Annotated in this window: 50 protein-coding genes and 1 pseudogene (1 of these 51 running past the window's edge); 10 read left to right on the top strand and 41 right to left on the bottom strand. The window is 36.2% G+C overall.

Annotation, left to right across the window (positions count from 1 at the left end):
• From lplA to RV17_RS00210, 11 genes are all read right to left on the bottom strand, one after another.
• Nucleotides 1-119, bottom strand: the beginning of a protein-coding gene (gene lplA / locus RV17_RS00260) for a lipoate--protein ligase (protein WP_067480448.1). 886 nt of this gene lie to the left of the window's left edge; the window shows 119 of its 1,005 coding nt (coding positions 1-119); the start codon lies at nt 117-119; its stop codon lies beyond the left edge, outside the window.
• Nucleotides 120-129: 10 nt separating this feature from the next.
• Nucleotides 130-870: an MBL fold metallo-hydrolase gene (locus RV17_RS00255; protein ID WP_067480445.1), complete on the bottom strand. Its 741-nt coding sequence runs from the start codon at nt 868-870 to the stop codon at nt 130-132.
• A 62-nt stretch (nt 871-932) separates the two neighbouring features.
• Entirely contained in the window at nt 933-1,745 is an 813-nt protein-coding gene (locus RV17_RS00250; protein ID WP_067480442.1) for a DUF975 family protein, read from the bottom strand.
• 3 nt (nt 1,746-1,748) lie between these two features.
• Nucleotides 1,749-2,828: a M42 family metallopeptidase gene (locus RV17_RS00245; RefSeq protein ID WP_067480439.1), complete on the bottom strand. Its 1,080-nt coding sequence runs from the start codon at nt 2,826-2,828 to the stop codon at nt 1,749-1,751.
• Between the two features lie 264 nt (nt 2,829-3,092).
• Complete coding sequence (gene dltD, locus RV17_RS00240) at nt 3,093-4,352, bottom strand: D-alanyl-lipoteichoic acid biosynthesis protein DltD (protein ID WP_067480437.1); 1,260 nt, start codon at nt 4,350-4,352, stop codon at nt 3,093-3,095.
• A 2-nt stretch (nt 4,353-4,354) separates the two neighbouring features.
• Nucleotides 4,355-4,588, bottom strand: coding sequence for a D-alanine--poly(phosphoribitol) ligase subunit DltC (dltC, locus tag RV17_RS00235; protein ID WP_067480435.1), 234 nt, complete (start codon nt 4,586-4,588; stop codon nt 4,355-4,357).
• Between the two features lie 50 nt (nt 4,589-4,638).
• Nucleotides 4,639-5,844, bottom strand: coding sequence for a D-alanyl-lipoteichoic acid biosynthesis protein DltB (dltB, locus tag RV17_RS00230; protein ID WP_071868192.1), 1,206 nt, complete (start codon nt 5,842-5,844; stop codon nt 4,639-4,641).
• Nucleotides 5,841-7,355, bottom strand: a complete 1,515-nt coding sequence (gene dltA / locus RV17_RS00225; protein ID WP_071868191.1) for a D-alanine--poly(phosphoribitol) ligase subunit DltA — start codon at nt 7,353-7,355, stop codon at nt 5,841-5,843. The genes dltB and dltA overlap by 4 nt, the downstream gene beginning before the upstream one ends.
• Before the next feature lie 10 nt (nt 7,356-7,365).
• Nucleotides 7,366-7,515, bottom strand: a complete 150-nt coding sequence (locus tag RV17_RS00220; protein WP_067480430.1) for a teichoic acid D-Ala incorporation-associated protein DltX — start codon at nt 7,513-7,515, stop codon at nt 7,366-7,368.
• 318 nt (nt 7,516-7,833) lie between these two features.
• A complete protein-coding gene (locus RV17_RS00215; protein ID WP_071868190.1) occupies nt 7,834-9,918 on the bottom strand; it encodes an ABC transporter permease in 2,085 nt (694 codons plus the stop codon).
• Nucleotides 9,908-10,675, bottom strand: a complete 768-nt coding sequence (locus RV17_RS00210; protein ID WP_071868189.1) for an ABC transporter ATP-binding protein — start codon at nt 10,673-10,675, stop codon at nt 9,908-9,910. The genes RV17_RS00215 and RV17_RS00210 overlap by 11 nt, the downstream gene beginning before the upstream one ends.
• 304 nt (nt 10,676-10,979) lie before the next feature.
• Here RV17_RS00210 and nrdD point away from each other — a divergent pair, with 304 nt between their 5' ends.
• On the top strand, nt 10,980-13,163 hold the full coding sequence (nrdD, locus tag RV17_RS00205) for an anaerobic ribonucleoside-triphosphate reductase (RefSeq protein WP_071868188.1): 2,184 nt from the start codon (nt 10,980-10,982) through the stop codon (nt 13,161-13,163).
• A gap of 145 nt (nt 13,164-13,308) precedes the next feature.
• Nucleotides 13,309-13,911, top strand: a complete 603-nt coding sequence (gene nrdG, locus RV17_RS00200; protein ID WP_071868187.1) for an anaerobic ribonucleoside-triphosphate reductase activating protein — start codon at nt 13,309-13,311, stop codon at nt 13,909-13,911.
• Between the two features lie 84 nt (nt 13,912-13,995).
• On the opposite strand, the gene RV17_RS00195 is transcribed toward nrdG, so the two are convergent.
• The 14 genes from RV17_RS00195 to dnaX all read right to left on the bottom strand — a co-directional run bounded on the left by RV17_RS00195 (nt 13,996) and on the right by dnaX (nt 28,853).
• The gene (locus RV17_RS00195; protein ID WP_071868186.1) at nt 13,996-15,516 is read right to left on the bottom strand and encodes an MFS transporter; all 1,521 of its coding nucleotides are present in this window, start codon (nt 15,514-15,516) and stop codon (nt 13,996-13,998) included.
• A gap of 20 nt (nt 15,517-15,536) precedes the next feature.
• Nucleotides 15,537-16,952 (bottom strand): glucuronate isomerase, encoded by a 1,416-nt coding sequence (gene uxaC / locus RV17_RS00190; protein WP_067480413.1) that lies wholly within the window; start codon nt 16,950-16,952, stop codon nt 15,537-15,539.
• 101 nt (nt 16,953-17,053) lie between these two features.
• Nucleotides 17,054-18,127, bottom strand: coding sequence for a mannonate dehydratase (gene uxuA / locus RV17_RS00185; RefSeq protein WP_067480411.1), 1,074 nt, complete (start codon nt 18,125-18,127; stop codon nt 17,054-17,056).
• A 2-nt stretch (nt 18,128-18,129) separates the two neighbouring features.
• A complete protein-coding gene (locus RV17_RS00180) occupies nt 18,130-19,758 on the bottom strand; it encodes a mannitol dehydrogenase family protein (protein WP_067480408.1) in 1,629 nt (542 codons plus the stop codon).
• Nucleotides 19,759-20,306: 548 nt separating this feature from the next.
• Nucleotides 20,307-21,422 carry a DNA polymerase IV gene (gene dinB / locus RV17_RS00175; RefSeq protein ID WP_071868185.1) on the bottom strand — a complete coding sequence of 372 codons (1,116 nt, stop codon included), beginning with the start codon at nt 21,420-21,422 and terminating at the stop codon, nt 20,307-20,309.
• Nucleotides 21,423-21,990: 568 nt separating this feature from the next.
• Complete coding sequence (rsmI, locus tag RV17_RS00170) at nt 21,991-22,863, bottom strand: 16S rRNA (cytidine(1402)-2'-O)-methyltransferase (RefSeq protein ID WP_067480403.1); 873 nt, start codon at nt 22,861-22,863, stop codon at nt 21,991-21,993.
• Between the two features lie 84 nt (nt 22,864-22,947).
• Nucleotides 22,948-23,295 carry a DNA replication initiation control protein YabA gene (locus RV17_RS00165; protein WP_067480400.1) on the bottom strand — a complete coding sequence of 116 codons (348 nt, stop codon included), beginning with the start codon at nt 23,293-23,295 and terminating at the stop codon, nt 22,948-22,950.
• On the bottom strand, nt 23,288-24,112 hold the full coding sequence (locus RV17_RS00160; protein ID WP_067480397.1) for a PSP1 domain-containing protein: 825 nt from the start codon (nt 24,110-24,112) through the stop codon (nt 23,288-23,290). Before RV17_RS00160 ends, RV17_RS00165 begins: the two co-directional genes overlap by 8 nt.
• 29 nt (nt 24,113-24,141) lie before the next feature.
• Nucleotides 24,142-25,086, bottom strand: coding sequence for a DNA polymerase III subunit delta' (holB, locus tag RV17_RS00155; protein ID WP_071868184.1), 945 nt, complete (start codon nt 25,084-25,086; stop codon nt 24,142-24,144).
• A gap of 8 nt (nt 25,087-25,094) precedes the next feature.
• Nucleotides 25,095-25,424, bottom strand: coding sequence for a cyclic-di-AMP receptor (locus RV17_RS00150; protein WP_067480388.1), 330 nt, complete (start codon nt 25,422-25,424; stop codon nt 25,095-25,097).
• A 14-nt stretch (nt 25,425-25,438) separates the two neighbouring features.
• Nucleotides 25,439-26,083 (bottom strand): dTMP kinase, encoded by a 645-nt coding sequence (gene tmk, locus RV17_RS00145; protein WP_071868183.1) that lies wholly within the window; start codon nt 26,081-26,083, stop codon nt 25,439-25,441.
• A 64-nt stretch (nt 26,084-26,147) separates the two neighbouring features.
• Nucleotides 26,148-26,744, bottom strand: coding sequence for a recombination mediator RecR (recR, locus tag RV17_RS00140; protein ID WP_067480382.1), 597 nt, complete (start codon nt 26,742-26,744; stop codon nt 26,148-26,150).
• A 24-nt stretch (nt 26,745-26,768) separates the two neighbouring features.
• The gene (locus RV17_RS00135) at nt 26,769-27,083 is read right to left on the bottom strand and encodes a YbaB/EbfC family nucleoid-associated protein (protein WP_071868182.1); all 315 of its coding nucleotides are present in this window, start codon (nt 27,081-27,083) and stop codon (nt 26,769-26,771) included.
• A 21-nt stretch (nt 27,084-27,104) separates the two neighbouring features.
• Entirely contained in the window at nt 27,105-28,853 is a 1,749-nt protein-coding gene (gene dnaX, locus RV17_RS00130; protein WP_071868181.1) for a DNA polymerase III subunit gamma/tau, read from the bottom strand.
• A 217-nt stretch (nt 28,854-29,070) separates the two neighbouring features.
• Between dnaX and RV17_RS00125 the strand changes: the two genes are divergently transcribed.
• From RV17_RS00125 to RV17_RS00115, 3 genes are read left to right on the top strand one after another with little or no spacing between them, the layout of a single operon-like run.
• Nucleotides 29,071-30,318, top strand: coding sequence for an SPFH domain-containing protein (locus RV17_RS00125; protein WP_067480373.1), 1,248 nt, complete (start codon nt 29,071-29,073; stop codon nt 30,316-30,318).
• Between the two features lie 19 nt (nt 30,319-30,337).
• Nucleotides 30,338-31,531 carry an ATP-binding protein gene (locus RV17_RS00120; protein ID WP_067480370.1) on the top strand — a complete coding sequence of 398 codons (1,194 nt, stop codon included), beginning with the start codon at nt 30,338-30,340 and terminating at the stop codon, nt 31,529-31,531.
• The gene (locus RV17_RS00115) at nt 31,528-32,328 is read left to right on the top strand and encodes a TPM domain-containing protein (RefSeq protein ID WP_071868180.1); all 801 of its coding nucleotides are present in this window, start codon (nt 31,528-31,530) and stop codon (nt 32,326-32,328) included. The genes RV17_RS00120 and RV17_RS00115 overlap by 4 nt, the downstream gene beginning before the upstream one ends.
• A gap of 57 nt (nt 32,329-32,385) precedes the next feature.
• Here the strand turns inward: RV17_RS00115 and RV17_RS00110 are convergent, their stop codons facing one another.
• Both RV17_RS00110 and RV17_RS00105 read right to left on the bottom strand, forming a co-directional pair.
• The gene (locus tag RV17_RS00110) at nt 32,386-33,300 is read right to left on the bottom strand and encodes an N-acetylglucosamine kinase (protein WP_067480364.1); all 915 of its coding nucleotides are present in this window, start codon (nt 33,298-33,300) and stop codon (nt 32,386-32,388) included.
• 8 nt (nt 33,301-33,308) lie between these two features.
• Nucleotides 33,309-34,757, bottom strand: a complete 1,449-nt coding sequence (locus RV17_RS00105; protein ID WP_071868179.1) for a glycoside hydrolase family 1 protein — start codon at nt 34,755-34,757, stop codon at nt 33,309-33,311.
• 232 nt (nt 34,758-34,989) lie between these two features.
• Between RV17_RS00105 and RV17_RS00100 the strand changes: the two genes are divergently transcribed.
• Together RV17_RS00100 and RV17_RS00095 are read left to right on the top strand one after the other, a co-directional pair.
• On the top strand, nt 34,990-35,295 hold the full coding sequence (locus tag RV17_RS00100) for a hypothetical protein (protein ID WP_067480359.1): 306 nt from the start codon (nt 34,990-34,992) through the stop codon (nt 35,293-35,295).
• Between the two features lie 27 nt (nt 35,296-35,322).
• Nucleotides 35,323-36,669, top strand: a complete 1,347-nt coding sequence (locus RV17_RS00095; RefSeq protein WP_067480357.1) for a PTS sugar transporter subunit IIC — start codon at nt 35,323-35,325, stop codon at nt 36,667-36,669.
• Nucleotides 36,670-37,053: 384 nt separating this feature from the next.
• Here the strand turns inward: RV17_RS00095 and RV17_RS00090 are convergent, their stop codons facing one another.
• On the bottom strand, nt 37,054-37,710 hold the full coding sequence (locus tag RV17_RS00090; RefSeq protein WP_071868178.1) for a Crp/Fnr family transcriptional regulator: 657 nt from the start codon (nt 37,708-37,710) through the stop codon (nt 37,054-37,056).
• A gap of 193 nt (nt 37,711-37,903) precedes the next feature.
• Here RV17_RS00090 and RV17_RS00085 point away from each other — a divergent pair, with 193 nt between their 5' ends.
• Nucleotides 37,904-38,188 carry a hypothetical protein gene (locus RV17_RS00085; protein WP_067480348.1) on the top strand — a complete coding sequence of 95 codons (285 nt, stop codon included), beginning with the start codon at nt 37,904-37,906 and terminating at the stop codon, nt 38,186-38,188.
• Nucleotides 38,189-38,206: 18 nt separating this feature from the next.
• Nucleotides 38,207-39,394: an MFS transporter gene (locus tag RV17_RS00080; protein WP_071868177.1), complete on the top strand. Its 1,188-nt coding sequence runs from the start codon at nt 38,207-38,209 to the stop codon at nt 39,392-39,394.
• A gap of 164 nt (nt 39,395-39,558) precedes the next feature.
• On the opposite strand, the gene RV17_RS00075 is transcribed toward RV17_RS00080, so the two are convergent.
• From RV17_RS00075 to RV17_RS00020, 12 genes are all read right to left on the bottom strand, one after another.
• Nucleotides 39,559-40,203, bottom strand: coding sequence for a sugar O-acetyltransferase (locus tag RV17_RS00075; protein ID WP_071868176.1), 645 nt, complete (start codon nt 40,201-40,203; stop codon nt 39,559-39,561).
• A gap of 28 nt (nt 40,204-40,231) precedes the next feature.
• On the bottom strand, nt 40,232-40,621 hold the full coding sequence (locus RV17_RS00070) for a VOC family protein (RefSeq protein ID WP_071868175.1): 390 nt from the start codon (nt 40,619-40,621) through the stop codon (nt 40,232-40,234).
• Nucleotides 40,622-40,689: 68 nt separating this feature from the next.
• Complete coding sequence (locus tag RV17_RS00065; RefSeq protein ID WP_067480337.1) at nt 40,690-41,325, bottom strand: SdpI family protein; 636 nt, start codon at nt 41,323-41,325, stop codon at nt 40,690-40,692.
• Between the two features lie 262 nt (nt 41,326-41,587).
• A complete protein-coding gene (locus tag RV17_RS00060; RefSeq protein ID WP_071868174.1) occupies nt 41,588-44,431 on the bottom strand; it encodes an endo-beta-N-acetylglucosaminidase in 2,844 nt (947 codons plus the stop codon).
• Between the two features lie 498 nt (nt 44,432-44,929).
• On the bottom strand, nt 44,930-45,610 hold the full coding sequence (locus RV17_RS00055; protein WP_172843730.1) for a nuclease-related domain-containing protein: 681 nt from the start codon (nt 45,608-45,610) through the stop codon (nt 44,930-44,932).
• A gap of 363 nt (nt 45,611-45,973) precedes the next feature.
• A complete protein-coding gene (locus RV17_RS13580; RefSeq protein WP_071868172.1) occupies nt 45,974-46,858 on the bottom strand; it encodes a hypothetical protein in 885 nt (294 codons plus the stop codon).
• Between the two features lie 60 nt (nt 46,859-46,918).
• Nucleotides 46,919-47,362: a hypothetical protein gene (locus RV17_RS00045; protein ID WP_143139908.1), complete on the bottom strand. Its 444-nt coding sequence runs from the start codon at nt 47,360-47,362 to the stop codon at nt 46,919-46,921.
• A 431-nt stretch (nt 47,363-47,793) separates the two neighbouring features.
• Nucleotides 47,794-48,534, bottom strand: coding sequence for a restriction endonuclease (locus RV17_RS00040; protein WP_071868170.1), 741 nt, complete (start codon nt 48,532-48,534; stop codon nt 47,794-47,796).
• A gap of 1 nt (nt 48,535) precedes the next feature.
• Nucleotides 48,536-49,300 carry a hypothetical protein gene (locus RV17_RS00035; protein WP_071868169.1) on the bottom strand — a complete coding sequence of 255 codons (765 nt, stop codon included), beginning with the start codon at nt 49,298-49,300 and terminating at the stop codon, nt 48,536-48,538.
• Nucleotides 49,301-49,449: 149 nt separating this feature from the next.
• Nucleotides 49,450-51,186, bottom strand: a complete 1,737-nt coding sequence (locus RV17_RS00030) for an ATP-binding protein (protein WP_071868168.1) — start codon at nt 51,184-51,186, stop codon at nt 49,450-49,452.
• Nucleotides 51,179-52,351: an SIR2 family protein gene (locus RV17_RS00025; protein WP_083571944.1), complete on the bottom strand. Its 1,173-nt coding sequence runs from the start codon at nt 52,349-52,351 to the stop codon at nt 51,179-51,181. Before RV17_RS00025 ends, RV17_RS00030 begins: the two co-directional genes overlap by 8 nt.
• 239 nt (nt 52,352-52,590) lie before the next feature.
• The gene (locus RV17_RS00020; RefSeq protein ID WP_083571943.1) at nt 52,591-55,488 is read right to left on the bottom strand and encodes a DEAD/DEAH box helicase; all 2,898 of its coding nucleotides are present in this window, start codon (nt 55,486-55,488) and stop codon (nt 52,591-52,593) included.
• Between the two features lie 478 nt (nt 55,489-55,966).
• Between RV17_RS00020 and RV17_RS00010 the strand changes: the two are divergent.
• Nucleotides 55,967-56,335: pseudogene (locus tag RV17_RS00010) on the top strand (tyrosine-type recombinase/integrase); the annotation flags it as partial.
• 444 nt (nt 56,336-56,779) lie between these two features.
• Here the strand turns inward: RV17_RS00010 and RV17_RS00005 are convergent.
• Complete coding sequence (locus tag RV17_RS00005; protein ID WP_071868165.1) at nt 56,780-57,415, bottom strand: hypothetical protein; 636 nt, start codon at nt 57,413-57,415, stop codon at nt 56,780-56,782.
• Nucleotides 57,416-57,671 lie beyond the last annotated feature (256 nt).

Raw genomic sequence — 57,671 nt, 5'->3', positions numbered from 1 at the left:
GAAGGCTCATTGATATAAAAAAGTAGAATAGGTTCATCTAAAGGCATTTCTTGTAATAAAAATTGTTCAATTGCTAAATTTACTCTTGGGTCGTGGTTTTCATTCGGTACAAAAATCATGGTCGTCCTCCTAGATTTCAAATACTTTATCGACAGCTGCCAATTCAACAATCACATCTGGACCAGCAGCTTTTTGTGCTTCGTTTCTTAGTTGTTCCAAATCACCAAATTGAGGTAAATGCGTCAAAACAAGTTTTTTCACCTGTGCAGCTTGTGCCAACTCACCGGACTCTTTTGACGTAAAATGCGCACGATGGCGTTCATTTCCTTCAAATAAATAAGTGTCTGCTAAAAATAAATCGGCTTCTCGTGCAAACGGAATAAAACTTTCCAGATAACCAGAGTCACCAGTGAACACAAATACTTTTCCAGTAGCTTCTTCTACGATTCGCATCGCATAGCAAGGAACTGGATGGATCGTCTTCATAAAAGTAATGAGAAACGGCCCCACTTTTAGTTCTTCTGGTTCATAATAAGCAATTCCTTCTGAGACACCGGGCATACTTAATTCAGCAAAATGAAAAGCATCTTCCGTATGACCATAAATCGGTAATACTGCCTCTGGGTCTTTTTCAGGATGAAGTTGCCAATAGTACTGCAACACACCTAAATCCGCAATATGGTCATGGTGATAGTGACTCAAAATCACCGCATCCAAATCCAGTGGTTCAAGATGTTCCTCCAGTTTAACTAACGTTGCACTTCCCGCATCAATTAGTAAATGAAACTTGTCAGATTGTAATAAATAACCGGTTGTTCCTTGATTTTGATAAGGATAGGCACCTAAACAGCCTAAAACCGTTAATTTCATCGTACATTCCTCCTCAAAAACTTATCCTACCACAAAAGTAATCTTTTCGATGAATAAACTGCTTACACTTGTGCAAAATATTCTGCAGGTGCGCCTTTTTCATTCCTTGCATGGTCGTAAAATCCAGCGGCAGTCACGTTAACATATGCAATAACCCATAATAAACCAAAGACTAAAGCCAACGCTCCTAAAATGTACCAGCCAACAAATGACAACTGCAATAAAATATAAGTGAACCAACGATCTTTCATCAAATACCAAGCATAGCGAAGTGCTTGCATTACGGTTAATTCTGGATAATCAAACTTTGCCCAAACAGCAAACTGAAATAAACCACCCACAATGTTCATCAAGATAACTGAGATAAAAAGTAACAATAACATGCCAAAAATGACACCAAAATCAAGAAAACCACCCTCGCTCACACTGACAGCCACTGTCCCAGATGAATTTAAAATCAAACTGGCATATGAACGAACACCAGACATCAAGATTGCTGGTAAAAACACCAATGAATTAATCAACCAATTCACTACAGTGTTCAACAAATGGATCAGCAATAATGGCACAAAATATTCCTTTTGAAAAACAACTAGCAATAGATTCATTTTTGCCTTCCCACCACGCATTACAAATAAAGCAATGTACACTAGCGAATAAGTAAATGCAAATAGTAAAAAGTTATCTAGCAAAAAGTTGAGAATATTTTCTTGCGTGCTATCTGGAGCAAAAGAGGTCATATTTCCAAAAATCATCTCAATGATGCCCGAGATCAAGCCAGCTAAAAAGATTAACCCAGCATTAATACCCCACTGTTCCTTTAACGCCGTACGCGCCTGCGCACGATAATCTGAAATGCTTACCGTCTTATTCATCAATTAATAGCTCCGAATCTTTTCAACAGTTTCATGGTCTAGACGTTTTACTAACTCCGTCACCAATTTGACTGTATTTAAATAGTCATCTTCATGAATAACCGATGTATGTGAATGTAAGTAACGAACCGGAACAGTGATTGCAACTGAAGGAACACCATCTCTTGTTAAATGCATTTGACCTGCATCTGTTCCTCCACCAGTAATGACTGTATATTGGAAAGGAATCTCCAGTTCTTCTGCTACATCAATCACAAAGTTCAATAATTTTTTATGCGGAATCATTGAAGCGTCAAAAATCAAGATTTGTGGACCTTTTCCTAAAACAGAATCTGCTTCTTTTGGTGTCATTCCTGGTGTATCACCGGCTGTTCCCGTGTCTAATGCAAAAGCAATATCTGGATTTACCAAATGGGTACTTGTTCGTGCACCACGTAAGCCAACTTCTTCTTGAACATCACTACCTGCAAATAAAACATTCGGATGACCTTCTTTGGCTAAGTTTTCTAAAACTCGTAAAGAAACGGCTGTTCCAATTCGATTGTCCCAAGCTTTGGCTAATAAAAATTTGCCACCATTTAATCGTTTATATTCAATATAAGGCGTAACCATATCTCCAGGTCGAATGCCCCACTCTTTAGCTTCCTTGTCACTCGTTGCACCAATATCAATAAACATGTCCTTGATATCATATGGTTTATTTCTAACTGCGGGCGTTAAAACGTGAGGCGGTTTTGAACCAATCACACCATGGATCACATCCCCCGCTTGTGTTTTGATTTCAACTTGTTGTGCAAGCATTACTTGTCCCCACCAGCCACCAAGTGTTTGAAATTCTAAGAAACCTTTTTCTGTAATTTTTGTAACCATGAAACCGACTTCATCCATGTGACCAGAAATAAAAACTTTTGGTCCGCCGCCAGCACCATGCTTTGCAATGACGCTTCCTAACCCATCAAAGAAAATATCATCCGCAAATGATTGCGCATACTCTTTGAAAACTTCGCGCACTTCTTCTTCATTTCCAGGTACACCTTTAGCAGATGTTAATTTGATTAATAATTCTTCTTCCTTTTTATCCAAACTCGTTCCCTCTTTTCTTATTTAGTAAACTAAATTATACCATTTCTCTGCAAGAATGGAGAAAAAGGTTTTCAAGAAAATCATGAAAAAAAGAAAAAGAGGTATGACAAAATTCGTGTCATACCTCTTTTTTTCAGAATAAATGGTATTCCCCAAGCAGCCACTTAGGCAATTAATCTTTTTCCTCTACAAATACGAGTGGCTATTTTTAGGAGAAATCCCGTATGGCTTGCTTGTTGCCGCAACTTTCGATCTACTTAATCGTTAATTTAACTTGTCTGGCTCTTTTTGTTGCCACTCTTTACTATAAAAAGCATTATCCAACTTGTAATGAACAGGTGCTTGCTTTTCTGCTAAAAAAGGTGCAATTTTTTGATCGGCGGCTAACCAACCTTGCCAACCTAAATGAATTGTGTCTTCCATAAAATAGGGTGTATTTGCTTGATTTGTTAGATCAACAACTTGTTCAAAGCCTTGACTGGTTAATTGGAATTTCACTTTTTTCGCAAATTGTTGCAACATCTCTTGAGACAATCCAGTGTAATCACTCCATTTTTCATTCACTGGTGGAATGATGAACATCACTTGCATTTTTTGTTTAGCAAATTGTTCCAAAACTAACTGAAAATCTGAAAACTCTGGTGAGCAACGATAGTCCCAGTTTGTTTGTGACTGCTTTAATTTTTCAATTTCTGGACGTACGCGATGCGTATAAAATTCATTTTTTAGTCCATATGGATTATTATTCGTCGATTTTTCACCAATTTTATTTGCTAGTTTTTTCAATTGTGTATATTGATAAACTTCTGGTAATTGTCCAGTTGCATGATCAATTCGTTTTTGCTTCCCAACTAGTCCAATCTGACTAAATAATTCATCTTCTCTTTTCAATAACTGCCACGCTGGATAGAGTTTCTTACGACTTTTCTCAGTTGGCAACCGACCAGCTTTGATTTGTTGGAGCAACTCAGTCAGCGTTTGGTTTTCTGTTACTTTAGGAAAGCTAAGCAATCGGCGAGCTACATAGCGGTCAGCTGATGTCACTTTTTTCAATCCAAAGAGCCAATCATATGTTTGTAACTCTGAATAATACATATTAAAGTAATCTTTACTTACCCCCTTCTTAACAAACCACTGAGGGGAAATAATAAAGACTGCTTTCTTATCTTTCAAATGACTTCCAGCAGATTGCATCAACATAAATTGACTAAACGATTGGGTACCTGGTGCCCCTAATAAAAAAGGTTCGTAGTCACGCTGATATTTTTTTGCTAAAACACTAGGGTGGAAAGGGTTGATTCGACTTAGTTCGCTTGAACCAAAGAAGGGCACATATTTTTCTTCGGCTAACGCTTCGTTTTTGATAGCGTCCCCCTTCAACAAATTACCAGACATTGAACTAGCTGCTTCATGAATAACTTTTGGATCATTTACATTCACACGATAGGGCGAAATAAATAAGAAAACTAATAATCCGATTGCCAAAACAACTGGTCCAAATATGGCAAAAAGCTTCTTTTTCATCATTAATCCTTTAAATTTTCCGCTTGTGCAATAATTTTATTTGGAGTCGCCCACTCTTCACGTTCAAATTCAGAAACAGGTACTTGAATTCCTAACTCGCCATCTAATTCTACTAATAGTTGAACAGTTGCAAGTGAATCAAGTAGTCCTTCATCAAATAAGTTCATATCGCGATTGTTTCGAACCTCATCCGTTCCAGTAATTTCTGTTAAAATTGTTAAAATTTGTTCTCCCATGTGTATTCTCTCCTTTTAATAAATGTAATTTTCTTTTGTTGAATCAAAGATCAAGCAAAAAGTAAGGTATTTAAAATTCCTGAAAAGATCAACAAACCAAAACAGATTGCCTGAAATGTTAAGAAAACTGCAAATGCGTGTGTCAACTTATTTGCAGGTAACTGACCTTTGTACTTGCGTTTGAAACGAATCCACGCATCGGTCAGACAAATCAAAGTTGCGTGGTAAATCCCGTAAACAATGTAAAACCAAGTTAACCCATGCCAGACACCCATGATTAGAAATAACACAAAGTAGCCAACATTAGAGGCAACGATTTTGCTTTTAAAAACTTTATTCTTCATCAAGAAAAACATCAGGCGCATATAAATATAATCTCTAAACCAAAAAGATAACGTCATGTGCCAACGATTCCAGAATTCTTTGATGTTCCAAGATAAAAACGGTTTGTTAAAATTGATTGGTGTCTCATAACCCATGAGATAGCTCGTGCCAATCGCAAACAAACTATAGCCAGCAAAGTCAAAGAATAGATACAAACTATAGACATACATATAACCAAGTAATGCCCACGAAATGCCACCATTATGAACCACCATATGTTTCAAAGCTGGTTCTAGAACTTGCCCTAGATAATACCCAATAATAAATTTGTAAAGAAAACCAACAAAAATATTTTGGACACCTTTTCCCAATAACTCAACATATTTCTCAGCACTTGGAGGCTGCAACTCATCCTTTTCAAAACGACGATAGCGGTCGATTGGCCCCGATGAAATGGTTGGGAAAAAGAGTAAAAATTGGATATATCGCAATGGATGATATGCTTTGATCATGCCATCGCGAATCTCCATAATCATCTGAACGGATTTAAAGGTCAGATATGAGATACCTAGAAATCCGATGAATGAAATTGGCTTATCTGTTAGTAATGGCATAATCTTGGTGATTGTCAAAGGTGCAATCGCCAAAAATACTGCCAAGTAAAACCAAACTGTTTCGTTCTTTCTCTGGCGATAACTGAAATAAAGCCAAACTAAGATTACCTGCCAGATAACATAGCCAATTAAAGCAACTCCTTGTTTCCAGTCTGCCCCACCAAAACTAATGAATAAGAAAAAGACAGTGACGATTGCCTGATAAATCGGTAATCGCTTGTTCCGTACGAGTAAGGAAAAAACGATAGGTGCTAACGCAACCAACAATAGCAGAAAGTACAAGGGTTGCGCATAAGGAATCATATGAGGAATCGTCATGTTGGATTCACCTCAGCCAGTAATTTCTTACGATCAATTTTATCGTTTGGTGTTTGTGGTAATTGATCAAGATAGTTGATTCTTTGTGGAATCATGTACTCCATCACTGATTGTCCTAGCTCTTGTTTAATTGCTTTCGTTAACTGAAACGATGGTTCGACCTTTTGTTCTAAGACAATAAACGCAACCAATTGCTGAACTTTCACTCCTTGATATTTAGGTACCACTACTGCTTGTTTAACATTTGGATTCATCCCTAAATAATGTTCGATGTCGCCAAGCTCAATTCGATAACCATGTAACTTGACTTGAAAATCCAAACGACCTTCATACAAAAGCATGCCATCTGTAGTCAAGCTTCCGGCATCACCTGTTCGGTAGCTTGCCTGATTTTCATAATCAAAGAATGCTGCTTCCGTTTTTTCTGGGTTATTCAAATAACCTTTTGAAACACTTGGTCCTGAAATAATGATTTCGCCTGTTTCACCGGCTACACAAGGCTGATTTTCCGCAAAGATTGTTACTTTTGTATCTGATTTCACTTTACCAATTGGAATTCGTTCATACGCATCTAACACAGCTTGCGTAACTTGAACACTAGAAATTGCAACTGTAGCTTCAGTTGGACCATAAGTATTGTAAATTGCCGCATTGGGAAATCGTTTCAATAATTCTTGTGCTGTTTTTTTCGTCAGTTCTTCTCCACAAAAAATAAATTGTTCGAGTTCAGGAACATGCTGTTCATTAAAGTTTGGTTCCATCAAACAAATATCCATAAAGGACGGTGTCGAAACCCATGTTTCCAATTTTAACTGTGGCAAAGTCTGAAATAATTGCTTGAAATCTTGAATAACTGCTTTTGCCAATGGAACAAGTATTCCACCAGAAACCAATGCTGGATAAATAGAGAAGACCGATAAGTCAAATGAAAAAGGTGCCTGTGCTAAAAAACGCATGCCGGGATGGATAGTAAAATCTGTTAATGTCCATTCCACAAAACTTTTTAAGTTGTCGTGACTAATTTGAACGCCCTTTGGTTGTCCTGTTGTTCCCGAAGTAAAAATAATATAAAAGTTTTCCGTCATGTTTACTGGATGACTAGGCTGAAATGAAACTTTCTCTTCAAAAATAGAAACGAATTCTTTTTTTGTTAAAACTGTTTGTTGATTCAATGCTTCTGGCCATTCGCCCACTCCCACAATCAAGGTTGGCTGCGCCACCGTTAAAATGGCTTCGATTCGTTCTTGCGGTGTCTGTTCTTCAATTGGCAAATAGGCGTGTCCCGCTTTGGCAGCTCCTAAAAAAGCAACCAGCATTTCAAATTCTAAATTACCAAATACGACGATTGGCTTTTTATCGTCTACATTTGATTCTAAATAATAGGCAAAAGCATCAGATGCTGCTTTCAATTTTCCATATGTGTACTCTTCATTCGCCGTGCGGTAAGCCACGCGTTCTGGCTCAGTTACGCCCCAGCGATCGATTGCTTCAATGATTGTGCTAAATTTCATGATGTCCCTCCTAAAACTCATTGTAGATAAAGGATCCTCCCTGGATATTTTTATAGTGATACAAATAAATCAGCGCAAGGAATATCAAACTATAAAAAAGGGTGCGAATGAAAAATTTTCCCCAATAATTAACTTGAGGTTGTGCCCACCATTTCTTCATCAAAACACCTCCATATCAAACTTCTACAGAAATTTTAACGATTTTTCGTCTAAGGGGACATCTATCTAGCTTACGATAAGCGATTTCAGGCTAACACTTTTGTCACAAGGTTGAGAAATAAGGATTATGTCAAAAAATAAAAATAAAAATTAACAGAAATTTTTCTAATTCTTTCAAAAAAATTTAAACTTTTTTCCAACCTATTTTTAGTCATTCTCCCTGCAAGCATTACTCCTTCACTTTCTCCTATTCAATGCACAAAAAAAAAACACTCCTATCGACTGTCCATCGATAAAAGTGTTGTGGGTTTCATTTTATTTATTCTTTGATAATTCGATAGTACCAACGACAAGTAATCACATAAAGCAGCACATAGACAACCACAAGTAGTCCACAGACTAAGTATGCAAGCCAGTAATCAGCAGTCTTAATGTATTGAGCAAAGACATTAATTGCAAAAACGGCATGCAAAATACCTAAAATCATTGACGGGAAAAAGGTAATCGCATTTTGCCCATAAATCATCAAACTTACTCTTCTTTGTGGGATACCTAGTTTCGTAAGTAAATGATAATTTCCTTTTTCTTCTTCTGCTTCTGCTAACTGCCGTACCATTAAGATACTACCCGTCGTAATGACAACAATCATCCCAACGAATAACGAAACAAACGTGTAACTCCCCGTTTGGCGATAAACCGAACGCATCTGTGGGTACCTTGCTGTAAAATTCAAGCGTGCGGACTGCCCTGTTTCTTTACTCGTATCAGCAAAATCTTCCGTTGAACTATCTTCAAATGCCTCATCGTCTTCTGTAACTTTTGCAACGATTTTCCCAGTCAATTGCTGCTGATTGATTTCATATTGATACGCAACAGAATGATTCCAGTTAATTTCAACTTTTCGATCCAAAATCTCATTAATAGCCTCATTATTTCCACCAGTTACATTCCAATGAACAACTTGATACGCCGCTCCTGGTGTTGCGTGATAAATTTTCTCACTGACAATCAATGTTGGGCCACTGTAACGCATCGCGCTCTCACCTAAGACATCAGGATGGATGGATTGAATTTTCAAAGCTGTTTGATTCGGCAGGTAGATTCCCTTTCCATAAATCGAAATATTTCTCACTAATGACTGGACTTCATCCAACAATACCGTGTGCTTATCCGACTTCAATCGAATTTTTGGCAATCGAGGATTCATTTTTCGGAAGTCTTGATATTCTTTCTCTGTAATTAAATTCACCAGTTGAAACTCTTGCCCATCTTCTACTTGTCCAAGACGAAAATCATGTACACTTCCAACTACTTTATAGTTCAATATCATTTCTTGTGTAATTTTTTGCTTTTCTTTAGCTAAAATCGGTGCAATAAACTCAGCTGTTTGGGCATCTAATTGATAGTCCGTTGCGTTTTCAATATCCGTTGTATGCGTCAATAAGGTAGATAAGGAAGTCACCCCACCAATCGTAGCTAAAGAAACACCTAAGATCAACGTAATCAAGGAACTTGTTCGCCAGCCTTTCATCAGATGGATCTGAGTATTGCCAATCATCAACAGATTAATTCCACGGTAACTAACTTTCCATTTACTAAAACTATTGAGCAAGAAGCGTAAAGAAAAACAGAAAAACAGATACGTACCAATCACGCATAGGATAAAAATCAAGAAGGGATAACTAAAAATCAACCCAAATTGAGCACCATTTTCAACTAACAAAGTCAAGTACTCTCGAAAATGAATTGCCCCAAAATAACCACTTGTCAGCAGAAATAAGCCGATAATACCCAACAAACGATGTCTGGTTCGCAAACGCATTTTTTTACTAACCACTCGCTCTGTATTACCAAAGCTTTGAATCATCGGGTAACGCCAAATCTTCCAAGTCGAGTGTACCGACACAATCAAAATAATCAGAAAAAATGCAACCAACGTATCGACAATGGACGACCAAGAGACAAAAAATGGACTAGTAATTTGCATTCGCATCATTCGGACTAAAATCATTTGAAAGAGTTTTGAAAAAATAATTCCTAACAGAATTCCTGTTATACAAGAAAATAAGCCAATCACCATCGTTTCAATCAGATAGATAGAAGAAATCTGAAACTTACTTACACCAAACAATTGATAGATACCGATTTCTTTTTCACGACGGTTTAGAAAAAAACGATTCGCACTAAAAACAAAAAACAGTAATACCAAGGTAATCATGAACGTTCCAAAACCGAGCGCACCATCAATAGAACCATCTTGACTGGCACGGCGAACTAACGATTGATCGTACGTCATCGAATTGAAGGAATAATAAATCATAACTGAAAAGGTCAGACTAAAAAAATAAATCAAGTACCCTCGCGACTGTCTAAGTAAACTTCTGGCAGCCAACTTATAAAGCATTGATTTTGCCACCTCCCCCGATTGTCGCTTGCATATCGATCACTTTTTCAAAAAATTCACTTCGCGAGCCACGACGAACAACTTCAGAAAAAATCACACCGTCTTTGATAAATAAAATGCGATTACAATAACTTGCGGTGTAAGGATCATGGGTCACCATCAAAACAGTTGCTTTTTCTTTTTGATTCATCAACGTTAAATAATTTAATAATTCTGTTGCTGATTTTGAATCAAGAGATCCTGTTGGTTCATCTGCAAAAATAACTTTTGGATGAACAACCAAGGCACGCGCCGCCGCAATTCGCTGGCGTTGTCCAACCGATAATTCATCTGGGTAGCGTTTCATGATTTCTTCAATATCGAGTAGCTGTGCCACATGTAAGACACGACGCTCCATTTCTTCTTTCGGTATTCGTTCCACTGCTAAAGGCAACAAAATATTATCTTTTGCATTCAAGGTATCTACTAAATTAAATTCCTGAAAAATAAAGCCTAATTGCTTTCGTCTAAAATCACTAAGCTGACTACTCTTCATTTTAGTGATTTCTTTTCCTTCAATCGTGACACTTCCCATAGTTGGCAAACTGATCGTCGATAAAATATTCATCAAAGTTGTTTTCCCTGCACCACTTGGACCCATGATTCCTACGAATTCTCCTTCGTCCACAGTGAAAGAAAGATTGTCTAGTACCTTGACGGGTGCTAATTTATTTCCATAAATTTTACTGAGATGTTTCACCTCAATCATTCGTTCCATGTGTTTGCCCTCCTAAAATATTCCTCACTACTTTTATTATACTTGCATCGTAGCATAGTCTTTTGTTTTTTTCTCTTTAGTTTTTGTCACTTGGAGCAAAAAAAATGTTTTTTTATTTTTTTAATTTTTTTTTATTCATTTTATAAATCCTGTACTTTCACGTTTTCACTTTTTTTCACAAGGAAATATACACCATATATGGTATATTCACTTATTTATACATCGACAAACCCACTACATATAGTTGCCCGTTTCACTGATTTGTTTTATGATAGACAAGAACAATTTAGTAGGAGTTGAGAAGATGAAGGTAAACTATAAAGAAATTCCAGCCAATGAAGTAAAAGCATCAACAATCAAAATCATCAAACGTGATGGTCGTCACGTCGACTTTGATGAACAAAAAATTAATGAAGCACTAGTGAAAGCTGAAAAGAAAGTTCATGGCTCTTTATCTCCACTTGCCTATGAACGTATTCAGACAATCGTTGATTTAGTCGTTACTGAAATCAATAGTCGTTTTGTTGAAAATGTTAAAATCTATGAAGTTCAAAATATCGTTGAACACATTCTACTTGAAAAAAATGAATATGAACTTGCTGAAGAATATATCAATTATCGGACACGCCGTGATTTTGAACGTAGCAAAGCAACTGATATTAACTTTTCCATCGAAAAATTGATTAACAAGGATCAAACAGTCGTCAATGAAAATGCGAACAAAGACAGCAATGTTTTTAACACGCAACGTGATTTGACTGCCGGAATCGTTGGTAAGTCAATTGGCTTGAAGATGTTACCTCCTCATATTGCCAATGCACATCAAAAAGGCGATATCCATTATCACGATTTGGACTATCATCCATATACACCAATGACTAATTGCTGTTTGATCGACTTTAAAGGCATGTTAAATAATGGGTTTAAAATTGGAAATGCTGAAGTTGAATCACCAAAATCAATTCAAACAGCAACTGCCCAAATCTCACAAATCATCGCCAACGTAGCTTCTAGCCAATATGGTGGCTGCTCGGCAGACCGTACAGATGAATTACTTGCCCCATTTGCTGAATTAAATTACCAAAAACATTTAAAAGATGCAAAAGAATGGGTCGAAACAACTGAGCGACAAGAAGCTTATGCCAAATCAAAAACGAAAAAAGATATTTTTGATGCGATGCAAAGTTTAGAATATGAAATCAATACGCTGTTTACCTCTAACGGACAAACACCTTTTACTTCTCTTGGCTTTGGTCTTGGTGAAAATTGGTTTGAACGTGAAATTCAAAAAGCCATTCTACAAATTCGAATCAACGGACTTGGAAGCGAAAAGCGGACAGCTATTTTTCCAAAACTTATTTTTACCCTCAAAGCTGGCGTGAATCTTGCTCCAACTGATCCAAACTATGATATCAAAGAATTAGCTTTGGAATGTGCAACTAAACGGATGTATCCAGATATTTTAAATTACGATAAAATCGTTGAACTAACTGGTAGCTTCAAAGTCCCAATGGGTTGTCGCTCATTTTTACAAGGCTGGAAAGACGAAAATGGAACAGAAATCAATGTAGGACGCATGAATCTAGGTGTTGTCACACTAAACTTGCCTCGAATTGCAATTGAAGCAAAAGGAAATCAAGAAAAGTTTTGGCAATTATTATCTGACCGTCTTGAAATCATGAAAGACGCACTTGTTTATCGTGTAGAACGTTGTAAAGAAGCTATTCCTGCGAATGCGCCTATTCTATATATGTATGGTGCTTTTGGCAAACGTCTGTCACGTACAGATGCCGTTGATGAATTATTCAAAAACCGTCGGGCAACTGTCTCTCTTGGTTATATTGGTTTATACGAAGTCGCCTCTGCTTTTTATGGTGGTGAGTGGGAATCAGATCCGGAAGCAAAAGAATTTACTTTAGCTATTCTTAAAAAATTAAAAGCCAATGCAGATAATTGGGGTGATGAATATGGCTATCACTTTAGTGTATATTCAACACCAAGTGAAAGTTTAACTGATCGTTTCTGTCGTTTAGATACTGAAAAGTTTGGCATCATTGATAACATTACAGACAAAGAATACTATACAAACAGTTTCCATTACGATGTTCGTAAAAATCCAACACCTTTTGAAAAACTTGATTTTGAAAAAGATTACCCACAATATTGTTCTGGTGGTTTCATCCACTATTGTGAGTATCCAATGTTGCAACAGAATCCAAAAGCATTGGAAGCTGTTTGGGACTATGCTTACGACAAAGTTGGTTACCTTGGAACAAATACACCAATCGACCACTGCTATGAATGTGGTTTTGAAGGTGATTTCACTCCAACAGAACGTGGTTTTGAATGTCCTGAATGTGGCAACCACGATCCAAAAACTTGTGACGTTGTTAAACGTACTTGTGGTTATTTAGGTAATCCACAAGCTCGCCCAATGGTTCATGGACGTCATAAAGAAATTTCTTCTCGTGTAAAACACATGAAGTAGTCCATTACCCGATTGTAAAACTGAAAGTTGTGATAAAAATCAAATTGCTTTTTGTCACAACTTTTTTGATAAGCACTTTTCCACTAATTTAGATTACTTTGGTAGCTAAACTGCAAGAACTTATACTATAGAAAGAAGTGTTTTGATGAGAAATCCAAAACCAAAAGAATGGTTAGCTGAAGATTATAGTCAAAATTATATTGCTGACTATAAAGCATTTAATTTTGTCGATGGCGAAGGTGTCCGCAATAGCTTATACGTCAGTGGTTGCCTGTTTGCTTGCGAAGGTTGTTTCAATAAAGCAGCTCAAAATTTCCGCTATGGAAAACCATTCACTCAAGAACTAGAGGAGCAAGTAATCGAAGACCTTCGCCATGATTATGTCCAAGGTTTGACCTTACTTGGTGGGGAGCCCTTTTTGAATACAGATGTTTGCTTGCAAGTTGTTCGTCGAATCCGTCAAGAGTTTGGTCATACTAAAGACATCTGGTCGTGGACTGGTTATACTTTTGATGAATTGTTACAAGACTCCGAAGATAAGCTAGCTTTACTAGCAGAAATCGATATCTTAGTTGATGGTCGTTTTGATCTTTCCAAACGTGATTTGAAACTACAATTTCGTGGAAGCAGCAACCAACGAATTGTCAATGTTCAAAAATCTTTAGCACAAAATAAAGTCGTTATCTGGGAAAAATGCTTCGACGCTACTCAAACATACGAGCAAATCAAAAAACAAGATTTGATTTGACAACAAGCACAACCAGCTACCAGAGTTGATTATTCAGTCAACTTTGGTAGCTGGTTGTTTGTTTTCCTATTTTAAATTTATTATTTAAACATTCGGTTGCTTTGGCCACGCCTCTTGATAAGGATGTCCGGTTAATTCTTCTACTACATCTTTTGCTTCTGGTGTCACCATTGCTTTCAAGCCACCATCTTCCAAACGATCAATTTCATGTTTCAACACTTCATGCGTTTCACGATTCAATTTAAACGTCAGAGCCATCACTAAAGCACAAGAAATCAGAACGACGGGTGCAATAAAGAAAATCAAGGCGATGCCCGTTTGAATATGGTGAGGGGTATTCGTAAAATTCGTCATTGTTTTTGAATCAAAACCAATCGCTGCTAGTAAAATCCCGGCAATCCAAGAAGCTAATGCACCAGTTGATTTTCTAAAGAACGTCATCACTGCTGCATAAATTCCAGCACGATCGCCTCGGGTCATCATGCGGTCAACATCTGGAATAAAGGGAAAAACATTCCAAGGTGTAAATTCTAAAATTGCACGCGCACATTGATAAAATACGGAAATAATTACTAAGACCCAAAAAGCATTTTGGACGTGCAGTGCCCAAGTTAAGAGGTACCCAACCATCGTAACAATAATCGTAACGTAGCTTAGCATAAATAAGTAACGAGGGCCACGAGTTAACATCAGGCGTGCAGCCACCAATGTTGCAATGATTCCAAAAATGGAAAGTGCTTGAAGTGTCCACGGTGTATCCTCTTTTACGCCATGAATACAACAAATAATAAAAGTTGGTAACAACGTAGAATAAAAATCTTTCCCAGTAAATGATAATAAGTAAATACCTAAATGTTGACGAAATGCTCGATTTTTGAACGTTGAAAAATAATCTTGGACTGTTTTCTTCATAAATTCGCCTAAAGATAATTTGGGTTGACTTTCTAACTCTGCTAAAAATTCAGGCGTTAACGGACGTTCCCACGTTGTTCGGTAAGAAATAAAAATCGCAACAACAAAAATCACCGTCCAAATAATGCCCGTAATCAGATAAGCATTTGGGTTTTTCATATGCTGCAACGCTGCTAATACTAAGAAAACAAGTGCTGTCCCCGTTGCAGAAATAAACATACGCGAGCTAGATAAAATCGTACGCAGATTATAATCATCGGTCATTTCTGTTGGTAAAGTTTCCCACGGAATCAAAATCATGGCAATTGCAAGTTCGATTGCTACATAAATAACTAGATAATAGATCCAACTATCTGCCTGAACCCAGAACAACGGAAAGAGAATCGTAAACAAAATTCCGCCTAATAAAATAAAGAAATGACGACGTCCGAAACGTTGACCTAATTTTGTCCGATAAAAGCCATCCGTAATCGCACCAAAAAATAACGAAAACATGGCGTCAATGATCCGACCAATTCCTGTGATTGCTCCGGCAAACGCTGGATTGATTCCTTGACTCAACACGAAAGCGAAAATAACACCTGAAACGATATTATTCCAACCACCACCCATTAAATCAGTTAATCCATAGGCAACTCCTCGACCAATTGTAATTTTTTTCGGTTGATAAACCCACTGCTTATTTTTGTCCATTTCTCTTCATCCACCCTCCGTCAACTTTCAAAAAAGCCAAAATATTCATGTGCATTGCCATAACAAATATCTTTGACGATCTGTCCCAAATATTCATCTTCCTCAGGCAATCGGCCTTGATCGACCCATTCACCTAAGAGCTGACATAATACGCGACGGAAATATTCATGACGTGGATAACTCAAGAAACTTCGAGAATCAGTCAACATCCCAGTAAAGTTAGCCAACAAACTTTGTTGTGCCATAATCGTTAGTTGATTGCGCATTCCTTCACAAGTGTCGTTAAACCACCACGCACAACCCAGTTGAAGTTTCTGAACAATTTCTCCTTGAAAACTTTGCATGGCTGTTGCTAATGGTAACCAGTCATTTGGATTCAACGAATATAAGATTGTTTTTGGTAACTGATTTGCCTCTTCTACCTCAGCAAATAAGTTTACGATATTTTTTGTCAGTTCACTTTGATCCCCCATTGAATCACCACCAACATTGATTCCGATTTCTCGTTTCATTTTCGTTGAGTCGTTGCGAAACGCGTTCATGTGCATCTGCATCGTCCATTGACGCTGATGATATTCTCCCATCAAATGCTTTTGGATTGCTGTTGTAAATTGAGCCACTTCCGTTGTTGTAAAGTTCGTTTCTCCAGTTAGTGCACGTGCTAAAATTGCATCTAATTCTTCATTGGTTGCCGGCGCATACACAAACGTATTCAATCCTTGATCTGCTAAACGTCCCCCCATTTCGTGGAAAAATGCTACACGATTTGATAAAGCAATTGTTAAATCTGCAAACGTTTGAATTGATTGTTGTGCACTCTCACCTAGTTTTTCTAAGTATTCACGATATTCTTCTGTAGTAATTGCCCAAGTGTTATCTGGACGAAAAGTTGGCAATACTTTAAAGGAATTATGTTCTTGTGCTAATACTGCATGATACCCTAAGTCATCAGTAGGATCATCGGTTGTGCAGATTGCTTTAACTTTCATCATTTCTAATAATTTTTTTGGTCGATATGCATCGGTTTGAATTTTTTCATTGGCTTGTCGCCAAATTTCTGGTGCATTTTTTTGATTAATGATTAAATCAATAGCAAAGTAACGACGCAACTCTAAATGAGACCATTCATAAATTGGATTTCCCGGAGCTTTTTCCATTGTTCGAACAAAGGCCAAAAACTTTTCATAATCATCACCATCACCACTAATTAGTTCTTCAGCGACACCATTAGCTCGCATCAAACGCCATTTATAATGATCGCCTGCTCCGCGATTGTTGAGCCAAACTTGAGTTAGGTTCTCATACTGTTGATTTTCAAAAATGACTTTTGGCTCTAAGTGACAGTGGTAATCAATAATTGGTTCATCTTTGGCATACTGATGGAATAACTTGCGTCCTACTTCATTGGTTAATAAAAAATTTTCATCTAAAAACATAGTTAAGCGCTTCCTTCTTTTTGATTTTTATTCAGAGGCTGAACTTAAAAATTGCTCAGCCTCATTCCTTTTCTGTTGACGTTAAAGATGATTCCTTTCAATTATTTTTGATTTTCTTTTTCTAATGCTTCCCAAAGACCATTCAAATACACCGCCCCAAGTGCGCGATCATATAAGCCATAACCCGGACGTCCTGTTTCCCCCCAGATCATTCGTCCATGGTCAGGACGGATATAACCATTAAACCCATTGTCATACATTGCTTTTAAAATTCGATACATATCTAATGAACCGTATTCTGATTTGTGTGGTGCTTCATAGAAATCTTTTTCTTGGATAAATTTGATGTTACGAACATGGGCAAACGGAATCCGATCTCGTTGACAAAATTCTGCCATGATTTCATAAACATTATTTGCTGGGTCTTCCGCAATGCTACCTGTACACAACGTAATTCCATTTGCAGGACTATCAACTACTTGACAAATCCAGTCCAAGTCTTCTCGATTTTTCACGATTCGTGGCAAGCCAAAAATCGAATACGGTGGATCATCTGGATGGACCGCCATTTTTATACCAACTTCTTCACAAGTCGGAATAATCGCCTTCAGAAAATAAGCAAAGTTTTCGCGTAACTTAGCTTCATCCACCTCTTTATAGGCTTGAAGTAATTCTTTTACTTGTGCCAAACGTTCTGGTTCCCAGCCCGGTAACTCAAAGTCATTGCTGGAATTTTCAACTTTTTTAATAATCTCTTCTGGATCTTCCGGAATATCTGCTGCAATATACGCTAATGTTGAGGAACCGTCTGACAAGCGATAATCGAGATCGGATTTTACCCAGTCAAAAACAGGCATGAAATTATAACAGATTACTTCAATACCAAATGCTGCCAAATTTCGAATCGTTTGTTGATAATTTGCAATATATCGGTCCCTACTTGGCAAGCCAATCTTGATAGCATCATGAACGTTAACACTTTCTATAACTTTTAACGTTAAGCCTGCTGCTTCAATTTCTTCTTTCAGTGATTTGATTCGTTCTTTCGGCCACACTTCTCCAACGGGGATATCCATAAGTGTTCCCACAATCCCCTTCATCGCTGGAATTTGTCGAATTTCTTCTAAAGTAATCTTTTCTTCTTGTGAACCGTACCATCTAAAAGTCATTTCCATGATTATTTTCCTCCGAAATTTGTTAAGTAGGTACGAATCGTTTGTCTAACTGCTCCTGGACCTACTAACATTTCTGTTACTATTTGTTCAATTTTTTCGCCAAGGCCTACTTCATATAAATTTGAACCAAAAATTGTTTCATTGGCTAAAATACTTGCAACACTTTGATGAATTACCTCTGGCGATTGTTCACCTAAATGAAGACTTGCCAGCTGCTCCTGTAATTCAGCTAACAATGGATCAGGGCTTGGTACAAATTCATTTCCTTCATCATCAACTGCCAACAAGTAACGTAACCAAGCTGCAATTGCCACTGGAATAAATACGAGAGATTGCGCAGCTGACTTTTCTGTATATTTTTTAATGGTTTCACCAAAACGAATTGCCACTTTTTGCGAAGTATCGCTCGCAATTCGTTGCGGTGTATCAGGTATGTTGGGATTAGGCAATCGTTTCTTAATCACCTCATCAATGAATTGTTTAGGATCAATTATTTGGGGATCTTCTACTACTGGTAGGCCTTCTTGATACCCAATTGCTTTAATCAATCCCACAATCTCTTCGTCTTCCATCTCAGCTGCAATCGATTGATAACCAAGCAAACAACCAGTAATTGCCATTGCCGTATGAAGTGGATTCAAACATGTTGTTACTTTCATCACATCTGCTTTATCAACAATTTCCTGGCTCGTAAGGATGACACCTGCCTTTTCCAACGCAGGGCGCCCATTTGGAAAATGATCTTCGATAATCAAATAATGAATAACCTCTGTATTCACAAATGGTGCAATATTCGTGCGTTTTTCTGTATGAATAATTTCCATATCAACAAAACCGAGCTTCTCAAGTTCCGCCTGTACAATTTTTGCAGGGTTTGGTGTAATGCGATCAATCATGCTCCAAGGAAAGGTTACTTTTTCTGAATCAGTTAAATAATCAAGAAATTCATTGGAAACAAACCCTTTTTCTTGCCAGCATTTGGCAATTGTCAGTACGCTATCTTGGAATCGCTTTCCATTTCGCGAAAAATTATCAGTTGAAATCATGGCAATCGGTAATTTTCCCGCTAAAAATCGTTTGTGTAATAATGCGGTCACAATGCTCATCGTATGTTGAGGAGCTTCAAGACCATTTTCAATATCTGCTTCTACTACTGGAAAAAATTTCCCAGCAGCGTCTTTCAAGTGATACCCTTTTTCAGTAATCGTAAAGGTGGTAAACTGTAAGCTAGGATTTTCAAAATAATGAACAACTTGTGCAAAACTTTCTTTCTCACTAGGATGACAAAAGAAAGCATCTGCTGTTGCAGCTAAAAGCTTTTTATCTAACATTCCATCATCATGCATCACTACTTCCACTACATCACTATGAAATGGTTTGTAAGCCTTCTCAATTATTTCTTTGTCGAAAGTTTCACATACAACTATACCAGCAGCTAATTCTTTTTTATCAGCTAACCGTTGTGCAATCTCTGCGTGAAACCCACGATATAAATTTCCACCACCAAAATGAAGCCACACAGGTACTTCTTTTCCCTTTTCCTTGACTGAAGCAACATCATAGTTAGGAATAGTAATTCCTGCCTGTTTTAACTCAGTTAGTGATTTTTGCCAATCTTTTAAGTCAATCACAAAATCCCCTCCAAACTGATATATCAGTTGTTTTGATACTTGCATTATATTTGCCCATTTAGGCTTTGTCAATACGTCTATTTCATTTATTTTTATCTTATAATTAAAAAAATAGCAAATACTAATATATCAGAAAACCCAAAAAAGGGTGTGGCATCCGTCTTGCCACACCCTCTTTTTAAGAGTAAACGGTGTTTCCCAAGCAGCTTCTCGCACTAATTCATAACTGTCCAAAAATATGAAATGCTATTTTTGTCAGTTGCTCATTATTTTTTCGAAGCTGAACGCTTGGCGCCACAACCTTATTCACGGTGTTCCCAAACCAACTCCTCGAGATAGCTTGCATTCACTTCAAAATATGAAAAGCTATTTTGAGTGCTTGCTCGTTATCTGTTCGGAGCTAAGCAGTTTGCGCCACAACCTTATCCACGGTGTTCAAGAAGTAACTTCCTCAAAATAAGTCTAAATTACTCAAAAATTTGAGAAAGATTTCTGGTAATTTATTCTTATTTATTGAAGCTAGGCACTTCTTTTACAACCTCTCCTAATCAATCCTTCAAATCCCATAAAGGTAAAACAATATTTTCATAGGTCATAGGATCTAAGTTCGTAAGTGTAATTCCTAACAATCGAACACCCTTCTCTACGCCCAAAACTTCTTCCCAAATCAAACTAGCTTGATAATATAGAGCTTCTTTTTTGTAAATGTATTCAGGTAACGTTACCCGCTTCGTAATTGTTGAATAGTCCGTATAGCGAACTTTTAATACGACTGTTTTTCCATGCTTTTGAACTTTTCGTAGTGCTTCTTCTACCTTTTCTGCCAACTGTCGAAGCTGTGCCAAAACAGCTTCTTCTGTTTGCAATGGCTGACCATAGGTATGCTCTTTACCAACTGATTTTCGCTCTCGAGTTACGTTGACTGGAGAATCATGAATCCCGCGAACTTTTCGATAAAGTGAATAGCCCATTTTTCCAAAGTTTTGAATCAGCTGCATTTCACTCATTTCATATAAATCTGCACCTGTAAAAATTCCTAGCTCATTCATTTTAGGAACTGTTTTTTTACCAACGCCATGAAATTTTTCAATTGGTAATTTTTTCAAAAAAGACACCGCTTCTTGAGGAGTCACCACAGTAATCCCTCTTGGCTTTTGATAATCAGAAGCCAGTTTTGCCAAAAATTTATTGTAGCTGACTCCTGCCGAGCAAGTTAAATGAACAGCTTCCCAAATATCTGCTTGGATCATTCGAGCAATTTTAATTGCTGATTTACACCCCACTTTGTTTTCTGTCACATCCAGATACGCTTCGTCAATACTGACAGGTTCAACGATATCCGTGTACCGGTGAAAAACTTCTCGAACGATTTGGGATACTTCAGAATACTTTTGATGATCGCCAGGTTTAAAAATAGCTGTTGGACACAATTCAAATGCTTTTTGCGCACTCATCGCTGAGTGAATCCCATATTGTCTGGCTTCATAATTTGCTGTTGTCACGACACCCCGACCACCAGTATCACTTGGATGGCGAGCAATAACCAAAGGATGTCCTCTGAATTCTGGATGATCTCGTTCTTCAACCGAGGCGAAAAAAGCATCCATGTCGATATGGATGATTTTTCTAGATGTATCATTATGTAAAGGAAACTGTAGTTCCATATTTATTCACCTCGACCTTACTCTCTTTGTTATTATAGTCGAACTTTTGTTCCCTATCAAGCAATTGTGATTTAAATCTTATGTTTTGAAACGTGCGTGATTATTGATAAAGAGCGTTACTTTTTTTGTTGCTTAATCATGAAATGGTTCCATTTACTCGGTGCAAAATCATTCATTCGGTTCGCTTCATGCAAAAAAGAAGTAAAAACGATAGACTACTCACCATTCCAGCTAGTATACGCTAAATTTTTATCATCCTTAGATATGAAAAAACTTTCAATCTAAAATTTGGTTAACAGCCCTTTATTAGTCTATGGAAAGGACTTTTTTTATCGTTGAAACTATTTCGTCCACATGTAGAAACACCTAGCTGTTGTTTCGCACGTAAAACAGATGAAACCGACTAAAGTCATTAATAAACAAGCGTACACATTTCTGAAATTCAACACTCCTCTTCCCACTTATTTTGAGTAACATGTATGAAATCAGCTTTTAGACAAAAAGTCGGGAACAAAACACAAATCTGCTTTGTTCCCGACTTTTTGTCTATTACGTTGAAATTTTGTTCTCATGCATCTAATTCATGAAATTGTCGATAGACTTCTTGCTTTTTCAGATGATTCATTGCAGCCACTTTTTTAATAGCAGCATTTGGTTTCTCACCAGCTGTAATCAAGGCCTCTACTTGCTCCTTCAAAGAAACTTGATTGACTTCCTCTGCTTCGATCAGACGACCATCATCGCCCGCAACCATCAAGCAACATTCACCTTTGATTTGATTTTCTTTTAGATACATTAATAGTTCGTCTATGTCTCCACGTAGATATTCTTCATGGATCTTCGTTAGTTCTCGACATAGAACCACTTGGCGATTTCCAAATACCACGCGTATGTTTTCGAGTGTAGCACTTACACGGTATGGTGATTCATAAAAAATAAGTGTTGCTGTTTGGGTCTTTAATTGCGCCAAAGTTTCTTTTTGTTCTTTCTTTTTCCTTGGTAAAAATCCATAAAATAAAAATGGTTGTGGTACGAGACCTGAAGCAATCAAAGCCGTGATACCTGCCGTAGGTCCGGGTACCGAAACGACTGGGATTCCTTCTTCGATACATGCGACGACTAATTCGTGACCAGGATCGCTAATAGAAGGCATTCCCGCATCACTCACTTGGGCAATCGATTGTCCTATTTTCAATTGCTCGAGTAAGTACGGAATTCGTTCTTTATAGTTATGTTCATGCAAACTTTTTTGTGGTGTCTCCACTTCAAAATGGTTTAATAATTTTTGTGTATTACGTGTATCTTCACTTGCAATCAAATCTGCTTCATGTAACAGACGAACACTCCGGTAAGTCATATCTTCAAGGTTACCAATCGGCGTAGGAACAAGATACAAAGTTCCTATACCTGAATGATCCTTAAAACTTTTTTGATTATACATTTCCTGCCTCCTTAATAAAAAAAGAGCGAAGACACAAGTCGAACGACTCACGTCTTTGCCCCTAGCATAGACAACTTTTTAGTATTAGCGTCCACTTTCACGATAAATGACTTCTAAACAAAACGCGCAAGGCTCATCATTTTCGCGACGTGAACCATAGAGGTCATAACAAACATGAAATCCCTCTTCGTAAATTTTTTCTAAATTCATTCGGGATTTTGACAGTTCTTGTTTGACGCTTTCAGCAGGTGCTTCTGCCACTTGATTCAACTCACGCAAATGTTCACGCAGGCGTTGGTTTTCCATCTCAAGCGTAGTATTTTTTTCGACGATTTCATGAAGTGCGTGCTTCATTTCTACTAATTCAGTTAAGGTATTTCGTAATTCTGATTCTAGCTGGTTTAAGCCGTCATATAAAGATCGCTTATCCATTCATCTCACCTACTTGAATGAAGTCTTTTAATTCATCCCATTCATACTCCACTGGATTTTCTCGTCCTGTCAGCCGAACTTTTACAATTCGGCTAAGCAGGTTTAATCCTACGACTTTCCCTTTACCATCAGGTGTTTCAATCATTTTTCCAAAGTCAGGGAGTTCTTTTTTTGCCGCCTCATATTCTGCGCTCTCATATTGCAGACAACACATCAACCGTCCACATAAGCCAGAAATTTTTGTTGGATTCAAAGAAAGCCCTTGATCTTTTGCCATTTTGATTGAAACCGGTACAAAATCTCCTAAAAATGTCGAACAGCATAATGGTCGACCACAGGGGCCTATTCCACCAATAATTTTCGCTTCATCACGAACGCCAATTTGACGTAACTCGATCCTAGTCCGAAAAATACTTGCTAACTCTTTCACCAATTCCCGAAAGTCAATTCGTCCATCAGCAGTAAAAGAAAAAATCATTTTACTTCGATCAAACGTGTACTCCACCTTCACGATTTTCATTTCTAATTCGTGTTCACGCGCTTTTTGTTTGGCGATTTTTAACGCTTCGGTAGCATCTTGTTGATTTTTTTGTTCTTTTGCTAACTCGGTAGCCGAGGCTTTATGCAAAATGGGTTTGACTTCTTCTGGTAAATCTTGGGAATCAAGTTCTCGTTTGGGAATGGCAACTGTTGCAATATGTAAGGTTTGTTGAGATTCGACTAACACCTTATCATTATAAAAATATTCAGAATCCCCTGGCGCAAAATAATAGATATGCCCAGCATCTCTATAACGGACGCCTACTACTTCTACCATTTCCAACCTCCTTGGTTACTCAGCTATAATTAAAAAATCGTTTGTAAAACGAACTGTTCAGCTACTGCTTGAAAACTCACATTACTGCGTAGTTTTTGTTCAGCAACTAAAATATGTTCAATGATTTGATTGGCTTTTTTTGTCTTGTTTGATTCTTCAGCAAAAATTGCTTGTTTTTGTGCTTCTTGGAAATAAAATAACAGAATTGAAAGTGCCATAAACTGTTGACTTTTTTCCTTAAATACTTTGGTCAATTTCTTTTGGACATAGATAAATGCTTGTGGGTCTTGCTTTTGTAGATAGGTGAACCACTGATAAATCGAGTCCTTAGCCTCATTAAACCATTCATCTTCTGAGATTTCAACTGCTTTTCGTAAACTGTTGGTTAAGAATGCCAAAAGTTTCGCTTTTTCCAATGGAATTTGTTCTTCTTGTAGCTTGTAGATTAAAACTTCTTTTGAAAGTTCTTGAAAATGCAAAACTTGGCAACGTGATTGAATCGTTGGTAAAATTCGGCCAATCGCATCTGTTTCTAAAATCGCTAGAAAATCACCCGGTGGCTCTTCTAAGAACTTGAGTAGACTATTTGCCGCACTCACATTCATTTTCTCTGCTTCCTTGATTATGAAAACTTTCTTTTTTGATTCATATCCACTTCGACTAAATTCTGTTTGTAAACGACGAATTTGATCTACCTTGATTGTTTGCCCTTCAGGTTCGACCACTAATACGTCTGGATGTTCGTTATTTTGAATCCGCTGGCAGTTATTGCAAACACCACAAGGCTGGTTATCTGTTAATTGTGTACAAAATAAATGCTGAGCCAACCAAATACCCATTTCATGTTTACCCGTTCCTTTTTCGCCCTCAAAAAGATAAGCATGAGCGAGGCGCCCATGCTCAAAACTTCGTTGAAGCTGTTGATAAACGAAATGTTGCATTTGAGCCAGTTTTACTAACTCTTCTTGTTTCATAGCTCCTCCTAAAAATGATGGAATCCTTCGACAGGTAAAACAAAGACTGTTGCTCCGCCAACTTCCACCTCTACTGGGTAAGGAACGCCGCCATCCATAGAAATATCCAACGTAACTGGTGTTGAAACAAATTGTTTACGAGATTCACAAGTCTTCTTGATAATTTCAAGCGCTTCATCTACTCGTTCATCTTCAATCCCTACAATAAATGTGCTATTGCCAGCTTTTAAAAAGCCACCAGTTGAAGATAATTTTGTTGCTCGGATATTGGCATCAATCAATTCATTAGATAAACGGTTACTATCTTTGTCTTGGATAATAGCTAAAATAATTTTCATACACAGTCACCTTCCTAATTTTCAAAAAATTGTGGATATTTCTCAATAATAGCATAATAACTAGCCTGAAGAACTTCTTCAAAACTCAATCTTGCATCAATTTTATGAATACGTTCTGGGTATTCTTCCGCAAGTTTTAGATACGCATGACGAACCCGTTGATGAAACTCAAGTCCCTCAGAATCTAAGCGATCAATTTGATTCTGGCGATTTTTTTGGATACGATGCAACCCAGTATCAGAATCAACATCCAGATATAAAGTAAAATCAGGCGTCAATCCTTCCGTTGCAAACTCATTCAATCGAGCGATTTCACGCATGCCAATACGTCGTCCAGCACCTTGATAGGCAAGTGAACTATCCACAAAACGATCACAAAGAACAATACTTCCTTCTTTTAATGCAGGCAAAATCTTTTCAACTAAATGTTGTCTTCTAGCAGCTGCATAAAGAAGTGCTTCTGTTCGTTCATCCATCCGTTCGTTTTTAGGATCAAGAATGACTTGGCGAATTTCTTCCGCAATTGGAATACCACCAGGTTCTCTTGTTTGAATCATTTCTGTTTTTGCGACTTTTTTCAATAGAGGAAATAATTCCTTCAGGATGCTCGTTTTTCCAGCACCATCCGGCCCCTCAATTGTGATAAATAGTCCGTTCACACTTTTGCCTCCATCTCTTGCACTACATCTTCATTGTAGCTGAAATTCAAATTATTTCAAAAAATTACAGCTCACGCCGTCCTTCAACTGCTTTTAACAACGTAACTTCATCCGCATACTCGATATCTGAACCGACAGATAAACCATGTGCTAGTCGAGTAACTTTGATGCCAGCAGGTTTGATTAAACGAGATAGATACATCGCAGTTGCTTCACCTTCCGTTGTTGCGTTTGTTGCTATGATGACTTCTTTTACCTCATCGTTATGCAGTCGTTGCAATAAAGAGGAAATATTGATATCTTCTGGTCCAGTTCCTTCAGTTGGCGATAACACGCCATGAAGAACATGGTATAAGCCATGGTACTCGCGCATTTTTTCCATTGCCATCACATCTTTGGGTTCCTCGACTACTAAAATAATACTGCGGTCGCGTGACGGATCTTTACAAATTTCGCAAGGGTCTTCTTCAGTAATGTTTCCGCAAATGCTACAAAAGTGCAAATCACGCTTGACACTCAACAACGATTTGGCAAATTCATTAACTACTTCATCTTTCATATCGATTGTAAAAAATGCTAAACGTGTAGCCGTTTTTTGACCAATCCCAGGAAGTTTCATATAGCTGTCGATCAGTTTGGCAATTGGTTCTGGATATTGCATAATCATTACTCCTTCACGAAAAAATTAGAATCCAGGCATTCCTTTGGTATATTTACCCATTGTTTTTTCAGTTTCTGTGTCAATTTTTGTTAACGCATCATTGACAGCCATAACTAACAAGTCTTGCAACATTTCTGGATCTTCTGGATCTAGTACTTCTGGTTTGATCTCAACGTCTTTCATGCGACGATTCCCAGTGAACGCTACTTTTACTAAATCATTGGTTGCTGCCCCTGTAAATTCTTTCTCATTCAACGCATCTTGTGCCTGAACCATTTCTTTTTGCATTTTTTGTACTTGTTTCATCATTCCTTGCATATTTCCCATTCCACGCATCATTGTATCGCTCTCCTTTAAATGTTAATCATCAATAATTGTTACTGAGTCTGTTCCAAATAGCTCTTCTGCCTTTGCCACCACAGTTTCTACTGTTTCTGGCTCTTGGGGAATCAACTCGATTTCTTCTTCATCTGTTTCTGGAACAAAAGAAGTGGATTGTCCGTTATCTTTACTTTGAATCAAATAATTTTTACGCAATTCTGGCCAGCTTTCTCGTGTGATATACACTGTATCTGGTGCATAATCGTGAATCATTCGACTCAAGTTATTGTGAATCGCTAATTGCAACTCATCGTCATTTGTTGCTCGTTGACAAACGATTTCGTAGTCAAAAGCGATTACCATACTTTTCGGTCCTGCCGCCACTGGTTCACTTGCTTTCAACATCGCTCGCTGTGTCACTGACAGGCTCATCAATAAATCATCCCAAACTTCTTTGACCTGATTCAAATCTTGACGAGTCGCTTCTTTTAACACTTGGTACACTCGCTCAGTCGGTACGCGATAAGAGCTTGCTTGTTTTTTATGCACTACTTGTGGCGCGGGCTGACTAGCGTTATTGGCTGTACCCTGATTACTTTTGAGTGCTTTTAATTCTTTTTTCAGCTCGGAAACTTCTTGCTGAAGCTTCTCCACTGCTTGGCTTTCAGCTGGTTCACCTTGAGGCAGTGCTTGCGGGCCTGTCAATGATGTTTTTTGCGCTAGCTTGACAGTTGCGACTTCCAAATAAATCGTAGCACTATTGGTAAACCGAATCTCATTTTGTGTTTCACTTAATATCTTGATCATTTGAAAAAGCTGTTCAGCTTTCATTTCTTGTGAAAGATTTACAAAGGTCAAAGTTAGCTGACTCGTTTTCTCCGTCACTAATTGAGGTGCTTGCTGATACATCAGCAAATCACGACAATATTGCAATAAGTCTTCTAAAAAACGACGGGCTTCTTTTCCTGCGGCTAACATCTGTTCCAACGCATTCAATGCTTGCGCAACATTCTGTTCGACACAAGCACTCAAATAGTCGTCCATCATTTCATACGTTAAGCTACCGGTTACCTGCATTGCATCATTTAGCGTAATCGTTCCTTCACTAAAAGAAATGGATTGGTCTAAGATACTCAGTGCATCCCGCATCCCGCCTTCAGCAGCGCGCGCGATGACGCCTAGCGCTTGCTTTTCATATGAAATATTTGATTCATTTAAAATAAATTCCAAATGCTCAACAATATCAGATGCATTGATTCGTTTAAAATCAAATCGCTGTGTACGAGAAATAATTGTTGCTGGAATTTTGTGTGGTTCTGTCGTTGCCAAAATAAAAATGACACTTTCTTTTGGTTCTTCTAATGTTTTTAGTAACGCATTAAAAGCCCCTGTCGAAAGCATATGGACTTCATCAATAATATAAACTTTATAGGTTGCCTTCGTGGGTGCATAATTGGCGCGATCACGAATAAAACGGATTTCTTCCACTCCGTTATTACTTGCAGCATCGATTTCAATTACATCTTCTTGTGTTCCAGCTGTAATTGATCGACACATCTCACATTCATTACAAGGTTCACCATCTTGACTGTTTGGACAGTTGATTGCTTTAGCAAAAATTTTTGCTGCACTTGTCTTACCAGTTCCTCGAGGCCCAGTAAATAAATACGCATGAGATGTTTTATGGGAAACGATAGCATTTTTCAATGTCTGTGTAACAGCTTTTTGTCCAACAATGTCATCGAAGCGTTGTGAACGCCAGACACGGTAAAGTGCTTGGTATGCCATATAGATCCCCCTCTTAAAAAAAATTCACTATTATTTATTATACGTGATTTTATTAAAAAAAACTACTCTACTCCTTGGCTTTTTCCAAGAGGAAACATTCATTCACACGAAAGCTCTTTAAGACTTTTGGCTGAGAGCATTTTCATTCCCCTATGGTATAATAAAGAAAATAATTTAAGCTGTTTCTTTAGGCTATTTATCTAAGGAGGAATTTTTTATGGGATTAATTAAAGCTGCAACAAGTACAGTCGGTGGTGGATTAGCTGATCAATGGCTTGAGGTCATTGAACCAGATAACATGAGTGATACGACCGTGATGACAAAAGGTGTCAAAGTTCGTAAAGATGATAAACGCGGTTCAAATCGTAAAGGGACGGAAGATGTTTTAACAGACGGAACTGTTGTCCATGTCTATCCAAACATGATGATGCTCCTTGTTGACGGTGGAAAAATCATTGATTACACAGCTGAAGAAGGTTACTACACCATCAAGAATGATGCTGCACCTTCTATGTTTAATGGCTCATTAAAAGACGCAATCAGCGAAACATTTAGTCGTTTTAAATTTGGTGGCGTCACGCCACAAAAACAACAAGTCTTCTATATTAATTTACAAGAATTAAAAGGAATCAAGTTTGGTACAACTTCACCGTTAAATTATTTTGACAATTTTTATAATGCAGAATTATTTTTACGTGCGCATGGCGCTTACTCAATCCACATCACAGATCCAATCTTATTTTATACAAATGCTATTCCAAAAAATAAAACACAAGTGGAAATTGCCGACATCAATGAACAATATTTAGCAGAGTTTTTAACTGCTTTGCAATCGGCAATCAACCAAATGTCAGCAGATGGTCAACGAATTTCTTATGTCCCATCAAAAAGTTTGGAATTAAGTAAATATATGGCCTCTGCTTTAGATGATTCGTGGCGTGAACTACGTGGGATGGAAATTGTTTCTGTAGCCGTTGCAAGTATTTCTTACACCGATGATTCTGTCAAACTAATCAACATGCGAAATGAAGGTGCCATGCTTGGTGATCCAAGTGTTCGTGAGGGCTATGTTCAAGGCTCGATTGCTCGCGGAATGGAAGCCGCCGGAAAAAATGAAGGCGGTGCAATGACTGGTTTCATGGGTGTTGGCATGGGAATGAATGCTAACAGTGCTTACCTTGCTCAAGCTGCACAAAATAACCAAGAACAAATGAAACAACAAGCAGAAAAACAAAATCAACAAGCTGCAACTGGAAATGCTGATACTTGGACTTGTCCCGTTTGCGGTACGGAAAACACAGGTAAATTCTGTTCTAATTGTGGAGCAGCTAGACCTGCACCCGCTGCACAACCAAAACTAGAAATGAAATGCAGTGAATGTGGTGAGGTCGTTGATCTTTCAAATGGTATCCCAAAATTCTGCCCGCATTGTGGCAAACCATTTAAAGGAGTACCTTTGGACTAAAAAAGAAGGGGTGTAGCCAATGGATGTCATTACACATAAATGTCCAAACTGCGGCGGTCCTTTAACTTTTGATCCTAAAGACCAAAAATTTCATTGTGACTACTGCCTAAGCATATTTACAGAAGAAGAAGTGAGCCTCTATGAGCAACAGCAAAAAGAAGCTCGCGCTATTGATTCATCAGCTGATACAGCTGATGAATCAATAAATGCAACTGGTGACTTTACCTTCACAGCACAAGAACAATTAGATAAAATGGACGACACCGAACGTCAAGCTTATGATGAAGCCGTGGGCGCCACTGAAGCAAATGGTCAAGAAACAAATGATGAAGCGCCTACCATGGAACTATTTCTTTGTCCAAGTTGTGGAGCCGAAATCGTGACTGATGCAACAACAGCTGCGACGTATTGTTATTATTGCCATAATCCAGTTGTTTTGTCGGGCCGATTAAGTGGTGAATTTTTACCAAATAAGGTCCTCCCTTTTGCAATTGAAAAAGAGGAAGCAATCAAACAATTTTTAGCATGGACAAAGAAAAAATGGTTTATTCCAAAAGCCTTCTTTAATTCTGAACAAATCGACAAACTAACTGGCGTTTATTTTCCCTATTGGTCAACCGATGCTGAATTAGAAGGAGATTTCCAAGCAAATGGAACTGTCTTGCGCGTCTGGCGTGTTGGCGATATTGAATATACCGAGACAAAACAATTTGCTGTCTATCGTGAGGGAAAACTTTCTTTTAAAGAGTTAGTCAAGAATGCTCTATCTAAAAATACTCAGCAAAAAATGGTTGAAGGTGTCCAACCTTTTCCGTTGAATAAAGCAATCGACTTTAAAAATCAATACCTTGCTGGATTTCAGGCAGAAAAACGGGATATTGAATATCAAGCGATTCGTTCAGAAGTCGAATCAGAATTAAAAGACTATTCCGAAAAACTTTTACGCGAAACAGCCTCTGGTTACACCACTTTAACTGGTGTTCGTAGTTCCGTTGCAATTAACAATCAAAAAAATAATTATTTGTTACTTCCGGTCTGGCTGGTGACTTACCGTAGTCGTGACTCAAAAAAAGTTTACTATTATGCAATGAATGGACAGACAGGAAAAGTAAGTGGTGTTCTGCCTGTCAGCAAAAAGAAATTGGGGTTCACATCACTTGGTATCTTCACCATTACTGCTATCTTGTTGATGATTGTGGGGTATTTGATATGAAAAAACAACTTTCGATTTTCTTTTTCGTTCTAATTGGCTGTTTTTTCCCGCTTGTTGCTCATGCCGCAACCCCGACAGTCAATGATGAAGCTGGTTTGTTTACAACCGAACAAATTCAAGCATTAGAAAACCAAGCTAAGCCTATCAACGAAAAAATCAAAGGCGAAGTCTTAATCGTTACAACAACAAACAATTCTGATGAACCACGTAATTTTGCAGATGATTACTTGCGAGATGCCGTTGGAAATAATGAAAATGGTTCTGTTTTATTGTTAGATATGGGGCAAAGAGAAATTTACATTTCAACCTCGGGCAACATGATTGATTACTTGGATGACAATCGAATCGAATCAACACTTGATGAAGTCTATGATGGCATGTCCAATCAAGATTACTACCAAGCTGCGACTGCTTATCTTACCAAGGTTGCCGATTACGTCGAAGCAGGTGTTCCAGGTGGGCACTATCGAGTGGATGAAGAAACTGGAAAGATCACTCGCTACAAAGTCTTAACAACTGTTGAAATTGTACTTGCGCTCATCGTTGCATTGGTATTGAGCCTTGTTTTTTACTTTGTAACAGTTTCTAAATATCAACTAAAATTTGGTTCATATAAATATCCTTATCGTGAAAATTCAAGCATCAAGTTAACTGATAAAACCGATCGTTTAACAAACTCTTTTGTCACTACTAGACGAATTCCTAAAAGCCCACCGCCAGGAAGTGGCGGTGGTGGCGGAAGCACTACTCACTCAAGTGGTGGTGGAACTTTTGGCGGTGGTGGAAGAAGCTTTTAAGCCATTATCTGCCAAAGAAAAACTCCTCAAAATCGGATTGATTTCGAGGAGTTTTTTTTAGCGAAAGTTAGCAGTACTTATGCTTTGTGCAGCCAACTGATTTTTCCAAATAACTAATGCAGCCTTCGCATTCTGAACCGTATCAGGTATAAGCACAACTTCGTAACTTTTTAATTGTTCGAGAAAAACTTGTCGCACCGTCGCCTGTTTTTCCAGCAAGCTACCATTAATCCCCAAATAAAATCCTGAGGTTAACTTCATTTTTTTAGCTAACTGAGTGACTTGCTTGGCTAGTAATTCACCCGTTTGTTTCAGCAGTTCTGACACACGCGCATCTTTTTGTTCATAGCTTGAACAAAAAGATGCTACGCTAGCAATTTCGCCTTTGTTTTTTTGATAAATTATCTTTACCAAGTTCATCACATCCTCCGCACCAAAAAAAGCTAATAAATCTTGAGCAAAAGGTGACAATGTTTTTCCTTCATCAAATTCTGCTAGAACTAATTTGATAGCAGCAATTGCTAAATGATAAGCGGAACCTTCATCACCTAATAACTGACCCCAGCCACCTACGCGGTACCACTGTTTTTCTTTTAGACCAAAAAATGCAGAACCTGTTCCAGCAATTGCTAAAATTCCTGGTTGAAACCCCACCTTTGCTAAATAGCTAAATTGTGCATCATTATATAAATAAACAGGATAGTCATAGTACGCTAACTCGTTCTGAATTTTCTCTCGTAAACCACCACCATCAATACCAGCGATGCCTAACGCAATCAATTGACAGTCAGCTCTTCCAAATTTAGTTAGCAAGTCGTCAATTGCTCGAAAAATATTCGCCTTTGCTTGTTCATAAGAAATCAACAAATTGCCAAAGCCTTCAATTGCCTCTCCTAAAACATTCTCTTCTAAATCATACGCAATCGCCTGTGTTTTCGTTCCTCCACAATCAATTCCAATGACATATTTCATAACTTCCTCTACTCCACTTTTTGTGACTTTCTTCTTTCTGCTTTTTGCTCGGCAATAAATGTTTGATACCAATAAAAGCTATCTTTTTTATAACGATTATAAGATCCATTTCCTTGGTTATCTGCTTCAACAAAAATAACACCATATCGTTTTTCCATTTCACAACTTCCCGCCGAAACAATGTCAATAATCCCCCAAGCAAAGTATGCTAGGACATTTACTCCTACTTGCTCTGCTTCTAAAATTTGCTTAAAATGCTGCTTAAAGTATTCGATACGATACACATCATGGATACCATCTGCCTCTTTCAAATCTCTTGCACCCAATCCATTTTCAGCAATCATTACTGGTTTTTGATAACGGTCATACACCTTTAGCAGTGTTGTCTTCAATCCAACTGGATCAATTTGCCAGCCCCATTCACTTGCTTTTAAATAAGGATTTTTTGTCGTCGCTACTAAATTTCCAGCCGTTTGCTGTTGACTTTCTTCTACCGAACTAATACTTGAAGAATAATAAGAAAAGGAGACAAAATCACAAGTATTTTCTTTTAAAAGCTGACGATCTGCTTCACTTATTTCAAAATCGACATTGTGTTCCAAGAAAAATTTGTCCATATAATAAGGATATTCTCCTCTTGCTAGGACGTCCATACAGAACCATTGATTGATTTGTTCATCTAAAACTAACTGTAAATTATCCTCAGGTTTTGGTGTTAAAGGATAGTAACAAAAACATGAAATCATTGCACCAAATTGTCCTTTGACCTTCATTTTTTTCCCTAGAGCAATCGCTTGTGCACTAGCAATAAATTGATGATGCAAACTTAAAAAGATGTCATTGTACGCGTAAGCATCATCTTCTGGCTTCAATAATCCCGTACCATTATAAGGACTAAAGTATCCAGCATTGATTTCATTGAAAGGTAAATAATAATCAATCAACTCGCCCCAATGACTAAAAATAACTGTAACTAATCTCAAATAACTATCAATTGTTTTACGATTTTTCCATCCGCCTTGTTCTGTTACTAATTGAAGTGGCAACGCATAGTGATTGATTGTCAAAAAGATTTTGATTTTTTGTTTGGTTAGCTCTTTAAAAATGTCGTCGTAATACTTCATTCCGTCTTCATTAGGAATCTCTTCATCCCCATTTGGAAATAAGCGTGACCAACTAATTGATAAACGATAAACATCTAAGCCTAGCTCACTAAGCAATGCTAAGTCTTCAGCCGTTCGTTCCTCTCCGCTAGATCCTTTTCTGAACGGATAAAAAAATTGATTTTCTTCCATCGCTTGTTCAACAGTCTTTTTAGTTAGCAATCGTGTAGCCACTGTCGCATTCGATGTTTTTTCTAAATAAGGTCGACAGTCTTGTGTGTCTATCCCTCTCTTTGTGTAACCGCCTTCATATTGACTGGCAGCAGTTGCCCCGCCCCATAAAATTTTTGTCATTGTCCTCCTCCTTCTTAATTGCCTTTATCATACCATCTAAGAAATGCGTTTTCAAACATATAAAAAAATAAAGAAATTTCAATTCTACTAAGAAACAAAATTACAAAAAAATAAAAAATATATTGATTTTTAATTTCTTAACTGTATACTAAAAAAGAAGAGATCTCTAGGCGCTCTTTTTTATTGTTATCTTTTGTAAGCGTTTAATTAATTGTTGAAAGGAGGTAATTTTATGCAAAGAGAAACAAATGAAACATTGCATATTCACTTTGGTGTGAAAACAGCTGGATTACTTTTACTTGCTTGCATTTTTGGTGGTATTTTTATTCCTTATTTATTTTACTTGGCAAACTGGAGTATCAATCTTGGCGTTATGCTTTTCTTACCCATTAGCTTAGCGACAGTTTTAGCGGTGAATCCATATTTCATCCAAACAAAAAGAGGATTTTGTAAGGGCTTTTTTATTACTTTTGGCATCTCACTGATTATTTTAGAAATTTTAGCGTACATTTGGATCTATCAAGGAATTATTTTTTAATTGATTTTATTTAAAGGAGTGTAAACTATGTTAACAGCTTTCACTAATTTTATTGAGTTACATTTAGCTGGACCAATGGCAAAAATAGCCAATCAACGACACTTACGAGCGATTCGTGACGGAATCATTGCAACGCTACCGTTAATTATTGTTGGTTCGTTCTTTTTGATTATTGCCTTTCCACCACTACCACAATCATGGGGCATTTATCAGTTTTTGTCTTCTAACGCCGCAACAATCTTGTTACCTTATCGTATGACCATGTACATTATGTCCCTTTATGCAACATTCGGAATTGGGGCTAGCCTTTCAAAAACGTACAACTTAGATGTTGTTTCCGGCGGCATTCTGTCTACAATTGCTTTTCTGTTGACTTTTGTACCTGTAAATATTCCTTTAGAAGCTGCTGATGCTGCTGGAACTTCTGGTTTTGTCTTACCAATGGCGAACCTTGGTGGTGGAGGAATGTTTGTCGGCATCATCACATCAATTTTTGCAGTTGAAGTCTATCGCTTAACAGATAAATCAAAATTCAAAATCACTATGCCCGACCAAGTACCACCTGCAGTTGCTCGTTCTTTTGAATCATTAACACCAACGTTAATCGTCATTCTAGTTATCTCTACTATTAGCTATTATATTGGTTTTGACTGGCATTCAGCTGTTTCAAAAATTGTTAGTCCTTTAATCAGTGCAACTGATACGCTGCCAAGTGTATTGCTACTGATTTTCATGATTACTTTCTTCTGGGCATTTGGGATTCACGGCGTTTCAATTATTGGATCACTGGCGCGTCCACTATGGTTACAAATCTTAGAAGCTAATACTACAGCTGCTGCTGCTGGTGAAACTTTACCAAATATTGCAGCTGAGCCTTTTTACCAATGGTTTATCTGGATTGGCGGATCTGGTTGTACAATCGGCCTTGCTATCTTACTAGCCTTCACTGCCAAATCAAAATACGCTTCAAAACTAGGAAAAGCAATTATTACACCATCCATTTTCAATATCAATGAACCAGTTATTTTTGGTGTCCCAATTGTTTTAAACCCAACATTGATTATTCCCTTCATTTTAACTCCGATGGCTTGCGCAACTATTGCTTGGTTCGCAACTAGACTAGGTTTTGTCAGTGCCGTTACAATCACTGCTCCTTGGACTCTACCTGGACCAATTGGTGCGTATTTAGCTACTGGAGGCGACTGGCGCGCAGCAGTTTTAAACTGTCTGTTGATTGTTCTGTCAGTCGTAATGTACTATCCATTTGTTAAAATTTATGACAAAAATGAATTAGCAAAAGAGCATGCCTTAGAACAAGAAAAAACTGAAACTGAAGAATTAGTTTCAACAACTGTTGTTGAAAGCAAATCCTAAGTCGTTTAAATAATTATGTTACTAACATCCGTTAAAAAGAGGGGAAGACAGTGTTGTCTTCCCCTCTTTTGCTATTGATCAAACTGTTGTGCTTGCTTACTTGCTAACGTGTTAGAGCTAGACGTTTTGTGCTTCAATCTTTTTTCTCGGTGTTCCCCAAGCAGCTTCTTCGGCAATAAGTCTTTTTTTCATAAAAACATGAGTAGCTATTTTTAGAAAAATTCCTTATTGCTTGAAGCTGAACGCTTGGCGCCACAACCTTTCTCTCGGTGTTCCCAAAACAACTCCTCCATATAGCTTTCATTCACTTCAAAACATGAGATACTGTTTTGAGTGACTGCTCGCTATCTGTTCGGAGCTGAACGTTTTGCGCCACAACCTTTTTTAAAAAATAATATTATCTTCCAACAGCTCCATATTCGTAATGATCAAATGGTGATCCTGAACTGTAATAATCCCCTTATCTTTTAGTTGCTTCAAAATTCGACTGACACTACTTGCCGTCGAAATACCACAAAACTTAGCAATTTCTTCATTCGTAATTGGAAAATCAATCAGCAACCCTTCAGGTGTTCGCACACCAAACATGTCATACAATTCATACAACTGCGTACAAACTGCGCCCAATTTTCCATTTAATAGCATCTGTTGCATTTTTTTCATGACGCTTAATAAGCGAAAACGGTAAAATTCTTTTACATGATGCTGCAAATCAGGATTATTATTGATGTCCTCCCAGAACTTCACCCGATTGACACGATAAAACTCCGCATATTCTGATTCCACCCGAATATTATAAGGTGAATCAATAAATTGTGAGTATTCATCTTTAATTAGTGATACCACTTCTAAGTCATTGACATATCTTAGATTGAATTCTCTTCCGTCGTTTGAGATCACGCTTGCTTTAACGATTCCCTCTTTCAAGATGTAAGTGTAACAATCCTCGACTCCTTCAAATGTTAAATACTTGTGATACCCCTTTCGTATAATTGGAATATTTTTACTTGTTACATATTCTGCTAGTGCTCGATTATCCAATCATGCTCCCCCATCCAAACATTTATCTAAAAAAATAATACAAGATTTCCAAGATTTTTAAAGTTCATAGGTATTTTACTAATGATAGTAACATTTGTTAAGTACCTTTTTGTATAACCAAGTTCATTTTCTTCATTTTTTTTCTTCGCTATACTCCGTATGTAAAAAAAATTACTGAATCGAGGTCAAAAAAATGCAATTTTGGATGAACACTATTATTAACCGATTAGAAACAGCGTACCGCACAAGATTTGATATGAAAGCATCATTAGTTTTCCTAAATGATGCTTATCAAAACTCAATTGAGTTGATTAAATCTGTTGAAGAAACGCCAGATGAAGAGTGTCAAGAATTCTTACAATTGTTTATGGAAACACGTGATCTATTTATCCAACAACTTGTCGATCGTTATCCATCAAATTATCACGATGTTGAAGTTCAAATTGAAAAACTAAAAGCATATTCATATGTACATTAAGGGGAATTAGCAAAACAAATGGAAGACAAATTATTCAACAAACATTTTATTGGTATCACACTTATTAACTTTATTGTTTATCTCGTTTATTACTTATTAATGGTCATCATCGCAGTTATCGCCCAAGACAGCTTACACGCTAGCTTAAGTCAAGCAGGATTTGCTTCTGGCATTTATATTATTGGTACTTTGCTTGCTCGTTTATTGATGGGGAAACAACTTGAATTGATTGGCCGAAAAATTACGTTACAAGGTGGTGCAATTTTTTATCTATTGACTACCATCGCTTATCTTTACATGCCTTCCATCGGAATTCTTTACCTTGTTCGCTTTTTAAATGGTTTTGGTTATGGAACAGTTTCAACTGCAACAAATGCAATCGTGACGGCATATATTCCAATGAATAAAAAAGGTGAAGGAATCAATTATTATGGTTTGAGTACTAGCTTAGCCGCTGCAATTGGACCATTTTTAGGAATGATCTTGTTAAACATGACTGATTTCCATTTCATCATTTGGTTCACGATTGTCTTAGTTTTCTTAGTCACTATCGCTTGTCTGTTCTTCCCTGTCAAAAACATTGTTTTGTCAGCTGAACAAAAAGAACAATTGACTTCATGGACAGTTGATAGTTTTATTGAGAAAAAAGCCTTATTTATTACAGGAATCGCTTTTTTGATGGGCTTATCTTATTCAAGTGTTCTGTCCTTCTTATCTTCTTATACGCAAGTGATTCATTTAGTTAGCGCTGGTTCTTTTTTCTTTGTTGTTTACGCGTTGGTAATCACTTTTACTCGCCCATTGACGGGTCGAATTTTTGATACAAAAGGTGAACAATACGTTATGTATCCTAGTTATCTTTTCTTAACTGCTGGCTTGTTTTTACTTAGTGCAACAACCAATAGTTTCATGTTACTGGTTTCAGGAGCCTTAGTTGGACTTGGTTATGGAACCTTTATGTCTAACGGACAAGCAGTTTGTTTGAAAATCGTTCGTGAACATCGAATCAGTATTGCGTTATCTACTTACTTCATCGGATTAGATTTAGGATTAGGCGTTGGTCCTTATATTATGGGAACCTTGAAATCGTTCACTTCATTCAGAGGATTATACATTGTTTCTGGAATCATTCCATTGATTTGTACCTTCCTTTATTTCATAAACAAACGGAAAAAGAAAGTGGTAGAAGAAGTATCCAGCTTCTAAAAAATCGTTCATATCTGTTTGAGAAAAGAATGTGGATTGGGGCAGAAAAATATTTTTGAGAATGTGCCAGTGTCCTCACTGCTCAATTAAATAAAGTAAAAAAACGAGATTAGGAAAGAACATTTCCTCGTCTCGTTTTTTGTCTAGTTGGTTTACTGTCTATTTTACTCACTCATTTTATTGAGATGTTCTTCCTTACGCAAGTGATATTTTTTCATTTGCTTTTGCCATTTTTCTTTATCAGCTTGATTGACTTTACGAATCACTTTTGCTGGGTTTCCGCCAACAATCGTATGATCAGGTACGTCTTTTGTAACAACTGACCCCGCCGCAATAATCGAATTGTTTCCAACCGTTATTCCAGGTAGTAGAACACTGTTTCCACCAATCCAAACATTATTTCCAACAGTAATCGGTAAGCCAAATTCTAAATCTGTTATGCGGATTTCTGCATCTGTTGGGTGACCTGCGGTAAAGAAACTGACTCTTGGCCCCACCATGACATTATCCCCAATTTTTATTTTATTCACGTCTAGAAAGATGCAATCCATATTTGCATAAAAATTTTCGCCAATCTCCACATGACGACCATAATCGACATGAAGAGGTGGATTGACATAAATATGTTCACCCGTTTTACCAAAAAGTTCTTTTTCCAGTGCCACAATTTTTTTCGTTTCATCAATTGGTAATTGATTGATTTTCTGTGCTAGCTTTTGTCCATTAATCGAGCGATTTTCTGGAAAAATACCTGATGCCTTATAAAGTTCACCAGCTAGCATTTGCTCGTAATCAAAATCTCTTGCCATTCGCTTTAACCACCTTTTTTATCTTTGATTAGTCGATCGCATCTGTCGTTAATTCAATCAAGTTTCCTTCTGGATCTTGGATTACTGCCTCATAATAACCATCACCTGTCGTTCGCGGTCCGCTCAGTAAAGGATAGCCATCTTGGACAAATCGATCAGCAAAACGATCAACTTCTTCTTTCGTCCCTACCGCCATCGCTAAGTGTGCATAGCCTAAATGATCTGTGACTCGATTTGCTAGATGTGGTTTCGTTGTCAATTCTAAGCGACTCCCTGAACCAAAACTTAAAAAGTAAGATTGAAATTGTGTTTTTGGATTACGATAGCGTTCCCTACTTGTTGCCTGAAAATATTTTTCGTAAAACGTTCTCATTTTTTCCAAATCTTTCGTCCAAACAGCTAAATGTTCAATATGCATCCTTCTTCATCTCCTAAAATAGTTCATTTTCATCCTATTTTCTGCTATTTTTACTAGTTTTCACTTTATCAAATTCCTTTTCGATGCAGCCAAAATGAATAAATCGTTGGAATCAAAATAACAATCACGATAATTGGCATCATTAAAAATTCCCATGAAACAAAACTTGCGAGTAACATCAAAATACCGCCTGCAATAAATGTTTTGGCACCCAGTCTATTTGTTTGTAGCCAATTCTGTTCACTGCTCAACGTCCAAGGTAAACGAATACCCACTGTATAATTTTGCGGAACAGCGGTCAGAATCACTCCTGAAACAATAAAGATGATTCCGATAAATGCAGCGGGACTAATTTTCATCAACCATGTTGCCTGATTGCCTAAAGCATAACTGATGGTCAATGCTTGAACAAAAAGTGCAATCAGCGGAATGATTCCTAAAACGCTGTAGATAATCCAACGTTTTGTCACTTTTTGCTTTGGATCATTTAACACGAAAAAGGCAACCAATAATTGTAAGCCTGCCAGAAGAAATGGTAAGCCAATCAACGCAAATCCCTTTGAGCTCCAGCCATTCGCTTGCCAATTCAAATCAAAATGTGTCGCAACTTGATTCGGAATTTCTTCCCAAAAAATGGCACTTGCCACAAGTGGTAACAAGGTAATGATTACCGAGATAACAATTGCTCCACGATATTTTTTCATTTCAGACCACGTCCTTTTTTCTCTTAATGATTGTCAGCAACTCTTTTGATAATCGCTATTTCTAAGTGTACCTTTTAACTGGCAAACTGCCAACTTTTTGTCTGGATTATCCGAAAAAGGATAGACTTTTTTGATGATTAACAAAAAAGTCTAATTAAAGGAAAAAGAAAGAGCTGTGACACGAGTTTTGTCACAGCTCCTAAATTTTTATTCACTTGTTTCCTTTTTTGCAATAGGGCTGACCTATCTTCTTGTCAATTTTTTATTTCAATAAATCTTTCATTCCATAAACACCCAGTTCATACATTCGCACTGCTGTGTCTGAACCTTGTGTAGGTTTATCCACACTTACTTTCACATATCGTGCTTGTTCCACGGCAAAGGTATTGGTGCTATTTTTTTCCGTATTATTGATTGTTCGTGAAACTTTCTTGTACTCTTTTCCATCTTGGCTTACTTCGATTGTATAAGCCTTTGTATTCATATCTGCATTTTCGCCACCAGCCTCTGCATGTGCGAATCGAACTTCACTGACTGTTTGGCTATTACCCAAATCGACAATGATTTCATGGGGAGGTGTTCCCGTTGCACACCATTTTGTTTCAAGTTTCCCATCAACTGCAAATTCAGGCGCTTCCGAATCATTTGTAAACGAAGAGGCTTCTGTTTTCGCATTTAAAGATAGCAACACCAATTCGGCAGGGACTTTTTGACTGATTGTAATCAAACCTTCCATCTCAATCGGTGTTTTTCCTTCTTCATTTTCTGCGGTCAGTTTTACTTTATACACACCCTCTTTATCATAAGTAACGACAGGCTTATTTTCGGTACTTGTTTCAATATCGCCACCTTCAAATTCCCAAGTTACTTTGTCCGTATTGGAAGAAGATGTATTTGTGAAACTAATTTGTTCCCCGGGAGCCGCCAATGTTTTAGAAGCCGTAAAACTTGCTTTTGGTAATGTATTATCTGGCCATTCAAAAGAGATTGGATCTGATGCCATGCCTCGATTTCCAAGAGTATCAACGGGAACAATTTCCAATTTTGTCTGTTGCACGTTCTTTTGTCTTTCCAGTCCATTGATGTAATGTGTCGTCGCAGGTGTTGCACCTAGGAAAGAACGAGTATTATCTTTATTTATTCGATAAATTTCATAATGTTCTGCTTCACTGTCTTTACTATCCCATGTCAAGCGAATCCCTGCATAATTACTTTCTTCTTCATCAAAAACAACATCTTCCACTTCAGCATTTGCAACAGCCATTTTTTCTGTAGCAGGTGAGTCCGTCATTGCTAGCTGTCCTAAATGTAATTCATAAGTGTCATTTGTTTTTTCTGAAGTTATTTTATAAGAAAGTGATGTGACTGTTTTTCCTGCAAATTTTTCTAATGAATACTTCAAGGTTGTCCAATCATTTGTTACTTTTTGACTTGATGCAACTGTTTCTGTACTTCCGTCTTCAAACGTCAAGACAATCTCCAGCTTGGTAGCATCTGATGCTTTAGCGGTTGTAGTTATCTCTGAATCTTTTGTTAGCGTTGTTTCCATTCGATAAAGCTTCACTTGGCTAACCGCATTTTTTGTCATATTTCCTCTAAACAATAATGAATTACCTCCATTGAAAGCATCTGCATAATCCATTCTAATTGATAAATCATTGTTATTTTCATGCTCCATTATCCAACGGTAAGTCGGCATGATATCTTGCATGCTTCGGTTATTCCAATCTAGACTTGATACCTTTTGGCCTTTGATAAAATAATTATACCCATTTCCTGTATTGAAATTCGTTACAAAAGGCAAAGAAGTGATTGCTGTTTGCTCCAGCGCATACGTCGAAACTCCCGGCCAATCTTGCCCTTTTAAGGCGATATTTTGAGTTGGATCTCCCTTGTCATTGACCCAAAAACGTTCTTCTCGATTTTGAAAATCATCTGGATCACTAGCAGAACTGTACGTCCAACTAGGAACGTATAATCCCAAAGAAGTATAAGGGACACCTTTATCATCCACAAATAACTCCCAATCAACTGGGGTAGCGTAACCTTTTTCTTGAACATCGATTCCTGCAAATAAATCATAAGGATCAATGCCTAATTCATTTGCTTTTTTCTTAGATGCTTTCAAAAGTTCCTTGCTTGCTAATTGCTCCGTATTCCACCAAAAATTCAAAAACATGCTATCCGCTACTGGATTCATGTCTGCATCTACTAAATAAGCTTGGTTTTGATCGGTCAAAGCATTTTGCCAATCCATTTTTCCTTCAGATGTCATCGAATCATACCACATGATATCTAAATCAGCTTGTTTCCCTTTAAATTCTTTGATAAATTCTTGCATTAAATCGGCATGTTCTTTGTTCAATCCATCAGCTTTATCTGCTATTTGAGCATTTTTGTTTTCTTTAGCTTCATCAAAGCTAGTCACAACTGTATCTGTTTCTTGGTTAATGAACCAGCCATCAAACCCGTAACTTTGCGCAACTTCAATCAGCTTGTCGACTAAAGGAAATGTCCCATTAGCATCTTTTTCTAAGAAAGTATCTAGCCATTCGATTTTTCCACCATGCGCAGTTTGTGGAAAGAACACAGTTCCTAACACTGGCACACCATTTTTATGAGCCGCATCAATCACATCCGGACTTGGTGGAACAATAATTCCTTCACCAGATGAACCCCCCCAGTAAACTAATTGATCGATATATTGCCAGTTAGAAAAAACATTGGCATCAAAAGTGTTCACACCTCGTGGTGCATTGCCGCTGGTACTACTGTTCATAATGGATAAAGCTACTACTTTCATCTCTGTATTTTGTGTTTTATTTGAAGGAATCAACTTTGTTTTATCTACCCGTTGTGCCAATGGTACAGCACTAACATTGTATTTTGCATCTTCGTCTTTTGAAAAGTCCCATTGCAATAACTCTTCTGGAAACCAATAAGAAGATTCTGGCTGATTAGCCATCCCTCGATCAACTTTTGCTTCTTCCGTTTCTTGATAGTCAATCGAATTTGACTCTGCTTGATTTTTGACGCCACATCCTGAGACACCAACTACACCAATTGCCAACAACAGCCCTACTCCACTTTTAAACCAACACTTCATCCATGATTCCTCCTATAGTTTTTTTATCCCAGTAAAATGATAGCGCTTACTTTGAGATAAGTACATGAACAAACTATAGAAATGTGAATACAAAATATAGATTCAAACTAATTTATTATGTGCGATTTTTTCTTTGTTTTCAATGAACTAATTCGGCTATGTCGAGAACCAAGTATAAAAAACCTGCAAAAAAACAGACCCCATCCGAAGATGAGGCCTGCCAAATATTGCATAAACAATAATTTGATTATTCTGCAGCGTTTTGATCTTTGAGACCGTATTGAGTGGTTCTTGGAAATCTAGTGGTCTCTGATTTAACACAAACCGCTTTACATCAGCGTTTTAGAGTAAGTTGAAAATCTGGTAATTGTTAGTAAAACTTGTTCGAGAAGGTCAAAAGTATGGTCAAAAAAATACTCGCCAGTGTATCTTCCCTCTATGAAATCATAAAATTTTTCATTTTGTTTTACTACGTGATTCTAGCTGTGCTTATACTATTCAATCAGTGCCTTTATCAATGTAAATATCCTCAACAGTTTTTTTACAACATAGATAACTAATAGAACCCTTTGATTCCAAAATTTTACTTATCCTTTTCTTCATACTTTCTATCAATGGCTGACGTTTTAAGAAAGCAATCATTTTATGCGCGGTCACTTTTCCAGAATATATTCCTTCATTATCTACACAAATCGTCGTTTTTTTATTACCATCTATTATTGTCAAGTTCGGAGAATTTCTGAGTAAAAATCCATTAAATGATGCTTCATCCGTTAACAAAATATTGCCCTGTTTTCCAGCTTCCCCTAGCGTAGTCGAGGTAAGTAATACTCGATGTATTTCCTTTATTTCTATGGTATCTTTTAAGTCCAATTGTTCTTTTACTATGTTCAAACTCCCTTCAAAATATTCAGCATTCCTATTTAATTGATCAATTGCATCTCTAATTTTTTTATTGGTTTTGGCATGTTCTCGAACAGTGTAAGGTTGATTAAACGATTTACACTCAATTAAGAAAAGATGTTTATCCAATACGAAAGCCACATCAATTTCTCTCTCGAACTCTATCTTATCAAATCTTATGTGTAATCGTTTGGCAACAATGCCATTACTGACCTTTAAAAGATGCTTTATCCGTTCTTCAAAGACCGCACCTTTAAATCCTAAATCAGTCACCATATTTTCCTTTTTTTCTGTTTTTGAAAACATTGACAATATGGCTGAAAGTGGTCGAACTTCCCTAGTTAAACTAGGTAGTAGTATTAACTTATCTTGAATTCTTATCAAAGGAGCATCTATCAAATCATTAGTTTGTCTACAAAAAGTTAATTTGCTAATTATTATTTTTGCTTCTTCATTGGATATTTCTTTTGACGAATTAACTAGCTTTTTTTTCCACTCAAACTCCGTTCTGACAATACATAAGTTTTGAACCGTAAGAATGATATTTTCTTTTTTTTTCTAAGAAATGGATTGCTTCGTATTGAAAAAAATGAATTGAATCTATCCACTTTCTTAATTCAACTCCAAAAATCAAAGTACTCATATTTTCTTTGCCAAAGTATCGTAAGCATAATTCATTTGAAACATGATCGATATAAATCTTATCAATGAATCATCCGATTTAATTATACCGCGATCTTTTTTGTAGTTAACAATATCCAACTCTATATCTCGCATAAAATTCTTATGTCTGAAATTACCAACTAACACTGCTCTATTAAATTCTTCATCCGCAAAATCAACAAGAGGGGTACTCTCTCGTTCAATTATTTCAATCCTTGAGTACTTCCAATATTCAAATGCATCCATCAAATTATCTCTTTCAACATAATTATTATAGACATTAAGATTCCACAATAAATCTTCTTCTGAAAAAATACGGTTACATCCACGTTGATTATTGAAAGAAATTTTATGAAGTAAATACTTTAGAATAACACCTGAACTAGTAATATAGTAGTCGAAAGATGTGGTAGTCTCTTCCAGACTAATATCAGTAATATCCCCATTCCTCAATAATCTTAGACAATACTCCAAATAAACGATGAATTGTGATAGTAAAAAATTTGTTTGTTCCGAGTTTTCTTCTATTATTTTGTCAATTGCAATATTAGAGTTAACAAAAAAATGATTCAACTGATCAACTTGAAAAAGATGATTCAAAATTTTTTCTTTATTCTCACTACTTAACTCTTTTTGGAATATAATGTCATAATTCTTTAGAAAAGGATTATTATGCTGCTTAACTGAATATTCGTCAATTTCTAAACCTAGAGATTTTATTTTTGCTAGAAAAAGATCATAATCATTTTCAGCTTCTTGAAAGATTTTCGTTACATATTTTTTTTTACCTAATCTCCTCAATTCACTTTCGAAATCCAAATAATCAAACTGTTTTCCTTTTGTATAGAACTGATTTACCATGTTACTCCTTTCTCAGTCTAGTTTTTATTCAACTATTATTTAGACCATAAAACAAATAATTTACCTATCCATTATTTTTTGACTTAAATTCCTAATAGATCCTATTTGATTCTCATACATTAAATCCCATAAATCCAGACATTTATCAGAGATAGCTTTCATTTTAGGAGATTCTAAATTGGTGGTTTCATCATATAATCCAATTATCAGTTTAGATATTTCATCTTCTACTTCCCAATAATCATTATTTTTATCTCTAAATCGAACTATATTAGTACCCATCGACAAGATGATTTCTTCAAAATCTATTATTGATTTGGATTCGTTCTCAAGATATCGTACAAAAGAATGCACTAATTTGCGACTCAAATCTGAACCAACAATTTCAATCAAGAAATCCTTATCTCTGTCTAAGTCAACAAGGTTATCATAGAATAATCTGGAAATAGTGTGTTCAATATTGAGAGAACGTTTTTTAAACTTTAAAATTATTTGCTTTACCAACAGATTATATTCTGTTTCTTTAAAATACAATAGGGCTATATCTAATATTCCCTCCGCCTGTTTTTCTGTAAGTACGCCCGTATTGTGTGATTCATGAAAATCTAGTTGAACCTGACTTAAAACAAACCGCTATAAATCAACATTTTAGCCAAAAGTAAAACCTTGATAATTGTTAGTAGAATTTGTTCGAGAAGGTCAAAATTATGGTCAAAAATACTCGCCAGTATGTCAGATTAATAAAATATTTCAGCCCCCAAGAATACATTTAGATAGTCTGCTTTAAAAGCATGCACACTCTGCTAACTAAAGAGTTTAAAAATAAAGCTTTCTTTGCTTACACAAAAAAATATGAATGTGGATTACTAATAATAAAGAGAATTTCTTCTATAAAAAAATATACAGGACAATTATGCTGGTTATCCAAACTTTTGCTAACGTAAATAAGCCGCCAAATCGTCTTCGTTCAAATCCCAAAAGTGAAAATTTAATTCATCATATTCTCTAGCAAATGCATTAAACATCTTTACTTTCACTCTATTTTTCTGTACCAAAAACCTTAATTCTCTAAGATGCTTTTGAGATACCCCGACTACTTTAAATTTATCATCCTTTTCTAAACATTTCTCATAAAAATCATTCGCAAAAAATCTGCTTTCAAAAATGTAAACACAATTTAAATAAGAATTTTTTTCTAGTGTATTTTTCCCATTTCTATTCATAATCATCCAAAATGGATCGCCTATTGTTGTATAATCAGGTAAAAGGTAATCTTCATTTTGACCACTTATAAAGCGATTAAAGTCATCATACTTAATCAGATTAATACCTTGCCATGCTGCTACTTTTTTCCCGCCATCTTGGAACGAGCTTTCGGCAGAAATAAATATACCATTAATGTTTCCAACACGATCTAGTTTATATGAGAAATCTCTAAGATTTATCACATTTATTGGATTTTTCCAATTTTTACATTCAATTGCTACTCTATAATTTATGCCAAAATGTTCATACTCATATACTATATCAAATTGATTATCTGTCCCATCATCTCCAATTAGATGCACATCTCTTGAAACATTTGCTTCAATTCGTTCATTTTCTGAAATCAAGTTATATAATTTTTCTATAACTATTTCAAATTTATCTCCCTTTTCTTTAGATCCCATTCCCATATTAATTCTCCCGATAATAGTATTTCAATAATTTTTTTGGATCAACTTTATAAATAGCAAGCTGTCCATCAGCTGGTTGTTCAAACTTAGGCAAAATTATTCCTAATCCAACTGGATATCCCTTTACTTCCAGTTTTTTACATAAAGCTTTCATTTGATTCTGAGACAGTCCAAAAACTTGAGACCTTATATTAGTTACTCTATTTCGTGTTTCACAAATTTGTTTTGCTTGCTCCCTTGAAAGAAATAAGGGAATACTATCTTCGATTTGGACATAATTACCATTTGTTTTTCTAATACCATTATTCTCAAAAGTTTCCATTAAAATCCAAAACGGATCGCCTATAACTTTATCATCAGGCAACATTATTTCTAGTGTTTTCAAAACACTTTCGGCAACTGCATTCATGAAATAAAATTTTTTAAGTTCAATGTTGCAAGCATTCGCTTGCTCATTTAACAGAGATGAAACTTTACCATTTTCATAGTATATAATTCCTTTTGCTTTAAATTTTAAGTCTTGCAGCACTGTATAGAACTCCCAAATATCATTTTCAGTTATCTCTCTATCGGAAATAGTTTTCATGATAGTTGTCTCACGGTTGTTCATCTGTATGAATTCAAGGTAAATATCAACAGTGTGTTTCCTCTTTTTGCCCTGAATAACATAATTTTCAAACAGCTTTGGAGAAATCAAATTTTCTGCAACAAATCGACTTCTATACGAAGAGGCTACATTTGACAATAATCCTGGATTTTCTATCATAATTCTTTTTCTCTCACTCCCATATTTAAAAATTTCATAATAGTAATTGATTACTCTCAAAAAATTCACTAAGACGTGTCTGAAAACTTTTTCGAGAAAATCAAAAGGTTGACCAAAAAAATACTCGTTAGTGTATTAGTTTTCCTTTTTTAAACAGTTTTTTTCATTTTAAATTTCGGTGTTTGTGAATCCGGAGGGACTATTGGTCGGGATACTTTTATACTCAACGGCATAGTAAAATCTACGCCAGATAAAATTGCTTCCCCTTCGCCGAGTACAGGAAGATACGATAAAATATCAGAATTTGCTGATGAACAAGATTGTCGTATTGCCTCTTTGTCATTATAATTTATAAGTCGATGCACCAAAAAAGTTCCCATCTGAGATAGAGTTCCCACAGGTATATCTCTTGGCATTTGTGTCGATATACATAAAAACAAACCATATTTTCTGCTTTCTTTTGCGATTTGATCGAACGCACTAAGCGCGGTTGATTGAAAAAAATCATCAACAATTGTCTTTTTTAAAAATTGGTGCGCTTCATCTAAAACTAGTACAATAGGTTCCATTTTGAAGGTCTTCTTTCGAGCTAATTTAAGAAGGTACCTTCCAACAGCATTGGCTAATATTTCACGGGCTTGAAACTCATATCCTAAGTCTTCAAATCCTATTCTTAATACAAACTTGTCTTGTTGACTTACATCTAAAAAATCATTAATTATTTTGGTTAAGCTATGTTCATCATTTTGCTCACCACTAAAATTGAATGATTTATCATATATTTTTGTAGATGCTAAGTTATTAATCCTGCTTATCAGTCCATAACAAAAATTTGCATCCCTATCATTAAATGCACCAAACAGTTCTCCGTTACTTCTATCAGTTGGAAAAATACATTCATTATATAGTTGTTTACTTAGTAAGCGAATATCCAATTCTAGGCTTTCCGATTCAATTTTACTAAAATTCTGTAGTTGATACCTCTCAAAAACCCTGACACTTTTACCTGCTTTAACTAGTGTTCCGTTACTATTATTGATAAACGGAGCTAAAATATCGTGACTACTATCTTCATCTGTCCTCTCGTTAAAAATTTTTACTGCCTTTAAGGATCTAATTGCTTCTAATAGTTTTGGCTTTTGTATTCCTTCCGACGGTTTGACTAGAAAGAACAAATCTTCCTTTGTTAGACTTTGATATGGAAAAAAAGCACTTTCTCCTATCGCTACTGACTTAACTCCATTTTTAATTACTGAGTATTCTCCTGTCGGATCTAATAAGATGACTTTGGATTTATTACTAACCATGCTCTCAATCAATTTTGATACTGTCCAGCTCTTTCCACCACCGGTAGTTCCCACAATTGCACAGTGTCTATTAAAGAAAGCTTGCTGACTGACACATACTTCCGTATCTAAATTGGATGTTAGATGTCCCAAATGAATGTAAGGTACCTCTTCATCGTCTTTTTGTCCGAATTTCATGACATACTTTTGAATAAAATCACTTGGACATACAAATACTTTAGCACCAATATTGGGAAATGCATTTAAGGTATGCTGAGCTTTCCCATCAAAATAATCGAAGGAAAGTAAAATTTCAACTTTAGCAGTTGGATGAAAATCAGAATTTTGAAAAGATTTTTCTGACAGTGCTAACCTTTCTCTTTCGGGAAGATCAATTTCTGATATTTTCCCAATAAAACCAGCGTTTTCAGCTTCGATCGTTACAAAGTTACCAACAAGTCCTCCATTAAACTCCTCTCCTGAGAAGATGGTTTTGTTCAATAATGTTGAAGACGGAAAGTGTACTTTTACAAATTGAGGACTAACATGACTTATATATCCGATAAAATAATTATTGTCAAAAGGGTTCTTTTTATTCATTCTGATCCTCCAATATACTTTGTGCATATATTTCAGAATATGGATAGGTATCTACAAAATCTTTAAAAGTTTGATCAGTCATTATTACATTACCTGTTTGTAAAACTGCATTTCTTAGCTTATCATATTTACTTTCATCATGAACATCTGGAGCAACAAATATTATTGTAATGCTTGAGTTTACACTCAAAGCTTCATAAATCATTGCATTTATATGTGCATCTCCGAAACTGTATCCAATAATGATTAATAGAGTGTTTTTTGCTCTAGTTTCTTGTTGAAATCTGCTCATCATTTCAAAAAAAGGTTGCTGATAAGAACTCTCATATTTATTTGAGCTTGGATAAATCATTAACGATTCATTTGTACCATTACCAATTACAACATCCTCATTATCTTCCTTCCAATTAATGGACCCATGAGGTTTATAAATATGAACAACGTTAGGAACAAAGTTATCTTCTAAAACATTTTTATTAGTAATTCTTGTAACAACATCTAAATCAAAATTTGTACCTTTAAACTTTCGTGGGTAATTGAAGGAAAAACCGTCGATGACCATAAAACCATTTTGTTCAGCAGCTTGTTCAAACAACGTATCGTAATTTAAAGTAAATATTTTAGGCCTAGCATATTTCATCTTTTTTGAGACTAACTTCCTTAGAAAAATACTGTGAGGGTTGTCAGAGGGTAACTTCAATGTACAATTTTCTTTTACCATCTTCTTAAGCTGAGCTATCATGTCATCTGCTTTAGAAGTTCCATTTACAAATTGATAAAATTGAGCATGAGTGAGAAGTTTTTCCAAATCTGTCGTATTCGACTCGTCTTCAATGGTCTTAAAGTTAATTTCTTCACAAAAAATCTTGAGCTTATGGTAGCTAAATTGCTTAACTGCTTCTTCCCATAATCCCCACATCAATTTTCCTTTTTTGTCACCTGTACCTATATTAAAAGAACTTCCTGCTCCCGTTAAAACAATAGTATTTTCATATTGTCGTTTAAGATGTTTTTGTAAAAAAGAATTTCTGATTTTTAAAGCTACTTGTTCCCAAGACTCATCCTCCTTCTTTTCATCTTCTGCTACTTTTTTCCCATTAACTTTTACGCAGTCTTTCTCAATTTCTATATCACAATTATTTTCTATATAAATTTTTTTTGCCAAATACTTTCCCCTCCTTATCTTTAAACTCTTCGGATTCTACCCATAGTTTTTATCTCTAGTATCTCAACATATTAATAGTCACGGATTAACTCAAAATAATTTATTTCTCTTCTCTGATAAAAGATACTATCCGATTAAAGCTATATGAATCTCATTGAAAATCCATCACAGAAGAGTGACTTTTTCTCAATATATCAACAAAAGAAGGCCGATTCTTTAACGAGATTCATATATACTTGTTAACTTCCCCAAACAATAAATTCTCTAGCTAAAGCTGATTTTTCGATTTTCATATTAGTGGCACTTAATACTTCACCAATTTTATCTGGTAAAGGTTGTGTACCTTTCAGACTTGGCTGACATGCAATTATCTTCCCCCGCATAGGAATGTTTTTCTTCAAATCTTGCTTTAAATTTTTAATATCCCCCTTTAGAAAAATACTATGCCCACTGCGTTGTCTATCTCTAAATTTAGACAATAATATCGCTTTACTTTTCAGCCATATTAAAGACTTTATTGACTGACCTAATACTTCATATACATCTCCTACAGAAGAATTATATTTTACAGAACCTTTAGCCTTTACATGATACAGAGAAACAACAATTTCACTCTCTAAAACACCTATCGAAATATAATCCGCAATTTCTCCTGAACCATGATCGAAAATAATATAATCAAGATTAATATCCTCTTTTAGTTTCTCTCCAATAGTATCCTGAATAGAATTTTTATCTCCTTTATATTTATCAGTTTTGAATTCCATAGTTATATCTGTATCATAATCAGACCACGGAATTTGAATAATTTTATTCTTATCAAAAAGAGGTAAATTGTAGTCGTATTTACTAATTTCATTTTCCGAAATAAGGTCTAGTGAACTAGTGAAGAACGATAATGGGAATTCATTAAAATAAACGGATAAAGGAACTTCCTGTCTACCAATCATCACTAGAAGTTCTTCTTCAGCTTCAGCGAAATATTTCCCACTAATACCCCTGATTATTCTATAGGTTAATCCGCCCAAACAAATTTTCAGCCAAATCTCAAATTTCTTTACTTCCTCTATTGAAATATCAACATCTAATATCGTTTCATTAAGTTTATCTACTCCAGAAGTTAACAAATTATGTGGATTTACGTAGCTTTGCTTGTTGAAGTCCCACATAAAAATATCTTTGGGAAATTCCGTCATTTCAATTGGCATAGGAATATAGTCATAATTAGTGTTTGTTTTCACCACAGCACTTCTATTCGAAATTTTATCGCCATTCGAATCAAACCACCTCACCATTTCTTGAATACTTCCATACTTGCTACTCCAAATTTTTGATCCACTACTATATCCGATGGTTATTTTAGTATTATCTTCTTCTGCCTTACAAAACACATGACCTGGCGAGTACATCTTTCCACTATCTATATCAATGACTTTGCTAACATCTGACCCTGCACTGATCTTATAGGTTTCACCATCAGATAATCGATTGGCTAAACCAGAATTAAATATTTCGTGATTCTGAACATTACTTAATACCTTGTGAATATTCCTCATTGCAATTCTTCTATAATTATCTTTGCCGCAAAATGATTTAGCGATTTCATCATATATACTTTCTGATTTCAAATGTGAATTAATGAACAATAAATTGTTCTTTTTTTGATAATGGATAATAAAGGTATTGAACTCTAAATTGAAATAGATTCCGTCAGTTGTACTCCATCTTGGCAATTGCTTCTCCGAAGCGACTACAACTACAGTTTGATCAGCTTGGTTTATATTAATATTTTCAATCTTCATTCGTAAATCTGGAAATTCCGCATTTATATTGAAAGAAGTGGCGTAATAAATTCTAGCATGAAAATTAGTACTTAAGCTATGCAATGAGAATTCTTGATTGTTTGTTGATGTCAGTTGATTATCATAACCTCTAAGATACTCCTGATCTTCAATATCCCGATTTATTCTATCTTCGCTTAAATCTATTATAATCTCCTGCCAAACAGAATCCGTTGAAAATAGCTTTTTATTCTCTAAAGAAAACTCTTCATCATTTACAGCTATAAATGATGCTCCTCCAATTTTCTTGTTTTTATTCGTACGAGCAAATCTTCCTATAAATTGCAAAGTTGTCGCTAAAGATTTATGGGGATTGTGTATAACAGCAATCTTCAGGTTAGGAAAATCAAATCCTTCAGCCATCATATCTACACAGATGACACCATCGAGTTTCTGTTTCGAAAGATTATTAATTGTATTTAAAACATCTTTTCGACTTTTTGAACTATCAACAACTTCTAGTTTTAATAAGGTGTTCTCTTGATATATCTCAAATAAACGCTTAGCTTCTTTCTTTGAATTACATCTGACCATTATCGCATGTTCTAAATTATTATTCCTGTCTCTTAAAACGATCTCTTCGCCTTTTTTCGCCAAAGTGACATCTTTATTATCATTTTCTTTTAATTCAATGGGAACATAGTTGATTTCACCAAAGACTCCGTCTTTATATGCTTGTGACAGAGGGTAGTTATATATATGGTTAGCTTTTATTTCCTTTTTGTCTCGTCGAAAAGGTGTTGCAGTAAAAAGTATTTGCTTCGCTTCATTAATATTGGAAAGTACACTTCTCCATGTTTTAGCAGGTTCATGGTGTGCTTCATCAATAATAATTAGGTCAAATAATTTTTTCATGTCTTGATCTTCGGATAAGGGCAAGGCACAATTTGGCGTTGAGATAATTACATCTGCATTTCTGACACTACCTTCATATTTAGCAGTATAGCGATGCTCCAGTTCGTAAATAACAGGATTTTTCACATTTTTTTCAAAGACTCCAATTTCCTTTAACACTTCTAGACTCGAGAAATTTTCTGCAATTTGAGAACGCACAAGTACAGTTGGGGTAATTATTAATACTTTATTAACTCTTAAAAGATATGGCGCCATCATGATGACAGTCGTCTTTCCCGTGCCAGTTGGCATGGATATAAGAACTGGTTCTTTTTTTGTAGTATAGTATGCACCTAGGGCATGAATAGCCCCAATCTGAGCATTTCTTAGTCCTCTATCTTCAAGATCATCAGTAATTAATGGATATTTCATTGAACAGTAATTATTGGAAAAATAGCTCATGCATAATCCTCCTAATTTCCTCTGTATTTTTTTAGAAATCCTCGTAAAAATAACTCAATATGACCTCTAGTAAATATCACCAATAATAAAAAATACAAACTTTCTGGGCAAAATCCCCAAGAAGGGTGGCGCCCCAGCAACTAACCCTTCTTTGGGGATTTTGCCGGTTGCATAACGGCGTGCCGCTATGCATGCCCTGTTCTAACAGGGGGCTAACTATAAACTAAATAAGTTGAAAGTACCAATTTGTACCTATTATATCAGTATTTTAAATTGTCACTATAGATAAATTTTTGTCACGCCTTCTAATAGCTCTTCTTATCTCGTATATCAACAATTGTTCCTTCTGGGGCTGATATTTTGCAAAGATTTCCCCCAGCAACTTGATAGATGACATTACCATTTTTATGTTTAAATCTGGCTCCTTCAATCTTTATCTCGTCTATGAATTTTTGTACATCCTCTCCCCATAGACAAAGAGGATACTTCATTAAAGACAAAAAATTCTAAACAAGATATTTCTATCAACAAAGAAGTATATGACATTCTACAAACCATTCCAGTAAAAGAGAATGGCTATTACTTCGATCCTAACGGCTTTAATCAATCCGCTAGGCTAGCGCAACTATTGAAAAAGCTAGATATTCCCAAAACGACTTTTCATGGTCTACGGGATACTCACGCTTCATTTCTATTCTCTCAAGATATCGATATTGCTTATGTGTCAAAGCGCCTAGGCCACGTCAATATCCAAACAACCCAAAACTCTTATCTTGAATTGATGCTAGAAAAAAAGCACCAGCAAGATGCCGATGCTTTAAACTTATTAAATTCTTTGTCGAGTTGATTTGAACCAGCTTGAACCAAAAGACTCTTATAAACGTTGATACAATAAGGAATTGATTAACGTTTAGAGGAATTGAGATGCTTTACGTGCTTTCTTCAAATCTGATTAGCCCAACCATTTTTTCAAACAGCTTCATGATGCTTTAATAGCAACGGTTTAGAGAGATTAAACCACGAAAAATTTTATTAACTTTCAAATTATTTGAAAGCAATGGTGTCAATTACTTGCGAGCCGATTCAAAACTATCAATCAATCTTACTTTATTTAGTTCTACTATTTTTTGCAAATAAGTATCCTGTTAGGATAGCTGGAATACCAATAAATAGTAACATCATTAATCCGGAAAGATTGAAAAAATAAGATACAAAAAAACATACAAGAGTTAACATTAGCATTAAAATATGCAATTTACTTAGTAAAAAATCCCCCATCATCTTCATGCCATCACGGAACACTAACTGTATAACTCATTGAAATTCCAGTAATATTCAATCCAACATCAACTTGTTTTAGGTGATTGTTAACTGCCCATCCCACAGTTCCTCCAATAGCAGCGCTAATTGCGCCTACTAAACCAGCTGTTATTGGATTGACAGCAAATTTTTTCAGATAAAACCCACAATATCCAGCTGCAAATCCCCCAGCAACTACTGCCGACATTCCTCTTACTGTTGATCCTAGCTTAATATGAAGTCCAACAAATCCTCTCAAATTTGATTGATCCATAGATTTTGTTTTTTCGTTTAAGACTGATAAATCTCGCAAGTCTTTATCTGATAAGTTTAACTTAGTTCGTAATTCTGGATTGCTTAAGTCTAATTGAATATTTCCTTGAGAATCCTCATAGAAATAAGGCTCCAAATCAATTGATGTACTTAAATTATTATTTGATGCGAATGTAGTTAGGCTATCTACATCTTTAAAGTAAATCGAATCATCTGTTTTTAAAACACCTTCATACTGAACGCTATTAACAACCATATTCTTTTCTTCTGATGCAGAAACATTGCTTCCTCCAAAAAACAACCCTGTCATACAACTTGCAAGTAGCATTGCTGGTACTAATTTTTTAAAAAACATTAAAATCCCTCACTTTCAAATTACCATTTTTATTTTTTTTGAAAAAGATAAAAAAATGTAGATGTAACTCCAAAACTAACTGCAAGAATATAGCTCTTTTCTAGCAATGAAATAATCATCAGTAACAGAAAAAAAACACCTGAAACACTCGAAGCCTTAATTTTATATTTCACTTAAATCCCATAAAATAGTCGTCAAATCCAACCGCAGCTAGAATCCCAGCCTCAGCAGAAATTCCGGCTCTCCACCACCATCT

It is taken from the genome of Enterococcus thailandicus, assembly GCF_001886265.1.
Lineage (GTDB): Bacteria > Bacillota > Bacilli > Lactobacillales > Enterococcaceae > Enterococcus_B > Enterococcus_B thailandicus.
Note: the sequence above shows the minus strand (reverse complement) of the source record. Positions and strands in the feature narration are given on the sequence as shown.

Coding starts and splice junctions, on each gene's coding strand:
- RV17_RS00255 (WP_067480445.1), bottom strand. CDS start 870: ATGAAATTAACGGTTTTAGGCTGTTTAGGTGCCTATCCTTATCAAAAT.
- RV17_RS00250 (WP_067480442.1), bottom strand. CDS start 1,745: ATGAATAAGACGGTAAGCATTTCAGATTATCGTGCGCAGGCGCGTACG.
- dltD (WP_067480437.1), bottom strand. CDS start 4,352: ATGAAAAAGAAGCTTTTTGCCATATTTGGACCAGTTGTTTTGGCAATC.
- dltC (WP_067480435.1), bottom strand. CDS start 4,588: ATGGGAGAACAAATTTTAACAATTTTAACAGAAATTACTGGAACGGAT.
- dltB (WP_071868192.1), bottom strand. CDS start 5,844: ATGACGATTCCTCATATGATTCCTTATGCGCAACCCTTGTACTTTCTG.
- dltA (WP_071868191.1), bottom strand. CDS start 7,355: ATGAAATTTAGCACAATCATTGAAGCAATCGATCGCTGGGGCGTAACT.
- RV17_RS00220 (WP_067480430.1), bottom strand. CDS start 7,515: ATGAAGAAATGGTGGGCACAACCTCAAGTTAATTATTGGGGAAAATTT.
- RV17_RS00215 (WP_071868190.1), bottom strand. CDS start 9,918: ATGCTTTATAAGTTGGCTGCCAGAAGTTTACTTAGACAGTCGCGAGGG.
- RV17_RS00210 (WP_071868189.1), bottom strand. CDS start 10,675: ATGGAACGAATGATTGAGGTGAAACATCTCAGTAAAATTTATGGAAAT.
- nrdD (WP_071868188.1), top strand. CDS start 10,980: ATGAAGGTAAACTATAAAGAAATTCCAGCCAATGAAGTAAAAGCATCA.
- nrdG (WP_071868187.1), top strand. CDS start 13,309: ATGAGAAATCCAAAACCAAAAGAATGGTTAGCTGAAGATTATAGTCAA.
- RV17_RS00195 (WP_071868186.1), bottom strand. CDS start 15,516: ATGGACAAAAATAAGCAGTGGGTTTATCAACCGAAAAAAATTACAATT.
- uxaC (WP_067480413.1), bottom strand. CDS start 16,952: ATGTTTTTAGATGAAAATTTTTTATTAACCAATGAAGTAGGACGCAAG.
- uxuA (WP_067480411.1), bottom strand. CDS start 18,127: ATGGAAATGACTTTTAGATGGTACGGTTCACAAGAAGAAAAGATTACT.
- dinB (WP_071868185.1), bottom strand. CDS start 21,422: ATGGAACTACAGTTTCCTTTACATAATGATACATCTAGAAAAATCATC.
- rsmI (WP_067480403.1), bottom strand. CDS start 22,863: ATGTATAATCAAAAAAGTTTTAAGGATCATTCAGGTATAGGAACTTTG.
- RV17_RS00165 (WP_067480400.1), bottom strand. CDS start 23,295: ATGGATAAGCGATCTTTATATGACGGCTTAAACCAGCTAGAATCAGAA.
- RV17_RS00160 (WP_067480397.1), bottom strand. CDS start 24,112: ATGGTAGAAGTAGTAGGCGTCCGTTATAGAGATGCTGGGCATATCTAT.
- holB (WP_071868184.1), bottom strand. CDS start 25,086: ATGAAACAAGAAGAGTTAGTAAAACTGGCTCAAATGCAACATTTCGTT.
- RV17_RS00150 (WP_067480388.1), bottom strand. CDS start 25,424: ATGAAAATTATTTTAGCTATTATCCAAGACAAAGATAGTAACCGTTTA.
- recR (WP_067480382.1), bottom strand. CDS start 26,744: ATGCAATATCCAGAACCAATTGCCAAACTGATCGACAGCTATATGAAA.
- RV17_RS00135 (WP_071868182.1), bottom strand. CDS start 27,083: ATGATGCGTGGAATGGGAAATATGCAAGGAATGATGAAACAAGTACAA.
- dnaX (WP_071868181.1), bottom strand. CDS start 28,853: ATGGCATACCAAGCACTTTACCGTGTCTGGCGTTCACAACGCTTCGAT.
- RV17_RS00125 (WP_067480373.1), top strand. CDS start 29,071: ATGGGATTAATTAAAGCTGCAACAAGTACAGTCGGTGGTGGATTAGCT.
- RV17_RS00120 (WP_067480370.1), top strand. CDS start 30,338: ATGGATGTCATTACACATAAATGTCCAAACTGCGGCGGTCCTTTAACT.
- RV17_RS00115 (WP_071868180.1), top strand. CDS start 31,528: ATGAAAAAACAACTTTCGATTTTCTTTTTCGTTCTAATTGGCTGTTTT.
- RV17_RS00110 (WP_067480364.1), bottom strand. CDS start 33,300: ATGAAATATGTCATTGGAATTGATTGTGGAGGAACGAAAACACAGGCG.
- RV17_RS00105 (WP_071868179.1), bottom strand. CDS start 34,757: ATGACAAAAATTTTATGGGGCGGGGCAACTGCTGCCAGTCAATATGAA.
- RV17_RS00100 (WP_067480359.1), top strand. CDS start 34,990: ATGCAAAGAGAAACAAATGAAACATTGCATATTCACTTTGGTGTGAAA.
- RV17_RS00095 (WP_067480357.1), top strand. CDS start 35,323: ATGTTAACAGCTTTCACTAATTTTATTGAGTTACATTTAGCTGGACCA.
- RV17_RS00085 (WP_067480348.1), top strand. CDS start 37,904: ATGCAATTTTGGATGAACACTATTATTAACCGATTAGAAACAGCGTAC.
- RV17_RS00080 (WP_071868177.1), top strand. CDS start 38,207: ATGGAAGACAAATTATTCAACAAACATTTTATTGGTATCACACTTATT.
- RV17_RS00075 (WP_071868176.1), bottom strand. CDS start 40,203: ATGGCAAGAGATTTTGATTACGAGCAAATGCTAGCTGGTGAACTTTAT.
- RV17_RS00070 (WP_071868175.1), bottom strand. CDS start 40,621: ATGCATATTGAACATTTAGCTGTTTGGACGAAAGATTTGGAAAAAATG.
- RV17_RS00065 (WP_067480337.1), bottom strand. CDS start 41,325: ATGAAAAAATATCGTGGAGCAATTGTTATCTCGGTAATCATTACCTTG.
- RV17_RS00060 (WP_071868174.1), bottom strand. CDS start 44,431: ATGAAGTGTTGGTTTAAAAGTGGAGTAGGGCTGTTGTTGGCAATTGGT.
- RV17_RS00055 (WP_172843730.1), bottom strand. CDS start 45,610: ATGGTGACTGATTTAGGATTTAAAGGTGCGGTCTTTGAAGAACGGATA.
- RV17_RS13580 (WP_071868172.1), bottom strand. CDS start 46,858: ATGGTAAATCAGTTCTATACAAAAGGAAAACAGTTTGATTATTTGGAT.
- RV17_RS00040 (WP_071868170.1), bottom strand. CDS start 48,534: ATGGGAATGGGATCTAAAGAAAAGGGAGATAAATTTGAAATAGTTATA.
- RV17_RS00035 (WP_071868169.1), bottom strand. CDS start 49,300: ATGATAGAAAATCCAGGATTATTGTCAAATGTAGCCTCTTCGTATAGA.
- RV17_RS00030 (WP_071868168.1), bottom strand. CDS start 51,186: ATGAATAAAAAGAACCCTTTTGACAATAATTATTTTATCGGATATATA.
- RV17_RS00020 (WP_083571943.1), bottom strand. CDS start 55,488: ATGAGCTATTTTTCCAATAATTACTGTTCAATGAAATATCCATTAATT.
- RV17_RS00005 (WP_071868165.1), bottom strand. CDS start 57,415: ATGTTTTTTAAAAAATTAGTACCAGCAATGCTACTTGCAAGTTGTATG.